The organism is Glutamicibacter sp. AOP38-B1-38, assembly GCF_052377485.1.
Classification (GTDB): Bacteria; Actinomycetota; Actinomycetes; order Actinomycetales; family Micrococcaceae; genus Glutamicibacter.
In genome coordinates this window covers 55,300-112,517 of the sequence record NZ_JBQSWU010000003.1, presented here as the reverse complement: position 1 = coordinate 112,517, position 57,218 = coordinate 55,300, and the positions used below count along the sequence as shown (strand labels likewise).

Here is a 57,218-nt window from a genome sequence, read left to right as displayed (position 1 = left end):
GATTCGCCCTCGGCTTCCAGGGCGGGGGCGAGAGCCCCCTGTCCCGCGTGCGCCCCGGTTGGAGCGTCCTAGCGACATGGTGACAGAGCATACCGGCAATTCCATTGCCAGATGCAACTCGGTGAATGCCGTGTCGGCAAGACCACTGAATCAAGTCCTTGGGCCTAAGGGGTGTTCGTCCGGCAAGCGAGCTGTCCGGATCAGCCTTCGACGCTGTTCCCGTAGGGGCTTCTTTCAGGCAAGACCCGCAACGAGAACCCTCACCCGTGCATGCTAAATGACGACGACAGCGTCGATCTGTACCTTCGCACCCAACGGCAGCGCTACCACCTGAAGGGTGGTGCGGACCGGAAACGGCTCACGCAAGTGTTTGGCATAGATGGTGTTGATCGCATCAAAGTCTTTGTAATCGGTCAGGTAGATCGTGGCACGCAGGACATTCGAAAGGCTCAATCCGAGTTCACCCAATAAAGCATTCAGGTTGTTCATCATCGCCTCGCACTGTTCCGAGACGTCGTTTGAGACAAGCGAGCCGTCATCGGTCCGTTGTCCAATGATTCCTGCGGTGTAGCCAATTTCCCCGTGTCGCACGAAGTGCGAGAAAGGTGCTGTGGACTGGTGGAGAAGCGGGCTGAAATGGTGTTTAGGCATGGAGAATTTTCTCGACTTTCATTGGGAAGAAGCGACCGGCAGCTTAGTTGCAACGTTACGCTCAAATCGCGTGACGTCGCATGCTTGCCGCAATGACCGTCGGCCGCTCACCTCAAGCCAGGTCTTCCACGTGGGGCACCTTGACCCGGGAGCCCCAAGCTCAGCTGTTCGCTGAGGACGGTGGAAGGCCTCCGTGCGGGTATCCAGCGAGGTTCAGCGACACGGAGTGATCGCCCAGAAGCTGAAAACGTCTCGGCGATAATGGTCTGCATGATCGAACTTGAGCGGCGGAGCGTGCGAATCCCGAGCAAATACTAGTCGGCTGGACTTGGCATCGTTGGGTTGGTGGTGTGCGCTGGCGTCATGACGGGGTGTTCCGTGTTCCGGGATTACACCGACGACACCTGTAACGGGGGCAAACCGGTCGGCTCCATTGAACAAGCAGGCAAGGACCTGGTTGCCGCGGCCTATGCCGCCGATCGAGACGGGGTATGCCGAGTCACTCATCCTTTCCCGGGAGGGGTTTTGGACGATGCAATGGTCGCCAAGACGCGGGAGATCTTAGCGGAGCGGGGTATTACCCCGCAGAACGCGAAGGTGGTGGTTGGTGAACATTCTGGAAGCCACGTGATGGTCCAACTAACAGACGGCACCCAGAACGAAGCTCATACCCTCTCGGTCGATGGCCTCCGGGTGGGTGATGACGGATTTACGGTTGGCCTGCCGACCGAACTGTATCCGGAGGTTCCCGACAACTCGGTAGCACCCTCTACTGCGACGGTCACCGCTCCTTAAGCCGGGCTGCGCCGCAGGGGGAATTTCTGCGGGACACCCGGAGCTGGCCGCCCTCATCGCTGCCATGAAATGAGTATCCTTTCCGAGCGGTCTGTTTCTTCGGCGTGCAAGACTTGAGTACCAGCCGACTTTGGAAAGGCAGACTCAATGCAGTCGTATGGACCAGCCGGGGTCGATATGGAGCAATATGCACGCTTCCTGCCGCAGGCAAGAAAAGATTCACTCATTCCTCCCGTTTCGGAATGGTGGACTTGGAGAAAGCATCTTGTCCACCTCCTCCGGTTGCGCGATGCCAACGCCCCGGTTCGGGTGATTGTCGTCCACGGAGCCGGTGCCCATGGCGGGGCGCTTTGGCCCGTCGTATCCATGCTGGCAGGCCGCCGGATTGACCTGGCCGCAGTGGATTTGCCACTTTACGGACGCACCGTGACGGCTTCCCGCGGAACGGTGAGGTACGAAGATTGGATCGCCCTACTAGTCGATCTCGTCGCAGCTGAAGACGACGGTCGCCCCGTCATTCTTCTCGGAGCAAGCATCGGTGGCATGCTCACGGTGGAAGCAGCTGCCCGTTCACATTTGGTGGCCGCCGTGGTCGCTACCTGCCTTCTCGACCCGACAGAGTCGAAAGCCCGTTCTGCGATGACGCGGTTTGGCTCACTTGCCTTGGCATTTGTGCCCGTGCTTAGGCTGGTCCGGGGTCCGCTTGCCCAGATCCCACTCAGGATTTCTTGGATCGCCAATCTCAGAAACATGGGTCGTGACCCCGGACTGGGACGGCTTTGCGCGAACGATGCCCGTGGAGGTGGCGCATGGGTCCCTCTTGGATTCCTCGCCAGCTATATACAGCATCCGCACTCCGATGCGCGCATAAAACGCGTACCCGTACATCTGATGCACCCTGAGCTCGATGAGTGGACTCCGGTAGCGCTGAGCGGGAGCAGCCTGCAAACCTTGCCCGGCCCAACCACCACCCGGTTGCTTCGCAGCTGCGGCCATTTCCCCTTGGAGGAGCCCGGGTTGCAGGACCTCCTGAACGGCATCGAAGAGGTGGCTGCCGGGGTCGGCTCTGGCACGGCGACCTGATCGCGTTGTAGCCGAGGGCAATTCGACAGATCTGGAAACTACGGAAGTCACGTCCACAGAAATCTCGATTTCCGTCCATGCCCTAAAGCTGAAGTTGCATGGGGACCAGACTGTCTCATGGCGGGGACCTTTAGCGTCGGTTTCCTACTTGCGGGTCATCCGTGCGGAGAACGGTAGCCGAAGGATCTTCGTCCACAGCGACCGACGGTGCGCGGCACTTGGAGAAGCACCGAGTTCATTTTCGGCACGATCCAGGCTTTCTTCGATTAGTGCATCGTGCATGGGCCGGAAGAAGAGTGGCCAGGTAAGCCTGGCTATTCCGGTAGGTGATATGCAAAGTTCGTGCCGGAGCAGCGTTGATTTGCCGGTAAGGCTGGTGGCAGTGAAAGAGTGCTGCCCATTGAAACCCGACGGACCGGTGAACTGAAATTCGATCCGTCTGCCGATCTCGTATGCAGTCACGAAATAGCGCACTGGCCCGTGTCCTCCCTCTGCGCCTACCCCAAGCGGTCCATTCAAGCGCAATGCTGGCCAGTCGCTTCGTGGCCACAACCGGTCGTTCTCACCGGCAAGCGAATCGATGAGCGACCCCACTTCGCTAGATGGAGCTGCGACGTCACGCTGATGAGTGTTGTAGACCATCTGGCCAGAGTATCCTTGATTCGCGCAGGGCAGCGCCCGATTCAATTGCGTCAGAGACTGACCCAAAGAGGAATCTCGACTGTACTGTCCGCCAACGGTTTATTGCGCGGCAGGCCAAAGACACTCTTGGGGCATCCGGCGGATCGCACCGCGTAGGAGGTGAGATCTTGGGCCAGGTTTACTTTCCCGGTGTCGGAGCGATTGTTTGGGCGAAGGCGTTCAGCGCCGCAGCAACAGCGTCTGGATTGCTCAAGGTGGCGTAGTGGCCCCCTGGAGTTTCAACCGGCTCGATGCCAAGTCGCTGGTGTACTTGGCGTTTCATGAATGAAGCGGGAAAGAACTGGTCGTCGCGGCACAATATTGCACTGGTGGGGACGGCCGGATGCCGCTGCCCAGGCCAGGGCCGAGCCATCCATTCACCTTGCTGGTCGCGACCCCTGGCGAGTGCCTGGCGCATCAAATCTTCCGGGACGTCGTTGAAAAACGAAGCCTGGATGTCCGGATCTATCGCTTCGTGATCGTGACCGGTGTTGGTCCACCAGTCAGCGAATGCCTCGCCCGGTAGTGGGATCATTCCTGCGAGATAAACGAGCCCGTCCGATTGGAGCTCGTCGCAAACCAGGGGAGCAGTGAAGCCGCCCAGCGAGTGGCCGACCACGATCGTGTGCTGGGCGTCGCCCACCGCCTCGGCTACTGCCTGAACGTAGTCCTGAAGCAGAGCGTTCTCGTCTTCGATGGGTAAATCGACGGCGATGACCTCATGCCCCGATACCTCAAGCAGCGGTCTGACAGGATGCCAATCCCAGGCACTGGAACCGCCACCATGAATCAGTACGAAAGCCGCCAAAATGCCACCCCAGGTCGAAGCTGTACGCGAAAATCCCGTCGTAGCCAACGGTACACCCAGTCCGCAGCGTCACGGGAGACGCTTATTCCCCGGAAACCCCGATCGCTGAGAACCCGAAGACCACCAAAGGGAACGGCCGCAGCTGCTGTGGTTCGAGAACCGGTCCACAATGATGTTGATGATGAACGCTTGGAACCCGCACGGCTACAGCCAGCGCTGGGACTGCTTCGACGGACAAGCGCATGCCGTTCATGCGCCAGGGGGACGAAAAATGTGTCGCCGACATCCCACTGAACATCGCGAGCTAGCTGTTTGCCGGTCGGGGCCATGCTTTTTCGCCGAACCACTGTGGCCAACAGCGGTCCCAATGCAAGTATTGCTGAAACTCATCGTTCCAGGCGGCAAGGTTGGAGCTCAGCTTTTCTAATAACCCTAGTACCACGGCGCATGAGGCACTTCTTCCCATATTGGTCACACTTCACAGGCGTCGCAGAAGGTCCGCTCAATTTTTGAATCGATGTTTTATCGGATTTTAGCCGAGTTTTCCAAAGGGGCCGGCAGCTTCTAGGGGGATCCGCTGGGGTTTCCTTGACATGATCAACAACGCTACGCCTAGGAGCAGGACTGCTATGGCAAGGCCAAATAGGGCTGTGTCGTTTGAGGTGGCAGGACAGCCCGCGGAGCTGTCATCAATCTCAGGGCAGCGTCTCCATGGCTGCTAGAACATCACGAAACTACTTGCTGTTCCTGCGAGAGTTAGCAGGAGCCCCAACATCACGTAAACAGTATTCCTGGAAGCTTTCACGCTTCATTCAAACACAGCAGCGCTATCTTTCCAGACGCCACATACGGGGGAGTATCCACCGGACGGAATTCGGGCACAGATCGGAAAACAGATGGCATATCCGGTTCGTCGTTCGTTGACAGGGTGGCCAATGGTTGGCCTTGGAAGCCCCTTCTTGTTATTTGTTGTCCCGAAGTCCTGGATTTCGTCGGTTGCGGAAAAGCTAGACAGGCAATCGAATCGATCGGCGCCCGCAGAGATATCTCAGTAGTGGCTCGGACCCCTTCGAATATTCGTCCCGGAGGCAAGCTGGCTCAGTTCAGTTCGAAGCCGTCATTCGAACGCATTATTCGAATGACGGCTTCACCGCGGTGCTCGTGCCGAACTGCTTCAGCTGCTTGGCCCGAAGCATTGCGGAACTCTTTGATCACTTCTCGTAGTAATGCTGAAGCATCTGCAACACGGCTCGGTATCTAGCCCTGTAATTCTCAGCAGAGTTATAGATCAGCTCGATCTGGAGGCTGTCGACCACCGCCAGATACGCTTCCGTCAGATCGCGCGTTTTCTCGTCTTCCTTTGCCGCAGCTGACACGAACAAGGCTCGCAGCTCGTTTTCGAAGTTACGATATTTGCCAATGATTTGTGCTTCAAGTGCATGCGGCGGGGCATACACGGACCGCAGCAGGAAGCGGAAGTTCACCGACGCTGCATATCTGGCGGACAGTGACTCCAAGTACTCGATTCCCGGCATTTTCCCGTCCGCTTCGCTAGCGAATGCAGCTTTCGCTGCGGCCTCCTGGTCGGCAAATGCCAAATCCAGAGTCTGCTCGTATAAGGAATCCTTATTGGAGAAGTGCGCATACAGTGAGGCCTTGCGCATGCCTGCACCTTCGGCGATGACGGTGAGTGATGAGCCATCATAACCATGCTGCGCGAAATGCTCACCAGCCACCAAGCAGACGCGTTGGGCTGACGGGGACAGGGGTTTTGCCAATGAAACCTCCACAAGTTCAGGCTTCTGCTAGTGACTTCCGAGATCGGTGATCGCCGGGGCGCGCTTAATGCTCACTCCTACGATGATAAAGGCTATCAAGGCGATGGCCAGAAGGAATCCCAACCATGTTCCCGTGGATATCGCCACGGCAAGCCCTGCCAAGGGCGTCGCCGCCGAAGAGATAATCAGCTGGAAAGCTCCCAGAAGCGCAGCGGTTGAACCAAGCGCGGTGTTCTGCGAAGCCATTGCCAAGGCCATCAACGTCGCTTCGGCTATTCCGACACCGAGGAGTGCAACAAACATGCCGATGACAATGCCTGCGAGCCCCCATCCTAGAGTCGAGAGAATTAAGCCGATCAGGGCACCGAAGCCGATCAATATAGTGCCGATGACGCCGAGTTTGCCGACACCGAATTTACCTACCGTGCGCCCGGCAATAATGGCACCGATCATCACGGCGAGACCGGTGCCACCGAAAACAAGGCCAAAGGTATCTGAGCTGAGTCCAAACTCCCCTTGGTAGATGAACGGGGCCCCGCCGATGTACGCGAAGAGGAAAAAGAACACAGCCGAAAGACCTAGGGCCGGAAGCAGGAACCGCCCATCCCGTGCGATGCGCCCGTAGGTGCGCATCACGTGGCCCAACCGCAACGACGTTCTGGATTCCGCTGGAAGCGTCTCGCGCAAGCTCACCGTTGAGTTCGCAAACGCGATTGCTGCGAGCCCGGCCAAGACCAGAAGCACTGCACGCCACCCGAAGTGCTGGTCGACGAAGCCACCGACCGTGGGAGCCAATACCGGAGCCAAGCCTTCGATCGTCATGAGCAAGGCAAAGAGCTGCGCGGCTCGGACACCTTGCGCTGCATCTCGAACCATGCTCAGGGCCACGACTAGGGTCAGGGCTGCTGCCAGACCCTGCAACGTGCGCGCGATCAAGAGTATGCCCATTGATGGACTCATGGCAGCCCATACGGAGGACAGCAGGAAAACGATCAGGGCGGCCAACAGCGGTCGCCGGCGCCCGAAAGCGTCAGTGATCGGTCCGAATACCAGCTGGCCTGCACCCATGGCCAGCAAGTAAACGGTTAAAGTGAGTTGTCCTGAAGCCGCCGTGCCATTTAGATGCTCCACCACATCGGGCAAGGACGACAGGTACATATCCGTGCCTGCCGGACCAAGAACTGTCACGAGTGCCAATGAGATAGCAAACCATGCCCCCACCTTGAGGGGGCGGGAAATTGTAGTAGTCATGCAAACGCCTTCTAAATCAAGAAATTTGCCTACCTATCGGTAGGTAGGTTAAAAAGTATCTGTAAATGTCCCAGATGACTACCTCGAAACCGAAAATGTGAGGAGTGACGCACTGCATGAATTGCTTGGATCGAAGAGGGGGGTGGCGCAGTAGCAATGTGGCGCTCGCCGGATGAGTGGGAGCTTTTCCATATACGGCATCACATCTTGCTGGGTGTACTGTGAATCGCAGAGATCACCGGCGGGATTCTCGCAAAGCTATTTGGCGGCGGCGCGCTCAGTGTTGTCCGGTTGGCGATCGGCGCCTGAAGCGATGGGATCCTGACAGTTTGCCGGCCCGTGCGAGTTCCAGCCACGCGGGCTTGCCACGAATTCGCAAGCCGCACGGTCGGCGAGCAGGAAGCGGGTGGAGTGCATGGCTAGTCGAATCGCGGACATCGTGATCAAGGCACGGAGTCCGGAACGTTTGGCTCGTTTTTGGTGCGCCGCGCTCGGCTACCGGATCACGGGGGCGGACGAGACGGGAGTCGCGGTCTCCGGAGCTGCAAATGCCCCGACGATGCTGTTCCTGCGTACGGACGACGACGTGCGCGGAACCGAAACGTTGCACTTCGATCTGTGTCCGACAGATAGCGGCCAGGCGGAAGAGCTGGAACGGCTCCTGTCGTTGGGGGCGACGCCGACTGATGCGGTCCCTTCGGGCAGTTGGCACGTTCTCGCTGACCCGGAGGGCAACAAATTCTGCCTCATGGCCAAACGCATCGCACCGGAGCCAGCGGACTTCCATGATTCATGACGGCGCAACGGGCCGGCGGCGGTGGCTAGGCCGCCTGCGAGAACCGGCAACCACGGTGGTCGACCAGCGGCATGGTTTGTGAAGTAAGAGACTGCCTGACTGCGCAAGCGGCTCCCGAGATGCGAGCACATTAGAGTCAACGTCCATCGATTCTTCGGTCATGCGCGGCGCCGGAAAGCAGATGCAGCGTATGCGGAACTCTCAAAGGGATAAAGCAGGCGCCTGCTTCTCACCATGGATAGATCCTCGCGGTTGGAGGGCGAACAGACGTTAACCAAATATGGGCTGAAGCCTACCCGGGATTCTGCTTCGGGCAAATGTGGTTGCTCTATTAGAGAAGCACCGGATATGCCATACTTCGGGAAGAAACGGTTCCGACTGATCGATTGGTCCTCATTCACACTGATTGGCATGGAGGCTTGAGGTGGAGCACACGCGATTAGAACGACATTTCTTGGTTGGTGCACTAGCTTGCTTGATCCCCATACTCAGCGGTTGTGATACTTCCATACCCGAGGGTGGTGGTGCCGGTGCACCACGATCTCCGATGGTGGGTGAGGTCGCAACGTGGGAGCTACTCGATTCCTCGGAGGTCACCCTGAATTCCACCAGCCTCCAGTTGGGCGTCACCCGGCTGGATTGTGCCGGTGGTGTGACCGGGACCGTTCTGGAGCCCATGGTGCAGGTTGAACAGGAACGCATCGTGATCCGGGTCGATGTCGAACCATTATCACCAGGTGCGTACAACTGCCAGGGAAACAACGCTGTTCCCGTGACCGTCCAATTGAATCAACCGGTCGGGGATCGCGAGCTCGTTGATGCAGCATGTTTGGAAGGTCGCGCAGTCGACACGGCGGCCTGCATAGACAACGGTGTCCGTTGGCGCCCGTGAATCCGGAAGCCGTTCCTCTCCCAAGCATGATTGCAGAAGGCGCCCTTCTGCTGAGGGGCCACAAACGGGTGTCCATGGGCCCCGCGCAGGACGCTATACTGCGGCCCAAATGATTCATGCCAACCAGGCAACTGATTGTTCGAAAAATCCACCACACTGCCTCGTATCGTGGTGCCGTGCGCGCCATGGGAACTGTCCACGCCGAACCACACGACTCGGTGAATTCGCCCGGCTACCGGGTCAACTTTTGGTCGCAACCGCACCCCGGTATGTGCGGAATCTGGATGCCTATGCGCTCGTTGAGGTGCAGGACGTATCCCCGGCGCTCCGGTGGGTGGATGAGCACGCGGAAGGACGCTCGTTCGAGTTGTTCCTCGAGATGGGCTTCGAGCAGGAGGGGCCTTTCGGCATTCCGCGAAAGACCCGGATTGTCCGCCTGATGGGAAGCAACCCCAATGCCGGGAAACCCGTAGAGATGGGAAACATCAAAAAATAGGAAACGAACCCTCGGGCTGGCTTCACCGCCGGCCAAGAAACATTGCTCGTCAGATACGGTGTCAGGCCATGTAGGACTGGATCAACAGTGGGATGGCAGTCAGGATTGAATATAACGAGAGGGCGGCGACGGCGTATCCGATCACGAGCGCAACGATTGCGAGCCAGCGGCCGCGACCGCCCTGCCGGGTGATCTGGTTTAGCGAAACGTGGCCCGCGCCCACCGCAAAGATCGCCAGACCCGAGTTGCCAAGAAACCACATGCTCAAAAGGGTCAAGGCCGCAAGGGCTAGGGCCGCGACGGACAGCTTGTTCAGTGATTCCGAGCCCGTGTGTGGCGACACTCTTTGCGTTGCCATGGTTCCTCCATCGTTTGCTGTTAGTGCTGAGCCTAGACGTTGATGCCCTCGAAGGCCAGAAAGGCAACTTAAGCATCTCTGCCCGTCGGTGAGGGCCGCCGAAGACGCAGGAAGCAGCGGCCAGTGAAGATTGCCAGCAACTTTCGAATTGAATCCTTGTCCATGCTCGGGTTGGTATGCTCCGGCACCATGGAGTGCTTGTGGTCCGTCGTGGAAGACAGTGTTCTGTTTCCTGAACGGCAACGTGATTTCCTTTTTGCAATCCGTTTGAAGGGGCGCTGGCTTAGACCGCTCCAAAAGGGGTGCTCCACGTTGATTTGTCCCGTAGGCCGGTCGCTGGCCGGGACCCGAACCCATGGCGCGGCGAAGCCCTGTTTCCAACAAGTGCTCGGTCCGCTAGGGGCACCCGCAACGGGCGCATTCTCGGGCGGGGCCATCGACATGCTGCTCCCAAGCGCGATATCTAAACCAAGATGCCGCAAGGAACCTCGACTGGCGCAACGGATATCTGAGCAGACTTCCTTGTTCAGGGCGAGGGGCCTTGTTCAAGAACCGGGTGACTCGCTGGTGGCGAGTTCTTCGGCCAATTCCATGCAGCGCAGGCGGGCCGGGGAGAAATCGTAGGGCATCTTTCCAATGGCTTCGATTGCGCTCATGGTCTCTGGCCCCGTGCTGGGGTCTTGGCCGACCCCGTGCTCACCTTCATCTTCGTTGTCTGGGTGCAACGCGTCCCAGGAGTCGAAGATCGCTTCGTCGCTCTGCGCCAGGCTGGAACCCTCGATGACTGCGTGCAGCATCAATTCGAAAGCGTGCCGTTCGGCGGCCACCTGTGCCACACGGGGATCCTCGACAGCGATCGTGTCATCGAGTGCCTCCTCGGCGTTATCAACGCGGTCGGATTCTTCCTGCAGACCCGGGTGGGTCGCTATGGCAAGGAAACGGGTGGCTTGGAGGGCCGCGCCGAGCGGGCCGAGGATCCGCTCGGTGACCAGCAGGCTGTCCAGGTCCGCCTGGCGCAGGGAGCCTTTGGGCAGGGGATTGAGGCGGCTGGTGACGAAGTCAGGTAGCAACTCCATCCTGCCATCTGGGGTGCGCATGCGCTGGGCGACAGCGGCGTTTTGCACGCTGCCGGCACCCGCAGGAGCCGTGCCGGCAAAGGCGTCACGGATCTCCTCCGAGGCGATCCCGGCGCCGGTCATCTTGTGGATCCACAGCAGCCGGATCATGTCTTCATTGCCGTATCTGGGGCGGCCGTCGCTGCCCCGCTCGGGCTCGGGGAGCAGGCCAGTGTCGTGATAGTGGCGGATCGCCTGCGGTGTGGTGCCGACGAATGCTGCCGCGTCGCCGATATTGACCTGACGCGGCGGGATGAAGGACGAATGCATGAGCGGGAGCTTTCCTTGGTGGGTGGTGGCTGTTTCGCCGAAATCCGCCACTGTCCGCTATATGCGGCGGCGGCCCGCCAGCTGAATGCTGGATGGCTGATGGACGCCTATCCGCCGGTTGGGTCCCGGATCCCCGCCAAGATAACCCCGACGAGGCGGCGCACGGCTTCCTCGGAGGGCATTTCGGCGGCGGCAGCGGTTGCGTGCAGACAGTAACCAGCCAGTTCCGCCGAAGTCAGGTCCTTCCGGAGGCTCCCTGTATGCGCTGTCTCCGTGATCAAGCCCTCGATGAAGCCGGTGAGGTGTTTCTGAGCCTGGGCGACGTGGGTCCCTTGGTGGAGCTGGGCCGCCGGGGTACCGCCGCCATGGCGGAAGGTGATTAGTGCGTAGGCCTCGAGTACGGCATGCAGACGGACTAAGGGGGCTGTTTCGGAATCTCGTATCTCGGCGAGGTGGATCAGATGGTCATGGACCTGCCGCTGGTGCCAAGCCGTAAGGATGGCTTCGACATCCGGAAAATATTTGTACAGGGTGGCCCGCCCGATGCCGGTATTCTCAGCAACCTTCGACATGGTCACCGACATCAGTCCGTGGTCCGCCACAAGGGCCGCGGCGGCGTCGAGGATCGCCCCGCGCACCGCCTGCCGGTGCGCATCGATCGTCTCGTTCCATAACTTGGGCACGTCCATAGTATACAGTGCGCCGATATCTCATCAGTTTGTTTGTTACATGACAGTCTGTCTCGTAAAATAGGCGAGGGACGGCTATTCCGCCAGTCCCCGCACCCCCTTCAGGAAGGCCGTCATGGATACTCCAAGCTCCGGTTCCCGACACCCGGATACCAATAGGGGAGGGTTGCCGGACCGCAAAATACCCCGCTGGGTCAAGGTGTTTGTGGTGATCGCAGTGGTCCTGGTGGCGTTCCTGCTTGTGGCTCTGCTGAGCGGCGGAGAGCACGGCCCCGGACGTCATTTCTCCGCGCAGGGCATGGTTTCCGGCATGATTGCGGTCGATCTGCCGTGATCATGCCGCCCAAGTTGCGTAAGGCCTCATTGGCCGCACATATCGGATGCTCCGTGGGTTGGCTCGGTGCGGTCGTTGGATTCCTTGCGCTGGCGATCGCTGCGATGACGGCCGAGGACCTGCAGGTGGTGCGTGCGGCCTATATTGCGATGGACCTGATGGGCTGGTCGGCCCTGGTCCCGCTGAGTGTCGCCACGCTGCTGACCGGGATCATCCAGTCCCTGGGCACCGCCTGGGGGCTCATCCGGCATTACTGGGTCCTCATGAAACTGCTGATCACCGTCCTGGCGACCGCTATCCTGATGATGTACATGCAGACCCTGCGTCATCTGTCCGACTCCGCAAGAGGGACCGAGCTGGCAGCTGGGGAAATCCTTCCCAACTTTTCCCCCGTGCTCCATGCCGGCGCCGGGCTGCTGGTGCTGTTGGTGGCACTCGTCCTCTCCGTGTTCAAGCCGCGCGGAATCACAGGGTGGGGACTGCACCGAAAATCATCGGTAACCACGTAGCCCGGCAGATACGGCCTCCGGACTTGAGAGATCGTCTTAACCTTGTCATTTTTCGAAGGCGACTGCATTGGGGCGTCCAAAGTCGTCCGCAATGCGCCATGTTGTTGGTATGGGGAACGCTCTTTGGGAGATCGGGTGTGCCATTCAAACGGATCGCTCTGCATGGCATCTGCCTGTTGCTTCGAGAACCCGGGTCGACGAGGATGGGATAGACCGAGACAGGGGGAAAGTATGCGTTCGAGCAAACCGATGCCCGGAAATCCGTGGCCGCACGACATGGCGATCGCCGTCGATGATCGGCCTAGTTTGCTCCTGGAGTTGCTCTGGATCCGGGAAGCGTACGAGTTGGAACCTCCAGGCGAGGATCTCCCTCCGCTGCTGTCAGATACGCCCGTGGTCGTCCGAGATGCAGTGGTCAGTACTGATACTCGGGCCAAGTGGGAGTATGCGTGGCCACGATTTTGGCATGCTGCTGCGCATGCAGATATGGCGGGTCCCGGCTGGCGCGAAGAATTCGGAGATGACGCATTCGACAGCGACTCTTACCGCACGTGGTCGCAACGGGGATGGGACGCTTATCTGGCGACTTTGCCGGCGAGAGTCGAAGACAGTCCGGAGTGGCGCGATCTCCCTGATCTTATCCCTGCTTGGCGCGCGGGTCTCCGGAGGATCATCACTATTCCTTGTTCGGGCGCGTTCACACGCAAACTTGGTGAGAATGCCCTTCTTATGGCTTTTGCAACGCGTGAAAACAGCGACAGTTATCGGCAGGCGCTGAGCATGTTCGTCTGATTATCGATACCGTGTATGCGCCTCATGCGTTCGGTCATAGCGAGACTAAATCCGGGAATAGTAGGCACTACCTATCAGGGCTCCAGTTGGGGAACCTCCAACGGCAATGTCTCACTTTTTGCGAGGTAAGCTCACAATATGCCTGAGACTTCTTCTTTATCGGAATTGAATCCGGTGCCCGGCACCGTAGTGGAACTTGTTAGGAAATTGGTCGACGAGCCTTGGCCACGGTGCGATGAAGAACGCGAAAATCTCTTTGCTCGCCTTGGATTCAAATCTGGAGATCGGGCTGAGCTAGAGAATGATGAATCGCCTCACCAGATAACTGAGCTGGATATGGGCCTAGATGGACAACCCCTCAGTACCTGGGACACGTACAACGGACAGTTTCTAGGTGTAACCGTCCATCTCTACAGCACTCAAGAATCCTGCGACCCGGCTACGCAAAGTGGATTCAGCGAACTACGGATGCGACTCACCGAACTCTTCGGAAAACCAGAGCATCCATGGGACGGCACTAAAGTGCTTCCCTGCATTTGGAATTCCAACGGCTGGACGATCACTACGCACCTCTTTGATCGCCGGGACAGCAGCGTGATGCTGAGCGTGAATGATACGTCAGTAGCCGCCATTGCGGAGGCTGACGCAATATCCAGATAAGCAATCGCAGGAATACTGCAAGGGGCGTCTACTTGGAAATTGCCGGTCCCGTAAGCCGAACCCTCACCGGGACGGTGCAAGGTAGATGCGGAGCGCCACTCAATTGCTGAGGAGACTCGGCATCGGACCCTAGTCGAGTTTCCCAAAGGGGCCGGCAGCGTCGAGTGGAATCCGCTCTGACCTCCTGGACATGATCAAGAACGCTACCCCTACGAGGAGTATGGAAATGGCAAGGCCAAGTAGGCCCAAATCATTTGATGTCGCAGGACAGCCTGCAGAACTGTCATCAATCTCAGGACAGCTCCTCCATGGCTGCAAGAACATCACGAAACCACCTGCCGCTCCTGCGAGCGTCAGCAGGAGTCCCAACATCACGTATACAGTATTTCTGGAAGCTTTCACGCTTCATTCAAACACAGCAATGCTTGCCTTCTTCATCGCACCGTAAGAGGAACCCTAAACGGGCAATTTCGGAGTCAGTTCAGCCGTACTTGGCATGTCTTGCCGGTTGGTTCATCATCAAGGGTGAATTCAAGGGTGAGGATCTGCGCCGTGTTCGGAGGCTCGGGAAGATATACCCAGGTGGACTCCCACCCCGTCGCGCTCCCGGCGACCTGTCCGGCACTCAATCGATAAGTGGTTCCCACGTCGTCCGAGATGACCGCGCCAACCGGTCCAAGAACAAGCTGGCCAGGCATTGAAGGCGCGTCTCCCGCAGCTTCCGCCCCATCACGATTCCTCAGGTCTGCCCATTGCACCAGTTGTTCTTCGTAGCGAACGTCGCGTTGCCAAGTCTCGTGGCTGCGAATCCCTTGAAAGTAGATCCTGAGGCCCTCTCTTCCCAGCGTTTCGTCGGAAACCATCGGTACATCGGCAATCGACTCGATGCCGGCAAACCGTACGTCTACGCCGTCACTGGTTGTGACAACAAGATCACCTGGGGCTGAAATAACTGTCATCATGTGATCACCTTAGCGCCACCCACTTGATTCCCTTCGGGAACTGCTGTTCCATTCCCCTAAGACGAACCCTCTATGGACAGCTAAGATCTTCGACAGCTACTTGGAACAGGAATAACAGTCGAGTCCAGCCTGAGGCATTAATTCGATATCAGAATTCGTGAATTTTCAGATGGCTCGTGCGACAACTTACGAGAGAGCTTCGCGGGTTTTTTCGCGGGTCGGTATAGATAGAAAAACCAGAGTGGCTAGAGCCATGCCAAACAGCAATACTAAGGAAAAAATGTAGAAGAATCCTGTATTGCTAGCAACAAAGGAAACCACTGGATTCTGATTCCTCGAAACGTATTCACCATACTGAGCCGGTATCGATGTCAGAGTCAAAATCGCAAAACGTACGAGAAACGCTATCGCTGATGCTATGGCAAGATAAAACGGGACCTTCTTCGGCACATGCGCGCTGAAAGCCTCAAGTTTCGCTATTCGCTGTGCCGAAAGGATGAAGAATAAGGAACCCAGCGACAGAAAAATGAGTTGCCCTGCCCATGACTGTATTGCTAGCAAGGACAAGATCGCCATCCCTGTACCTGACCAAGAGAGTAATCTAATACCGGCTGCTGATTTCGCGTTCATTCTTCACACCCTACCCGCGCTCGAAGCGTATAGAACTGGTTCCATTTAGTGTCTTGTTCATGGTCTGACTCATTCCAAAATAATTCATCATTTCTATCGCAACGGTTAGGTGGCCGGCTAAATGGGATTCGATGGACAGGCCCTCCAACCTTGTGCCCAGTGCAGGTTCCGTAAGCCTAACGTTCACTGGGTATAGAACTTCGAGAGACCCAGAATTAGCGCGTATTTTTTGCCTGTTTTCTGTATACGAAATAAGTCGCAGCTGAACAGATCGCGGCAGCAAGCGAAAGTGCACCCCATAGCGGATTGACCGGAAAAGCTAAACCCGCAGTGGCCAGGAGTAGGACAGTTGCACCAATCGATAGTGATTTCATTACATCAGACTACCTAATTTCGAGAATGTACAAGTCCAGCTGAGGCAATATGACTTTCTGCGGGGTTCACTTGCAAGCGTCCCGTAAGCCGGTCCATTAATGGAGCGCCCGCAAGGGGAACGTTCAGTGGGACACTCGGGCTCCACATATTTCACGACAAAGCGTAGAAGCACCAGGCTTCGCCGAGCAAGGGGCATGGCAACAACTTCAAGGCTATTGCACTTATCTTCTAAGCTAAGTAGATTAGCCTTATGGCATCGCGACTCGTAACGAAATACTTGCAGCTCCCAACGCAGGGGAAAATTGCCTACGACATCCAAGGCACAGGGCCGCTCATCCTGCTTGTTCCGGGAATGGGCGAACTGCGGTCTACATACCGCTTCCTAACCCCAGCGCTTGTTGCCGCCGGATATACCGTTGCCACAACGGACCTGCGGGGACACGGGGACAGCGATGCCTCGTTCCCTAGCTACGGCGACGTCGACACGGCCGAGGATATCGAGGGGTTGCTACGGAAACTGGGTGGTCCCGCCATCGTTGTCGGCAACTCGATGGCTGCAGGTGCGGCAGTAATCGTTGCGGCTGAGCACCCCGAGCTCATCAGTGGACTCGTCCTGATCGGCCCCTTCGTTCGCCAACCATCCACGAACGCCGTCGAGAACCTCCTCTTCCGGATCATGATGGTACGTCCCTGGGCACCAGCGGCTTGGAAAGCTTACCTGCCTACCCTCTACGCCGGCACCAAGCCCGCGGACTTCGCCGAATACCGCCAGGCAGCATTCAAGAGCATGAAACGACCCGGCTACAGAAGGGCCTTCTGCCTCACCACGCGCACCGACCACCTGCGGGCAGGCGAATGCCTAGCCGCGGTGGATTCGCCGACGCTTGTCCTCATGGGCGAGAAAGACCCGGACTTCAAGGACCCCACGGCCGAAGCAGACTGGATCGCGCATACACTTCACGGATCTGCCGTCATCATTCCCGATGCCGGCCACTATCCCCAATCGCAGCAACCAGGGATTACCTCGACCGCTATTATCAAGTTCCTCAGCGCGCTCAACAATCATGTCTAGGCCCGGATTGAACAGAACGATAGTCGTCGAGCGGGCGGCGCTGATTCTCGATGACCGTAGCCTTGACGGATTGAGCCTTTCCGTCCTGGCAGAGAGCCTAGGTGTGCGGACCCCATCCCTCTACAAACACATCGACGGAATGCCAGGCCTTCAACGCGACATCATGCTTCGTGCCAAAACGAGTCTGGCCCACGTCCTCGGACAATCTGCCATCGGACGCTCCCGAGACGATGCCATCAGGGCGCTGGCGCTTGCTTATCGTCGTTGGGCACTGCAACATCCCGGACAGTACCCGATGACGGTACATGCGCCCGCTTCCGGCGACGACGATGACGCTTGTGTCTCATCGTCAATCTCTGACGTCGTTTTCAACGTCCTCGAGGGCTACGGGCTCCTCGGGGACGACGCCGTGGATGCCACACGATTCCTTCGGTCCTCGCTCCATGGCTTCGTTGACCTTGAAACGCGCGGGGCATTCGAGCTTCCTGTGGACCTGGAGCGCAGCTTCGCCAGACTGACGGAGAGCGTCGTCGTGGCCCTGGACACTTGGTCTCGGTGATGCTTGTACATCAGGGGTAAGGGGTAGCGATGGAATCGCGACTACCTATCCATGGGGGAACCTTTACTGGGACACCGTGAGATCATCGTTGGTCACAGCGGCCACGCATCGACGGATCAAATCCTGATCTTCACCTTCCTGCGCGCTCGTATCTCCGCACCAGCGAGAACCATCGGAACTGACTGCAGCGAAGTGATTGAACCCCGGGCCTTGCCCGCCATGCCCAACAACAACTGGAGGTAGACCGCGCGTCATAAGTCCCAGCCCGTACCCAGCTTCCGGCGACATTGGATGATTCTGCGGAGCACCAACCAAATGGGTTTTCGACATTGCTTCAGGCAAAGCCGACCCCAGCTCGTTTCGCATGATTAACGCAATTCCACGTGCAGCTTCATCGGGTGTGGCCGCGAAAGTTCCGGTGTACACCCATCCTGGGTGGTAGTTGCGTAGTTCTTCAGTGATCGCGGGATGATTGCATTGTTCCCAATCATCAGGGGAATCAAAAGGAGAGGCTTGAATCCCAAGAGGGCTAAAGATCAAGCTGTCGAGCACGTTGTAAAAAGGCTTCTGGTGGAATTCTTCGAGAGCTAAGCGTAGAAGTAGATATCCGATATTTGAATAGCTAAAACCGCCAGGGTTTTGCACCTCTGCACGCGCAATGATGTCCATTGCGTCCCAAGGTTCTGCGGCGTTCTCTACTGCAGCTCGATAGTCCGGCCAAACAAAATAATCATTGAGCCCGGAACGGTGTGAGAGCAAGTCTTCGAACGACAGAGATTTCAACTGCGCTGGTAGCCAGACCAGGCGATCACCGATGTGTAGTTGCGGATTAAACGTCAAGAGAACAGCGGCGGCGGTGTAGGATTTCGCGATGCTGTAAATAGGGACAGTGTGCTGCATATCTCCATCCTGCCATCAGGCTCGGACAAGAGGGATAAGTGCCCACCTGAATTGATTTCCTAAACGATCGATTTCAATGCGCACAAGAGGAACCTTCACTGGGATACTATTTGATGAGTTCGGCTCAGATTTATTTGTTGACCGTAATTCAGCGATGGAGCAGGTTGAAGTTGGAACCGGCCGTGGTAGGCGAGCTTGCGCAAGCCGATACATACGAGTTGGTGACTAGTGTGACCGCAATCCCCGCTAGGGCGACCGGCATTCTCGATTGGGATTGCTTACTACTCTTGTTTGTTCGGGGTCTGGCTGCCTTTTCGACTAGAGATCAGTGTCCATATGACGTCGATGACGAAGAAGATGACCCATATCTTTCCTGCGCCGTACAAGAAGCTTGGGATTCCTTCGAGCTCGGGTCGGCCTCCGGAGGCGAGGTGTTCGCCGAAGTCGTTGGTGCTGAATGAGTCCACTATCCAGGACATGCCCGTGAAGGCCAGTGCGATCTGAGCGATGGCGAAAATGAGTAGATGCCAGCCGAGGCCAGTGAGTTTGGAGTTATCTGCCTTGGTTGTTGCCATCATCTTTTCCTCTTGGTTATGTTCGGGTTGCCAGGCCTGTGGGCCTGGCGTGTTCATTTCCTCTGAAGTAGAAACAGCCGGTGCTGTCACCGGGCTTGGCTCGTCCCGGGGGACGTTGGCGGCGCCAGAGCGACGTACAGCCCACGGCGTGACGATGGCTCCGGCGGCGATGACGCTCGCAAACAGGATGCAGGCAACCTGCCAGGAAGTTGTCTCATAGCTGACGCCAGCCACTAGCGCACCGACTCCGGCACCGGCCAACTTGGCTGACTCGTAGAGCCCAAATCCTTTTCCGCCGCGTTCACGTGCTACCTCGGCGATGACGGATTGCTCGATCGGGATGATAGCTGCCCACGCCGCTGCACTAAGAATCCACAGGGCGGCGATCGGCAAAGGTGAGGGCGCGAACGCTAAAGTGAACGCGAATGTGGCACTGGATAGCGCTGCGATAGCTGCGACTCTGCGCCGTCCGATCCTCAAAGTGATCCGGTGTGCTGGCCCTGGAACCAGGCTTATCACGATGGCGCCAGGCAGGAATACCAGCGCGATGGAAACCACGTCGAGGTCGAAAGCCTTTTGAAGGTGCAGCAGCAACAGCAAGCCAATTGCTGCTTCAGCCAGCGAGGTTAGTGCGGTAGCAACCAGCATTGGTCGTAGTCGCTGCGTCGGGAAGGCTGACTCTGCCTGTTTCGGGGACACAGTGGCGCGTCGAGGTGCTGTTGCGATCATTACCGCAGCGACGAAGCAGGCACCGGAAGCGGCCCAGAAAACACCTTGGAAATTCAGTGAACTGATTAGTGTCAGGCCGGCGACGAAGGCCACCCAAGATCCAGTTTCCTGCCACGTCATCAGCTTGGGAAAGGCAAACGAATCTGTGCCCGCCGATTCGCTCACTATGGCCCGTAACGACACCCAGAACAACGCACCCCCAAACCCACCGAGTGCCGCCGAGATAAAGGCCATTGCCGAACCCGCGGATAGTGCATATCCAGCGCACGAGAGCCCATACAACACTGCCCCAGCAGCTGCAATATTCCGACGTTCCCACACATCGGCCAGCAGCCCGGCGGGAAACCTGGCGGCAAAAGAGACAAAGAGTTCCGCTGCAACCAGTACGCCTATCACGGTCGCATCCAGCCCGAGCGCTGTTCCCGCCCAAAGGGGAATAAGGAAATCCAGCAAGTCTGCGGGGCCACCGACCAGCGCTGCCGACCACCTCGCTGAGGATTGGCGAACGGGAGCGCTCTGGGTAGTTGATGGCGATTTCATATTCAGAGAATACACACGTATTCTGGTGTTTATGAAATCAGGGATAAATAAGCGGGAAGCCTTTGCCGCATCGGTACTGGACCTGATTGTTCGTGGCGGTATCCAAGCTGTCAGTATCCGAACCGTGGCAGCAGATTCGGGCTGGTCCGTCGGGGCCTTGCAAAAGACGTTCTCCAACAAGGAAGCCCTGCTCCGTGCCGCCGTTAATCTGGTTATTTCCAGAGCCGAGGCGCGTATGAATGCTCTCCCTTTCAGTGGAGATGCGGTGGACTACCTGGTTCGCATGGTCGAGGAAACTTTGCCCCTCGACCAGCAGCGCAGAGAAGAGGCCATCGCCTGGAATGCCTTCGCTGCCGAGGCTATCCACACACCGTGGATCGCTGAAATCCTTATAGGCCAGGACAAGCTAGTCTCTGAACAATTGGTAGAGGCCTTGCGGTCTTTTGGTACAGCGCAACCGGAAGCTGCTGCGGCTGGCATCATTGCTATTTCAGACGGCTTCGCGCTCCGGCTTCTATATGACCCGACACAGGCAGCGGAATTCTGTACGGCACTGCGTCCAATCATCAATCATTTGCTCACCATCTAGGCCACCTAGCACGGAATCCCGCAAGCCGAACGCTCAGTTGGACGGTCGACGGAATGAACAGACGCGGGAATTTGAAAGGTTAGAACTAGCCAATAACATTTTGCTGAGTGGTTCATGCCAGAATGCGTTTATGAAACTTAACCAAAAACTCGTCAACGCGGCAATAGAACACATCAATCGTCGCTGGCCAGATGCGGAGCAGGCCGTCGCTGCCGCCTTGTACCTCGAAGATGGACAAATATTAACTAGCATCAGCTTCGACAATTTTAATGCTGTGGCTAACCTGTGTGCTGAAACGGGTGCCATCTGTCAGGCGTACAACATGGATCGACGAGTAACCGCCTCAGTTTGCGTGAGCAAGGCAGCCGGTGAAGACCAAGTTACGATTCTTGCTCCTTGTGGTCTTTGTCAAGAAAGACTCGCACTTTGGGGGCCGGACGTTCAGGTCGCGGTATCAGATCCCGGCTCAGCTGGAGGGTGGGCTGCGCGTACGCTGATTGAAGTCAATCCGTACTACTGGGCCACGGAGTTCACCGATGATGGGGCATGGCCAACTACTGCGGACCACAACGGATAACCGAAGGCAACACTTCTTTTCGCGTCGTTGGCTTTCGTCCCGCATACATTCCACTGGCTAATGCAGTCCACGCTTTACTAATTGCAATGCCATGTTGCACTAAGCGGACCATTTTTGGAGTCGTGCCAGATTTTAGGTTCCCTAAAAATGAGAGTCTACGATCCGTCCCATGAGCCGGTCGCTAGCCGATGAGTTTGCGGTGGGTGTTCGGAGCCTTCAGCATCTGGGCAGTACGCCCGCATGCCGAACGCTCTGTGGGACGCCGTCATCTATGCCAGAGCTAGAATGAGGTCATCTGCGTGCAGCGATGCGTATCGGTTTCATATTTGGATCTTAAGGAATGCAGGTGATGTGTATGTTGATAGTGATTCGTGGAAATTCAGCCTCAGGGAAAAGCACGATCGCGCGCATGCTGCAAACCAAACTCGGGAAACTTACAGCGGTGCTTCAGCAGGATCACTTTCGCAGAGTTATTTACCATGAGCGAGAGCAGGAAAGCCTAGCTCACGCAGACCTACTCGAAATTGCTGCCATTCATTGTCTAAACCGTGGACACAACGTAATCCTGGAAGGGATCTTTAACGCCTCCAGATACGGGGGAATGTTAGAGCGCGTGGCAGCGCATACTGCTGATGCCAGATTTTATTCATTCGATCTCGCTTTCGAAGAGACTGTCAATCGACATTCGACGAGACCGCAAGCCACTGAATTCAGCGATAAAGATATGCGCGGTTGGTACCACGGATGGCAGCCTCTTCCGTTCGTATCAGAGATGCGAATTGTTGCTGATGAAACTCCCGAGCAAATCGTTGAACGTATTTTGCAGCGCCCCACCCGCTAGAAGGAACTTTTCACCTACAGGTTTCCCGTAAGCCGGTCCTCTGGGGAAACGTACGTAAGAGGAACCTCCTGTGGGACACCAGCCACAATGTATATGGGCTGTCCTGCATTGGTCAGTCTCAGTATCGCCGGGGCGTCCACCCGGATGGCAGCATGCCAGTTATCTTTCCCCGTTCAGAATCAACCTCGGCTGACCAGCCTTGCGCTGCCTGTTCATCATCGAAAGCACCCCGCGCAATGCGCAGGCCAACGTCTGGGTGGCTCATCCCAGGCGCACCACCGCGACGCGTCGAAGCCCGCACGCTCCACGACTTAGAGATCGCGCCAATAGGTGAACGTCCAGCATTAAGGCTTTCGATTAGGCCGTGAATCCCACCGATGCGTCACCCATGCTTCGCGAATCAACCTGCGGAGCACGATAATGCTGTTCGCCAAGCTGATCATTGCCTCAATAACACGAGCCTTCCGTTCGGTGCAGATCGCTAGCTTTTTGAACCCGCGGTTGTGCCACGAGTTGGTTCGTTCCACGACCCAGCGGACTCCGGCTTGCAAGGGTTCGCCCTTGGTGCTGATTTCCCAGTCGCATCCTAGCTCGGTGAGCAAGCCTCGGGTTTGCCGGCTGTCGTAGCCGGCATCCAGATGAACCTTGATCTGCTCTGGGAGCAGGTATCCAAATCGGGAAAGGCGTTCGAGGGTCGGGCGCAGCAACGGTGAATCGTGCCGGTTCGCTCCAGCGATCACGCAGCCGACAGGGATGCCTTTCCCATCGGTCATCAGGGAGCGTTTGGTGCCTTGCTTGCCGCGGTCTACTGGGGATTTGCCGGCGGCTTCGCCGCCGCAGGGTGCTTTGACCAAGCAGCCGTCAATGACGAGGTTTTCAAGGTCGAGCCCAACGATGCGGTCGTAGGCTTCCAGGCAGAGCTGTTCCAGGGCGTTGAAGATCCCGGCGGTGATCCATTCGTCGCGGCGGCGACGGATGGTGGTTGCTGAGCAGGTGGTGTCGCTGATTTTTGCGTAGGCCGCACCAAGGATGAGGACCTGGATGAGTTTGTCGAAGATGATCCGGTCGCTGATTCTTGGTTTGTGGCATCCCCAGGGGTGGGTGACGTTTCGTTCTGGGAGCAGTGCTTCGAATTGGCTCCAAAGGGGGTTCATGATGGATGATGGTAGGGCAGGCACGTGACTTCCTGTGTCAAACTTTTTCTTGGTCGAAATATGTTTAACACTGTCCGTGCCTGCTTCACTGCTTAATGACGTTGGTGACTTGGTTAATTACTCTGGCATTAATAGTTACTGTGGTTTTGCCCCGTCTATTGGCGCGATCTCTTATCAGCAAAACCTCCCCCGCGGAAGACTCGGTAATCGTCGTAGCGAGCCGGATCGAGTAGATCCCAGCACCATTCCCAGACGTTTCCAAGGGTGTCGTGGAGTCCGAAGGCATTGGGTAGTTTTTGGCCAACTTCTTTCGGGTTCTCTAGCTTGTCATCCGCTGTCCACCCAATGGCATCGAGGGGGCCATAGTGTGGCCCCACTGTGCCAGCGCGGCACGCGTATTCCCATTCGGCTTCGGTGGGCAGGCGGTATCCGGAGGCGTTAGTCTGCCAACTCACTTCGCCTGCCTCGAAGATGTATGCAGGGGCAAGCCCTTCATTCATTGACGCTGCATTGCAAAACTTGATGGCTTCCAACCAATTGATATCTACCAGAGGTGCTTGGGAGCCTGTTTCGATTTGACCCATCAATTGCGCGTACTGCGCCGTGGTGACGGAGATGGCCCCAATCTCGAAAGGTTCTAGATCGACGGTCCAGCGGCGTTTCCGTCGAGCGTCGTGCAATTCCACTTGTCCGGCCGATAACGGACGGAGGTCAAAGGTAGGCATTCCATAATGTTCCCATACCGTCCCATAAGCCGGTCGTTATACGGGACAGACGCTCAGCTGACTTCTGATATTTTCAAAACTTCGAGTTTCCAACGATTTCGCATTCCCATATACCCCGCCCGAGAAAATGCCCGGTGAACGGGGGCTAAGCGGGACACATTTCTGGGCGTTTGCTCCATAAAAATAGTGGCGCAGAAACCGAAGTTTCTGCGCCACCATTTCGTCAATTCAGGAAGTACCCGAAGCGGCCGACTAGTCGACTAATTCTGACAGTTCCAGCCAACGTTCTTCCAGGACGTCAACTTGTTCTCGAAGTTCACGAATCTCGGCCGTGATCTTGCCCAGACCTTCGAAGTCGCTTTGATCATGTGCTGCCAACTTTTCGTTCAGCTTGCTGATCTTCTGGTCGAGCTGACCGACCTTGCGCACGTTCGCGTTCAGTTCTTTCTGCGCGGCTCGACGGTCAACGCCCGAGCCGCCCGCAGTTTTGCCGCCCTTTGCAGAAGCGCTTGTGGGGTTGCCCGAGCCCTTGGAGCTTTCTGAACTGCGCAGCTCCAGGTATTCATCTACGCCACCTGGCACATGACGGAAGTTTCCATCGAGGATTGCGTACTGCTGATCGGTGACGCGTTCTAGCAAGTAGCGGTCGTGGGAAACGACAATCAAGGTACCTGGCCAAGAATCCAACAGATCTTCGAGGGCGGCCAGCATGTCGGTATCAACATCGTTAGTCGGCTCATCGAGGATCAGCACATTTGGCTCATCCATCAGGATCATCAGCAACTGAAGCCGGCGGCGCTGGCCACCGGATAGTTCCCGGACCTTGGTGGACAGATGTGCCGAGGAGAAGCCCAAGCGCTCCAAAAGCTGCGCCGGGGTCAGATCCTTGCCGTCCACATTAAAAGTAGTGCGGTAGCGGGCCAAGATCTCTCGGACCCGATCCTCGCCGATCTTTTCCAATTCACGGAACTGCTGGTCCAGCACCGCGAGCTTAACCGTCTGGCCGCGCTTGATCGTGCCGCCGGTAGGCAATACGGTTCCTGCAATCAGGCCCAAGAGCGTGGACTTGCCTGCGCCGTTGGCACCGAGCAGGCCGGTGCGCTCACCCGGGGCGATGCGCCAGGTGAAAGGCTTCAGGATGCGCTTCTCACCGAAGCTGACCTCGGTGTCCAAGAGATCCACCACATCCTTGCCCAGACGCGTGGTTGCCATCTTCTTCAGTTCCAGCGGATTGCGAACCGGTGGAACGTCGGCGATCAGCTGGTTTGCCGCTTCGATGCGGAACTTCGGTTTGGCAGTTCGCGCCGGGGCACCTCGGCGAAGCCAAGCGAGTTCCTTTTTCATCATGTTCTGGCGCTTGCCTTCGGTCACCGCCGCAATGCGATCACGCTCGACGCGCTGCAGGATGTACGCGGCGTAGCCGCCTTCGAAGGGTTCAACTAGGCGGTCATGGACTTCCCAGGTGTCGGTGCAGACCTCGTCCAGGAACCAGCGGTCGTGGGTTACGACCATGAGCCCGCCCGAATTCTTCGCCCAGCGATTCTTCACGTGATTCGCCAGCCACGAAATGCCTTCGACGTCCAAATGGTTGGTTGGCTCGTCGAGGATGACCACGTCCCAGTCCTGGACGAGCAATGCGGCCAAGGCGACGCGTCGTCGCTGGCCGCCGGAGAGGGTGGAAATTTTCGCTTCCCAATCCAAATCCGCCACCAGGCCGGAAACCACATCGCGAATGCGTGCCTCGCCGGCCCATTCGTGGTTTTCCATGTCGCCGACCAGCGCGTAGTGCACGGTAGCGTCGGAATCCAAGGTATCGCTCTGGTCGAGCACACCGACGCGCACTCCGCTGCGTCTAGTCACGCGGCCTGAGTGCGGCTCGATCTTGCCCGCGAGCATGCGTAGTAGCGAAGATTTGCCTTCGCCGTTGCGTCCCACGAGCCCGATGCGGTCACCTTCGGAAATGCCGATGGTGACCGAGTCGAATACGACGTGAGTGGGATATTCCAGATGTAGGGTTTCGCCCCCGAGTAAATGAGCCACACCTCTAGTTTACGAAGCAGGGCAAATCGAGCCGGATCCGCATCACCTGGAACCGGTGATTTTTTGCCGGAGAACAGCTGAAAGGCCAAAAATAACGTTTCATAGGTGTGTTGTGCGATTTCACTCAGGACATGGATCGTGGCAGAATAATTAGCGTGCTAAACGGGTAAAGCCCGCGCGGTGCGTTTTCCGCCCTGGTGTAATGGCAACACGCCAGCCTTTGGAGCTGTGCATTGTAGGTTCGAATCCTACGGGCGGAACCACTTTGCTCAAGCGTCCCCTTGCGGGCGCTTTTCTTTTTGGCGCCAGTTAAGCCGATCTTCTTCCGCGCGATAGACTGTCACCGGGGTTTTACTTCAATGCCGGAAACCTCAAACTCGACTTCGCAGGAGAAAGCACTTGAGCGATCAGGTCAACGCACCAGTAGCCGTTATCGTCCTCGCCGCAGGCGCGGGAACTCGGATGAAATCGGCGAAGCCGAAGATCATGCATGAAATCGCAGGTCGTTCCATGATTTCCCACGCATTGCATGCAGCTTCTGCGTTGGAGCCAAAGAACCTGGTCGCCGTGGTGCGTCACCAGCGCGACCTCGTGGCGGCACATATTCTGAGCCAGTTCCCGAACATCACCATTGCCGACCAGGACGAAATTCCCGGCACCGGACGCGCCGTGCAGCAGGGCCTTGAAGCGGTGGATCCAGCCCTCGAAGGAACCGTCGTGGTGACCTACGGTGATGTGCCATTGCTCACCAGCGAGGTGCTCTCCGGATTGGTTGTCACCCACGAGGCCAGCGGCAACGCGGTCACCGTGCTGACCACCGAGCTGGATGATCCTTCGGGCTACGGCCGCATCCTGCGCGATGAGAACGGGGATGTCTCCGGCATCCGCGAACAGAAAGACGCCAGCGAAGCCGAGCTCGCCGTCAAGGAAATCAACTCCGGCATCTATGCTTTCGACGCCGAAATGCTGCGTTCGGCGCTGACCGAGGTCACCACCGACAACGCGCAGGGCGAAATGTACCTGACCGACGTGCTCGCCATTGCTCGCTCGCGTGGCGGCCGCGTCGCTTCCTCGCAGATCGCCGACCGCTGGCAGATCGAGGGCGCGAACGACCGCGTCCAGGTCTCCAACCTGGCCCGCATCTACAACGAGCGCAAGGCCGAATTCTGGATGCGCCAGGGCGTGACCATCGTTGACCCGGCCACCACCTGGATCGACGCGACGGTCATCATCGGCCAGGATGTCACCCTGAAGCCGGGCACCCAGCTGCACGGCGAGACCCTCATCGGCACCAACGCGGTAGTTGGCCCAGACACCACCTTGACCAACGTGGTGGTCGGCCAGAACGCCACGGTGAAGCGCACCGACGCGACCGACTCGCGCATCTCCGAGGGAGCCAGCGTGGGCCCATTCGCTTACCTGCGCCCGGGGACCGAGCTCGGCCCGGACGGCAAGATCGGCGCGTTCTACGAAACCAAGAACGTCACCATCGGCCGCGGCTCCAAGCTCTCGCACCTCGGCTACGCCGGGGATGCCGAAATCGGCGAATTCACCAATATCGGCTGCGGCAACATCACCGCCAACTACGATGGCGAGAAGAAGCACCGCACCAAGATCGGTTCGCATGTGCGCACCAGCTCGAACACCGTGTTCATCGCCCCGGTAGAACTCGGGGACGGCGCCTACACCGGCGCCGGCGCGATCGTACGCAAAAACGTCCCGGCCGGTGCGCTTGCGCTGTCCGTGGCCCCGCAGCGTAACACCGAGGGCTGGACGCTGGAGAAGCGCCCCGGCACCCCTTCGGCCGACGCCGCATTCAAGTCCTCATTGAATGGCTCGGATTCCGAGTAATTCATGCGAGGAAGTCATTTCCTCAGACCACCTCATACGTGATAGCGAAGCGAGCGAGAAAGCAAACCCCATGAGTGAAATCAGCCATAATGTCGATAAAAAGCTGGTCCTGGCCACCGGCCGGGCACACCCGGAACTGGCAGCGGAAGTCGCCAAGGAACTGGACACCGAACTGCTCCCGTTGAACGCCTACGACTTCGCTAACGGCGAGATCTACGTTCGGTCGGATGAGTCGGTCCGCGGCAAGGAAGTCTTCCTGCTGCAGTCCTACCCGGCCCCACTGAACAACTGGCTGATGGAACAGCTGATCATGATCGATTCGATGAAGCGTGCCTCGGCGCGGCGCATCACCGTGGTCGCACCGTTCTACCCGTATGCCCGCCAGGACAAGAAGGGCCGTGGCCGCGAGCCGATCTCGGCTCGTCTGGTCGCCGACCTGTTCAAGACCGCAGGCGCGGACCGGGTGATCTCTTGCGCTCTGCACACCGCGCAGATCCAGGGCTTCTTCGACGGCCCGGTGGACCACCTGTTTGCTTTCCCGCTGCTGGCCGACTACATCCGCACGAAGGTGGATGTGGAGCAGGTTACCGTGGTTTCCCCGGACACCGGCCGCGTGCGCGTTGCCGAGCAGTGGGCCGAACGCCTCGGCGGTGCCCCGCTGGCGTTCGTCCACAAGTCCCGCGATCTGACCATGCCTAACCAGGCCGAGTCAAAAACCGTGGTGGGCCAGGTTGAAGGCCGCACCGCGGTGCTGATCGACGACATGATCGACACCGGTGGAACCATCGCCGGAGCGGTGCGCGTGCTGAAGGAAGCCGGAGCCAAGGACGTTATCATCGCCGCGACCCACGCGGTGTTCTCCGAGCCTGCCGCGCAGCGTCTGGCCGAGTCCGGTGCCACCGAAGTGGTTGTCACCAACACCCTGCCGATCCCTGAAGAGAAGCGCTTCGAGAACCTCACCGTGCTTTCGATCGCACCGATGCTGGCTCGCGCCATCTCCGAGGTCTTCCACGAAGGTTCGGTGACGAACCTCTTCGACGGCCGCGCCTAGCAGTCCTCGTTTCGCAAGCTTCTGGCCGGCACCTTCGGGTGCCGGCCAGAAGCCGTTAAAAGCTATTTACCAGCGCATGAAGCTCAGCCGTCGGAAGCCGGACCCTGCCCGGCTTCGGTGCGCGCCAAGGCATGAGAGGCTTCGAGCAGCTCACGAAGCACGCCCAGATCGATCTTGGACAGCCGTCCCAGATAGAGGCAGGCCTTGCTGGCCCGGTGCGGGCCGAGCGCCGCGAGCAGTTCGGGCCACTTCTCGGCGAAATCGCTTTGGAGATAGAGGGTGTGCTTTGCAGATCCCGGGGCAAAGGCCATGAGCGGAGCCCGTGCGCTGCGCCCGTTGGCGTGGAAGTATTCGTATTCACCGAACCCGATGATTTTTCCGGCCCAGACCACCGGTGTCTCTGCAGTGATTTCCTGATAGAGGCCCAGCAGCTCCTCGGCCTCGGCCCGCCGTGTCCCGGGGGCACGGTCCAAGACATCTGAAACCGGCATCTCGGACGGTGACATCGCTGGTTGTTTCGTAGCCACAAGTGCTCCTTGGTTTAGGCGGATTCTCACCGTTGATCTATTGGATTGTTGCCACGCTACCGGGGGAGCGGAACTATGCCAAAAGGTATCATCTCTTGATGATGTGGGATGGGCTACATGTTTTTTCTCCGGGGTGAGTAACTGGTAGAATTACTCATTGTGCCCAGGCGAGGGAAACATCTTTTTTGATGTAGCCGTTATCGACAAGGCCGGAAAAGCTCTTTCATCTCCAGATGATGGATGCTTCCCAGGTCCACGCAGGGCGTAAGAAGAAGCATTCATTTACTCTAAGGAGATTCATCATGGCATCTGTCAACCTTGACGCCGTAGTCCGTTCCGATTTCGGCAAGGGCGCAGCCCGTCAGGCCCGCCGTGACGGCATGATCCCAGCAGTCATCTACGGTGCAGGCTCCGAGCCACAGCACATCCTGCTGCCAATCCACGAGACCACCCTGGCCATCCGTGACCGCGGCGTTCAGCTGGTTCTGAACATCGAGGGCAAGGAAGTTACCACCTCGATCAAGGATGTTCAGGTCCACGCCATCAACCGCACCGTTGATCACATGGACCTGCTGATCGCTGCGTAATTGCACTCTTCGGAACTGCAATACAGCTTTTAGTAGCTAAGACTCATGAGCAATGACACTTGGCTGGTAGCCGGGCTCGGGAATCCCGGGCCCGGCTACGCTGGCAATAGGCACAATATCGGGCACATGGTGCTCGACGAGTTGGCGCAACGTTCCGGCTCGAAATTCAAAACCCATACCTCGCGCGCCCAGATTATCCAGGGCCGGCTAGGCATCGGCGGGCCCCGCATCGTCTTGGCCAAACCCCTGACCTACATGAACCTCTCCGGCGGGCCGGTCGCGAACCTCGCCAAGTTCTTTGGCATCGGGATCGAAAAATTGATCGTCGTCCACGACGAGATCGACATTCCCTTCGACACGGTCAAGCTCAAGCGCGGCGGGGGAGAAGGCGGCCACAACGGGCTGCGCGATATCTCCAAGGCCATGGGCTCCAAGGACTATCTTCGCGTGCGTGCCGGCGTGGGGCGTCCCGCCGGGCGCATGGATACCGCGGACTGGGTGCTGCAGGACTTCTCGAAAACCGAAAAGCAAGCGCTGCCGTTTCTCATCGACAATTCGGCGGACGCAGTCGAACTGTTGATGTCCTCCGGGTTGGAAGCGGCGCAGGAGAAGTTTCACACTTCCTGATCGTATTGCGATCAAAGCGGTCAGAATTTTTGCCACTGCGGCAGGGGTTCTGGCCGTTTTGCCTTTGCTGAGGGGTTGCTAACTAAGGACTTACTTAGATGTGTTCTGCGTTCTAGAGTGGAATAATTAGCTAATGTACCCTTTGCCTAATCAGCTTAAGCGATCTGGCAAACCACATCCATTACCTCGGAGGACCACGTGCAGACGGTTACCGGTCACCCAGAAACCACCGAAGCGCTCTCTCAAACAGAGGTCGCACGGATCAAAGCAGACTTTGAAATCCTGGAGCACCAGGTCAACGGCACCGAGCTCATCTATTTGGACTCCGGAGCGACCAGCCAGAAGCCACGCTGCGTCTACGAAGCCGAGCAGCATTACTACGAGAACGCCAACTCGGCAGTGCACCGCGGTGCACATACCCTCGCCGTTGAAGCCACCGATATTTTCGAGCAGGCACGCGAAACCGTGGCCAAGTTCATCGGCGCGCGCAGCAACGAACTGGTGTGGACCTCGAATGCCACCGAAGCGTTGAACCTCATCTCCTACTCGCTTTCCAACGCCTCGCTCGGCCGCGGCGGCGAGGCTTCCGCACGCTTCCGGATCGGTGCCGGCGATGAGATCCTGGTGACCGAGATCGAGCACCACGCAAACCTGATCCCTTGGCAGGAATTGGCTTTCCGCACCGGCGCGACCTTGCGTTACGTGCCGGTCGACGAGCACGGGGCACTGCGCTATGAGTTGCTCGACGAGCTGATCAACGAGAAGACCAAATTGGTGGCCTTCACCCATGTGTCCAACGTGTTGGGCACCATCACGGACGTTGCGCGTTTTGTCACCGCCGCGCGGAAGGTCGGGGCGCTGACGGTGCTGGACGGATGCCAGTCGGTTCCGCATATGCCCGTTGATGTGAAGGCCCTGGACGTGGACTTCATGGCCTTCTCCGGGCATAAGATGCTTGGCCCAACAGGTATCGGCGGCCTCTACGGTCGTGCCGAGCTGCTGGACGCCATGCCGCCGTTCCTGACCGGCGGATCGATGATCACCGTGGTCGATATGGAGCATGCCGAATTTCTTCCGTCGCCGCAGCGCTTCGAAGCCGGGACGCAGCGCATCGCGCAGGTCCATGGCCTGGCTACCGCCGCCAGCTACTTGGACGAGATCGGCATGGACCGCATTGCCGCCTGGGAGGAGCACCTCGGGGCCATGCTCTTCGAGGGACTGGCTAAGCTGGATGGCGTGCGCGTTTTCGGTCCCTCCGGCATCAAGCGCATCGGCACCGTGCCTTTCGAAGTCATCGGGGTCCACCCGCATGATGTGGGCCAGTTCCTGGACTCGCGCGGCATCGCCGTGCGCGTCGGACACCATTGCGCCCAGCCGCTGCACCGTGCCCTGGGAGTATCTGCCACGACTCGTGCAAGCACCTACCTTTACAACACCGAGCAGGACGTTACCGCGCTGATCGAGGCCGTTGCCTCCGTGCGTGAATACTTTGGAGTTTAAATGAACGAGCTAGATCAGCTGTACCAACAGGTCATCCTCGACCACGCCAAGCGTCGCTTCGGCTCGCCCTTGGCCGACCCGGCAGACGGCGAACTGCATGGCGAATCGCACCAGCACAATCCCATCTGCGGAGATCAGATCCGTGTCCGCGTGGCTCTGGATGGCGACGCGCATTTCACCGCGATGAGCTGGGAAGGAGATGGCTGTTCCATCTCCATGGCCTCCGCCTCGGTGCTCAGCGAGATGCTCCCGGAGATGACCAAGGATGAATTCCTGGACAAGCTGGAAGTCTTCCGTGAAATGATGCGCTCGCGGGGCACCATGGTTCCGGACGAGGACGTGCTGGAAGACGCTGCGGCATTCGTTGGTGTCTCCAAGTTCCCGGCACGCGTCAAATGCGCCATGCTCGCCTGGGTGGCAGCCGAAGCCGCCATGCTGGGTGCCAACGCCTGAGCGGATCTCAGGGCAGCGCCAGAGCCTCTAGATATAAGAAACCCTTGCTCCGCACATTGAAAATGTGCCGAGCAAGGGTTTCTTCGTCAAGCAGAGCTAGTCTTTGTCACCGGGCTGGTAAACATCCGGGATGCCGTCTTTGTTGTCATCGCGTGTTTCGCGGGCGGCAATGATCTTGTACCCACGGTTGCGCGGAATCAGCCACAAGGCCCCGAGGATCGCGGCGATGAAGGAACCGGCCAGAATTGCGACCTTTGCATGCTCGTAGTGCTCCGATTCCAGACCGAAGGACAGCTCGGAGACCAGCAAGGAGACGGTGAAGCCGATGCCCGCCAGCAGTGTCACGCCGAACAGATCAGCCCATTTGGCGTCCTTGTCCAAGGACGCCTTGGTGAACTTGGTGAGCAACCAGGTGAAGCCCATGATGCCGATCGGCTTGCCGAGCACCAGGCCAAGCACGATGCCCCAGAGCACCGGGTCGGTGAACAGCCCGCCGCCGCCGGAATCGGAGGAAACCACCGTGACACCCGCGGCGAAGAAGGCGAAGATCGGGATGCAGAAACCGGAAGAGAGCGGACGGAAACGGTGCTCGAAGAGTTCGGACAAACCGTAGCCTTCGCGGCCGTCGGTGCGTTTGACCGGGATGCAGAAGCCCAGAACCACGCCCGCGATGGTTGCGTGAATGCCCGAGCCGAAGATGAAGATCCAGGTAATGACGCCCAGCGGCAACAGGATCGCCCACGCCGCCCAGGCGCGCTTGGCGAAGAACTTGCCCAGCGAGCGGGCCAGCACGGTGAACAGGATGATCGGAATCAGGGCCAGCCCGAGGTAGGCCAGCTTGAGCTCGTCGGTGAAGACGAAGGCGATGATGACGATGGCGATCAGATCATCAACCACCGCGAGGGTCAGCAAGAAGATGCGCAGCGCGGCCGGCAGAGCCGAACCGATGACGGCAAGCACCGCGACGGCGAAAGCGATATCGGTCGCCGTGGGGATGGCCCAGCCGCGGAGCAGCTCGGTGCCGCCCCCGGAGCCGGCGGCAATAGCCACGAAGACCAACGCCGGAACCAGCACGCCACCGAAGGCAGCGGCGACCGGGACCGCCGCGGTTTTGACGTTGCGCAGATCGCCAATGACGAATTCTTTCTTCAATTCCAGACCGGTCAGGAAGAAGAACACCGCCAGCAGGGCGTCGGCTGCCCAGTGGCCGATGGAAAGATTCAGGTCGACACCGAAGAGGGTGGGCCCGAAGTGGAAATCACGCAGCGCAAAATAGGAATCGCGCATCGGCGTGTTCGCCCAAATGAGCGCGAGGATCGCGCCAGCGATGAGGACCATGCCGCCGACGGTTTCCTTGCGCAGGATATCTCCAATGCGCACCGACTCTTTGTAGCTTGGGCGCGAAAACAGGTTCCTTGGCGAACCTGAAGAGGGCGTTGGAGTCATTGTTGAACTCGCTTACTTCGATAAATGAAAATTTGTTCGCCGACCAGACTTCCCGGCACACCTGACTTTAACATTAGCGCGAAACGTGGCTGGAACCACAAAATCCCGGGTGAGCGCATCTTCACACCGACCCGGGATATTGCCGTTGGTTCTCGACGGCGGTTACCGCGAGAGCCACTCATTGACCTGAGCGGCCTGCATGTTCAGCGCCTTGCCCAGATACGGCTCCGCAGCGGAGGCAAGCTTGCCGCCGATGAACGGAATCGACGAGGAAACCTTCGCATCGATGGCGAAATCGCTCTGCTCACCGGCTGGGCTCAACGACTCGGTGCCGGAGACCGACACCGGAACGCCTGCCACGTTGATCTTCACCGATGCCGAACGATTGCCTGCTGCATCCGGTGCGCTCCACTGCTCCACCTGCGTGACATCAATGGAAGCGCCCACGAATTTACGGGCGAAGTCCGGCACGCGGTCGGTGGGCAGCGCGCGGACGGTGGTCAGGGTGAAGGCGCTATTGGTGTCGCCCTCAACGGTGAAACTCGTCAACGTGCCCTTGGCGAGCGAGGTCAGATGCTCGGCGAAACCGCGATCGGCCAAGGTCGCGATGACCTGGTCTGCAGGGTGCGCGATCTGCGTGCTTGCGTTCAATGCCATGAATACGAATCCCGTTCTTGAAAGGTTCGGCGGTCGTGCAGAACAAACTTGTGTTCCGTGCCGGTTCTGGTCGTTATTAACCCTATCGGTTCCCTCAGGTTAGGTAGGCTAGGAAGGCAGCATAAAACAACATATTGGCATTGCGCCGACCGCGGAAACATTTTGCGGTCGTTGTTTGTGGTGCGCTACCGGATATTTTGCCTTCAGGAGAGGAACTTTAAGCAACATGAGCCTGAGCGGACTTCATGATTTCCTGCGCGAGGAACCGTCATTTAGGCGAATCCAGCAAGGCGCCTCGTTGGCGTTCAACGCCCGCAGCGAAGCGCTAGAGATCGCCGCCCCACCGGGGATGCGCGCAATTCTCGGCGCCCACGTCGCCGAGGGGCTCTTCTCCGGGCAAGACCAGTCGGTCATGCTGATCGTGACCGCCACCGGGCGCGAGGCCGAGGACGTCTCGGCGTCCCTGACCGCGTACATGCCCGCAGAGCAGATCGCGGAGTTCCCTTCCTGGGAGACCCTGCCACATGAGCGGCTCTCCCCGCGCAGCGATACCGTGGGCCGTCGCTTGGAAGTCCTGCGGCGGCTGCACGATGGAGACCCGAAGCTGAAGGTCATCATCGCGCCGATCCGCGCGGTGCTCCAGCCGCTGGTCTCCGGGTTGGGCAAGCTGCGCCCGGTGGAACTCGAACTCGACGCGGAGCCGGGCTTCGAAAGAGTCATCAGGGATCTGGCCGCGGCGGCTTATGCCCGGGTGGACATGGTCACTCATCGCGGCGAATTTGCCGTCCGCGGCGGCATCATCGACGTCTTCCCGCCAACTCTTGAGCATCCGGTGCGCATCGACTTCTTCGGCGAGCAAATCGATTCGATGCGCTACTTCTCGATCGCCGATCAGCGTTCCTTGGAGGGCGAGGCCCCAGCCAAGATCGTGGCCACTCCCTGCCGCGAAATGCTCATTACCCCGCAGGTGATGAGCCGGGCCGCCAACCTCAAGGCGAACTTCCCCGCGGCGACGGAAATGCTGACCAAAATTGCCGGCGGCATTGCCGTGGAAGGCATGGAATCTTTGGCGCCGCTGTTGGTCGATGAGATGGTGCCGTTGCTCTCGCTGCTTCCGGCCTCGTCCATCGCGCTGGTGATGGAACCCGAGCGAGTCCGCTCGCGCGCCCACGACTTGAATGCGACCAACGCTGAATTCCTGGCCGCGGCATGGGCCTCGGCCTCCGACGGCGCGGCGGCGCCATTGGATCTGAGCACCGCGGAGTCCGGACGCAAGCTCGCCTCCGGCGACTTCGCCTCGCTGGCCGAAACCGTTGAGCATGCGAAGGATGCCAAGGTCTCGTGGTGGTCGCTGACCTCGCTGGGCGCGGATGAAGATCTTGACCTTGGCGCGGCGACCATCCGGGTGGAGGCCCGCGAACCACGCGGCTACCAGGGCGATATCGAAGCGATGATGGAGTTCCTCTCCGGCCGGGTCAAGGACGGGTGGCGCTTGGTGGTGGCCACCGAAGGCCCGGGCCCGGCGGCGCGGCTGTCCGAGCTTTTCCAGGAATACCAGATCCCGGCGCACCGCGTCCCGGAGCTCAGCCAGCTGCCCACGGCGGGACTCATCGAAATCACGCAGGCCACCGCGGGGCGCGGCTTCGTTTTCGACGAGCTGAAGTTCGGGTTGCTGACCGAGGCCGACCTGTTGGGTCGTTCGAGCGCCTATGGCAGCCGCAAGACGCGCAAGCTCAGCGCCAAGCGCAAGCGCAATGCGGTGGATCCGCTGTCCCTGCAAGCCGGCGACTACATCGTGCACGAGCAGCACGGCATCGGCAAATTCGTGGAACTGGTGGCACGCAAGGTGTCCGGCTCCTCGAAGGATGCCAAACGCGAATACCTCGTGGTGGAATACTCCGCTTCGAAGCGCGGGGCACCGGGGGACCGGCTCTTCGTTCCGATGGAGCAGCTGGATCTGGTCACCCGCTACGTGGGAGGCGAAGCGCCAAGTCTGTCCAAGATGGGCGGCTCGGACTGGGCCAGCACCAAATCAAAGGCCCGCAAGGCGGTCAAGGAGATCGCCGGGGACCTGATCAAGCTGTACTCCGCGCGAATGGCGAGTCGCGGCCACTCCTTCGGTCCGGACACCCCCTGGCAGAACGAGCTCGAAGAGGCCTTCGCCTATATCGAGACCCCGGATCAGCTCACCGCCATCAACGAGGTCAAGCAGGACATGGAACGCGAGATCCCCATGGACCGGCTGATCTCCGGCGACGTGGGCTTCGGCAAGACCGAGATCGCGGTCCGCGCCGCGTTCAAGGCGGTCCAGGACTCCAAGCAGGTGGCCATCTTGGTGCCAACCACTCTGCTTGCCTCCCAGCACCACCAGACCTTCACCGAACGCTATTCGGGCTTCCCGCTGCGGGTGAAGTCGCTCTCCCGCTTCCAGACGGCCAAGGAATCCAAGGAAATCCTTGCCGGGCTCAAGGACGGCTCGATCGATATCGTGATCGGCACCCACCGGCTGCTGTCCAAGACCGTCCAGTTCAAGAACCTCGGGCTGGTGGTCATCGACGAGGAACAGCGCTTCGGTGTGGAACACAAGGAAGAGCTGAAGAAACTGCGCACCAACGTGGATGTGCTGGCGATGAGCGCCACGCCTATTCCGCGCACCTTGGAAATGAGCCTAACCGGAATCCGCGAGACCTCGACGCTGGCCACCCCGCCGGAGGAGCGCCACCCGGTGCTGACCTTCGTCGGTCCGCGCAGCGATAAGCAGATTTCCGCCGCGATCCGCCGCGAGCTGATGCGCGACGGGCAGGTGTTCTTCGTGCACAACCGGGTCTCCTCCATCGACCGGGTCGCCGCGGAGCTGCGCGAACTGGTTCCCGAGGCGCGCGTCGAGGTGGCGCACGGCAAGATGAGCGAATCGCGGCTGGAACGGATCATCCAGGACTTCTGGGAGAAGAAGTTCGATGTGCTGGTCTCCACCACCATCATCGAAACCGGCCTGGACATCTCGAACGCCAACACGCTGATCGTGGACCGGGCGAACAACTACGGGCTCTCCCAGCTTCACCAGCTTCGCGGGCGTGTAGGACGTGCCCGCGAGCGCGCCTACGCCTACTTCCTTTGGGATGTGGAGAAGCCGCTCGGCGAGGTGGCGCTGGAACGGCTGAAGGCCGTGGCGGCGCATAACGAGCTCGGCTCGGGCTACCAATTGGCGATGAAGGATCTTGAATTGCGCGGAGCAGGCAACCTGCTCGGCGGGGAGCAGTCAGGACATATCGCCGGGGTCGGCTTCGACCTCTACCTGCGCCTGGTCGGCGAGGCGGTAGCGGACTTCAAGGGCGAAGGCGAAGAAGAAGCCACCGAAATGAAAATTGACCTTCCGGTCAATGCGCACCTGCCCCACGAATACGTGCCGGGCGAACGACTGCGCTTGGAGGCCTACCGCAATATTGCCGGAGCCGAAACTGCCGAAGCGCTCGCCGAGGTCCGCGAGGAACTCGAGGACCGCTATGGCAAGCTGCCGCAGCCGGTAGAGAACCTGATGCGTGTCGCGGCGCTGCGCGTGAGGGCACGCGCGGTGGGGCTGCGTGACATCCAGCAGATCGGGAACCACATCAAGGTGTCTCCGGCAAAGATCGAAGACCTTCCGGCCTCGCGCCAGGTCCGTTTGGAACGCCTCTACCCAGGGGCCGCGAACAAGCCGGCCTTGAACGCGATCTTCATCCCGAAGCCGCGGACTTCGCCGGTGGGCGGCAAGGACCTGGCCGACGAGGCGATCCTGGAATGGGCCGAACGCATGCTCTACGGAATCTTCGAGCCGACGCCAGCGGTGGCCGAAGCGAAAAAGTAGGCCTCGAGCAAACCGATGGCCGGGATCCCAGAACTGGATTCTGGGATCCCGGCCATCGGTCATTCAGCGTGTAATTCGTCCGCGTAGTCGTGCACCGGCCGGGCATAGAGTGCCAGGCTCGGAGCCAATGCTTGCAAGGCGACCCGAAGGGCCGCGGTGCCTTCGCCGGCATCATGCAAGGCCAAGGCGAGAAACGCTTGCGCATCGCGGTGCAGGGAAGAGTCCGGGCCGACCGCACGGAGCAGCTTGATGGCTTCCTGGAACTCACCCACATTGCGCAGGGTGCTGGCCAGCTGGATTCGCGCTTCGCTCAGTTTCTGCTCGCTCAACGTCCCGGCCATGGCCGCGCGGTAGGGGCCGATGGCCAGGGCTTCCTCGCCCAGATAATCGTGCAGAGAGGCTCGTTCAAAAAGGGCCTCAGCATCATTTGCTGGCTTTTGCGCAAGTAGTTGCGCCAACTCATTGCGCAGGGCATCTGGATTTTTAGTCCCTGCGGTGTTCCAGAATAATTCGATGCGTTCGTGCCAGTTGCTGGTCATGGCTTGAGACTAGTCTGGCAGCCTAAGCCCAAGCAAGCAGCCTTGGCCGGGCTGGGCACGAAAAAGGGGAGGTCCGAAGACCTCCCCTGATTCAAGCTTGACTTACTTGGCGGTGTTAGCTGCGGCAGCCACGGCGATGGAGTCCGAACGTCCCATCAGGTGCATCGGAATCGCGAAGGCGCCGAACGACAGCACGAAGCATGCGATGGTTGGCCACCAAGCGGTCTCCAAGGTCCAGTAGGACAGGGCGTAGATGCCAGCCGAGAACAGCACCAGGAAGATCACGGTATTAACGATGTTGCCAACGAGGCGACCTTCACCAGAGTGGGCGGTGTTCTTGCCGTTCGAGTACACTTTTTCTCCTTGAGGAAACGAATGGGTGCGGTGCCTTAGTAGCTGGACCCGCTTTGCTCTCCCTCTAGGATAGCAACTCCGGAGCTGGAACCGAGACGTGTTGCGCCGGCGGCAATCATGGCCCGGGCGGTTTCCACGCTGCGCACACCGCCCGAAGCCTTGACCCCCAGACCAGGGCCGACGGTCTTGCGCATCAAGGCGACATCTTCCACGGTGGCGCCGCCGGTGGAGAACCCGGTGGAAGTCTTCACGAAATCGGCGCCCGCGGCCTTGGCTGCCTCGCAGGCCAGAACCTTGGCCTCCTCGGTAAGCAGGCAGGTTTCGATAATGACCTTCAAGATCGCGCCACCTTCGTGGGCTGCCTGGGCAATGGCGAAGATCTCGTTAACCAGCGCGTCGCCATCACCACGCAGCGCCGCAGCCACGTCGATCACCATGTCGATCTCGTTGGCGCCGTCGGCTACCGCGGTGCGGGTTTCAAAGACCTTGGTATCGGTGGTGGAAGTGCCCAGCGGGAAGCCAATCACCGAACAGGTTAAGACGTTGGAGCCGGAGAGCTCGCGGGAGACCGTGGACACCCACAGCGGGTTCACGCAGACGGACTTGAACTCATACTTCTTGGCTTCCTCGCAGATCGTCACGATCTGTTCGCGTGAAGCGTTCGGTGCCAGCAGGGTGTGGTCGATAAAGCCGGCAATGTCGCGGGCGCTCAGTTCACTCATCTTGATCCTCTGTTCGTTCTCTTACCTAGTTTTTGAGCAGGTCCTGCACGAACAATTTATTCGTTCAGGAACGCTTCGAGTTCGCGCTTTAGGGCCAGACACTGTTCGGTGGCACGCGCCCGTGCGGCAGGCACGCCGGCCAAGTCATCTGCGTGCTCCACGGTTTCGAGGTAGCACTTGAGCTTGGGTTCGGTGCCCGAGGGGCGGACTATGACGCGCGCCCCGGTAAAGGTGTGCAGCACCATTGCGTTGGTTGCCGGCAGCTTTTCGGTGCCGCGGGACAGGTCGGTGACCTCGGTGACCGCCGCTCCGGCGAGTTCCGCCGGGGCGCTGGTGCGGATCTTGTCCATCAGCACCGGGATCTGCGACAGGTCGGTGAAGCGCAGGGAAAGCTGGTCGGTGACGTGCACGCCGTGTTGGGCCGCCAGCTCGTCCAGGCGCCCCTGGATGCTGCTGCCGCCGGCCTTGAGCTCCGCCGCCAGGTCTGCGAGCACCAGCGCCGCGGACATTCCGTCCTTGTCGCGCACGAGCCCCGGAGCCACGCAGTAGCCCAGTGCTTCTTCGTAGCCGAAGCCGAGGTTCTCCACCCGCGAGATCCACTTGAAACCGGTGAGGGTCTCCTCGTGTTCGCGCCCGCTGTCCTTGGCAATTGCGGCGAGCATGCGCGAGGAGACGATTGAATTCGCCAGCTTCTGTTCCGCCGGGAGGGTGCGCGAAAGCTGGTCTCCGAGCAGCCAGCCCACTTCGTCGCCGCGCAGCATGCGCCACGCGGTGCCGTCATGGATGGCACCGGCGCAACGATCCGCGTCGGGGTCATTGGCGATGACCAGATCTGCGCCGAGTTTGCGCGCCAGGGCCAGGGACAAATCGATGGCTCCGGGCTCTTCGGGATTGGGGAATTTCACCGTCGGGAAGTCCGGATCAGGGTGCTCCTGCTCGGGGACCATATGCACATCGGTGAATGCCGCGTTGCGCAAGGCTTGGCGCATGGTGTGACCGCCGACGCCGTGCATGGCGCTGACCACCACCTTCAGCTGCTTGCGGTGCAGCGCGCGGGCTTCATCCGCCGGATCAATCACCTTGCCGATCGAATCCAGATAGGCCGCCTCGATGTCTCCGTCCTGGCCGGGACCTGGAAGCACCGTCCACCCGGAGGCCTGACGCTCAATCTGCGCCACCGGCTGGTTCGGATCGATGAGCTCCGCGATCTGCTCATCGATGGGGGAGACGATCTGCGCGCCGCGGCCCACCTCGTCGGCCACCCTGCCGCCGACATACACCTTATAGCCGTTATCGCGGGGCGGGTTGTGGCTCGCGGTGACCATGACTCCGGCCTCCGCGGAGAAGGTGCGCACCGCCCAGGCGAGCACCGGGGTCGGCAGTGCCGAAGGCATGAGCAGGACCTCGAAGCCGGCGGCGGTGAAGACCGCCGCCGAATCCACGGCGAACACCTCCGAGTTGTAGCGCGCGTCGAAGCCGATCACGACCTTGGGCGCATAGGCGCCTGCGGCCCGTTCGCTGAGGAACCGGGCGATCCCGGCGGCGGTGCGCAGGACCACGACCCGGTTCATCCGCATGGGGCCGGCGCCGAGCTCGGCACGCAACCCGGCGGTTCCGAATTCGAGCACGCCGGCAAAGCGCTCGGCAAGATCCTCCATGGCGATCGCATCCCCGGATTCGACCCGGGAGATCAGCTGCTGGAGTTCTTCGGCGGTAGCCGCATCCGGATCCTGTGCCGCCCACTGGGCGGCCCGCGCGAGGAGCTGGATTTTCTCGGTGTGGTTCATCGTTTTCCTAGCCTCGAAAAGTGAAGGTGATTCTCGCCTAGAGCCGGGCGATGATCTGCGCCAGGAGTTTCGAGATCCGCGGGCCGGCAGCCTGGCCGGCCTCGATCACCTCTTCGTGGCTCAATGGAACCGGGCTGATGCCGGCGGCCAGGTTGGTCACCAGCGAGATGCCGAAGATTTCCATTCCCGCATGGCGGGCGGCGATGGCTTCCAGCGCGGTGGACATGCCCACCAGATCGGCGCCGATGGTTTTGGCGTACCGCACCTCGGCCGGGGTCTCGTAGTGCGGGCCGGTGAACTGGGCGTACACGCCTTCGTCCAGGGTCGGGTCGACCTCGCGGGCCACCTCGCGCAGGCGCGAGGAGTAGAGGTCGGTCAGGTCCACGAAGGTGGCGCCTTCCAACGGGGAGGCGGCGGTGAGGTTCAGATGATCCGAGATCAGCACCGGGGTACCCGGAGTCCATGCCGGATTCAGCCCGCCGCAGCCATTGGTCAGCACCACTTGGGTGCAGCCGGCAGCGGCAGCGGTGCGGATCGGGTGCACTACCGAACGGACGCCGCGCCCCTCGTAATAGTGGGTGCGCGCGCCAAGGACCAGCACGCGCTTGCCGGTTTCGGTCAGGATCGAGGAAATGCTGCCGCGGTGGCCGGGTACGGCCGGGGCATGGAACCCGGGGATGTTGGCGGCATCCAGGGTGTGGGTGGTCTCGCCGATCAGCTCGGCGGCCTGGCCCCAACCGGAGCCTAGGACCAGAGCGATGTCGTGCTTTTCGACGTTCGTCTGCTCGGCAATTACCTGGGCGGCCTGTGCCGCCAACGCCTGTGGGTCGTTTTGCATATCATTCACGTGAAATACGCTACCGGTAGGTAGCCCCTTTGTCAGGTGGCAACGGTGGCAACGGGGCGAAATTCACTCGATCGTGATGTGCGCAAATCCGGTGCATGGTGAACAATGGGAAAGGTGAGCGCAGATCGTAGGAATAAAGCAACCCGTTTAGTAATCCTTGGTGGCGGACCAGGTGGCTATGAAGCTGCCATGGGAGCCGCCCAGCTAGGTGCCAATGTCACCGTTGTAGAGCGTGCCGGGATGGGTGGTTCGGCGGTCCTCACGGATGTCGTGCCGTCCAAAACCCTCATCGCTACCGCTGACGCGGTACGCCGGGTGCAGCATGCGGAAACCTTCGGTGTCAACATCGAGGGCATCAACGATGCGCAGACCGACTTCTCGGTGGTCAACCACCGTTTGCTGGCCTTGGCCAAGGAACAGTCCGGAGATATCCGCACCGGCCTGGAGCGTGCCGGGGTGCGTATCGTGATCGGCGACGGCCGCCTGGTGGACCGCAAGACGGTGGCGGTAAGCCACCCGGACGGCTCGGAGCAGTCGATCGAAGCCGACGCCATCTTGCTTGCCGTCGGCGCCCATCCGCGCGAACTTCCTACCGCCAAGCCAGATGGCGAGCGCATCTTCAATTGGACCCAGATTTATAATATGAACGAGGTGCCAGAGCACCTGATCGTTGTTGGCTCCGGTGTCACCGGTGCGGAGTTCGCTTCGGCCTACAATCTGCTCGGCGCCAAGGTGAGCTTGGTCTCCTCGCGTGACCGTGTGCTTCCGGGCGAGGATGCGGATGCCGCGGCCGTGCTCGAGGACGCCTTCAAGGAAAACGGCGTCAACGTCGTTTCCCAGGCACGCGCCGAAGGCGTGGAGCGCAAGGGGGACAAGGTGTTTGTCACCTTGGCCGATGGCCGAGTGCTCGAAGGCAGCCATTGCCTGGTAGCCGTCGGCGGGATCCCGAATACCGAAGGCCTCGGCTTGGAGGAAGCCGGCGTTCAGCTCAGCGATTCGGGCCACATCAAGGTGGACGGTGTCTCGCGCACCACCGTCACCAACGTCTACGCCGCTGGCGACTGCACCGGTGTCTTCGCCCTGGCTTCGGTGGCCGCGATGCAGGGCCGCATTGCCGTTGCCCACCTGCTCGGCGACTCGGTGAAGCCGATCGATCTGAATCTGGTCTCCTCGAACGTCTTCACCTCCCCGGAAATCGCTACCGTCGGCGTCTCGCAGCGTGCGGTCGCCGAGGGCAAGTACCAGGCGAACATCATCAAGATTGACCTGAATACCAACGCTCGCGCAAAAATGATGAACGTCGAGCAGGGCTTCGTGAAGATCGTTGCGCGCAAGGGCTCGGGCACCGTTATCGGTGGCGTTGTCGTCGCGCCGCGGGCCAGCGAATTGATCTTCTCCCTGGCGCTTGCGGTGCAGAACAGCCTGCACGTGGATGATGTAGCCGAGACCTTCTCGGTCTACCCATCGCTCTCCGGTTCTTTGGCCGAAGCCGCCCGCCGCTTGCACCGTCATATCTAGGTCTCTTGCCGCATAAGCCGGGCGTTCCTGAGCAGCAATCGGGAATGCCCGGCTTTTTCGCGCTGTCAGGGCCGGTGGAAGCCAGCGCCAGGTGGTGCGCACGGCCACTGCCGCAAATTGGCGCAGAAGTATATTTTCGTGGGGCACTTCATAGTCCGCTCGTCTTTTGATATAGGGCATGCGCTGCGTTCGATTGCCGCGTCTCACTATTCGGGAGCACATTTCGCGCAAGTCAGGGGCGGATAAGTGGCCAGGCGGGTGCTGAATAAAAAATGTGTCCAAATATTGGACACAAATATCCACATACTGGTCGTTTCGGCTTACCATTATGAAGTCATAAACGAGCCTTTACTCGCACTTCAGAAGGAGCCGCCGCCATGTCGCAGGCTAACCAGACAGTAGCGCCAAAGGAAAACACCCGTGGGCGCGTGCTGTTCGCCAGCATGATTGGCACCACGGTCGAGTTCTTCGACTTCTATGCCTACGCCACCGCGTCGGTATTGGTTTTCCCAACGCTGTTCTTCCCCAACGCCACGGCGATCAACGCCATCCTGTCCTCTTTCGCCATTTTTGGTGTCGCATTCATCGCGCGCCCGCTCGGTTCGATCGTCTTCGGCCACTACGGTGACAAGCTGGGACGCAAGGGAACTCTGGTTGCCTCGTTGCTGCTGATGGGTATCGCGACCTTCCTGATGGGCTTCCTGCCCGCCGCACAGGGCCACTGGACGGTACTTGCGCCCACGGCGCTGGTGATCCTGCGCTTCGCACAGGGCCTGGCCTTGGGCGGCGAGTGGTCCGGTGCCGCATTGCTTGCCACCGAAAACGCTCCGAAGAACAAGCGCGCGGTCTACGGAACCTTCCCGCAGCTCGGCGCACCGGTTGGCTTCATCCTGGCTAACCTGATGTTTGTGGTCCTGCAGACCACGCTGACCGCCGAGCAGTTCTTGGCCTGGGGCTGGCGCGTTCCGTTCTACTTCTCCGCGGTGATGGTCATCATCGGCCTCTGGGTGCGTCTGAAGCTCGTGGAATCGCTGTCCTTCCAGAAGGTGCTCAACGAGAAGAAGGTGGTGAAGTCCCCATTCTCGGTGACCATGAAGAACCACTGGCGACCAACCTTGGCCGGTACCTTCATCATGCTTGCCACCTATGTGCTCTTCTACCTGATGACCTCGTTCACGCTGACCTACGGCACCACCGCGGCAACGATTGAACAAGGGCAGGCTGCCGCCGAGGCCGCAGGAAAAACCTTCAGCGCCGAAGGGTTCGTCCCGGGCCTGGGGATCGAACGCCCAACCTTCTTGACCATGCTCATCATCGGCGTCGTCTTCTTCGGTATCTTCACCGTGGTCTCCGGGCCGCTGGCCGAGAAGTTCGGCCGCCGCAAGTTCCTGATCTGGGTTACCAGCGGAATCTTGGTCTTCGGCTTGGCCTGGACCCTGTTCTTCGGTCCGGGGCAGGGCGCCGCGATGGCCGGTCTGGTCATCGGTTTCACGCTCATGGGCCTGACCTTCGGTCCGATGGCTTCTTTCCTGCCCGAGCTGTTCCCTTCAAACGTGCGCTACACCGGTTCGGCAGTTGCCTACAACATGTCTTCGGTGATCGGTGCGGCTCCGGCTTCGTTCGTGGCCATCGCACTGTGGAGCGCAGGCAAGGGCAACACGATGGGCGTCGGAATCTACCTGGCCATTGCCGCGGTGCTGACGCTCTTTGCGCTCTTCCTGACCCGCGAGACCAAGGACGTGGACATGGAGGAATTCGTCGAGTAATCTCGGTCCCCGAATGTTTTCGAAGGTGTGCAGGGAATTCCACCAGGAATTTCCCTGCACACCTTCTTTTGCTTTTTGCGGATCAAAACCGCGGAGCTTGTCGTAGAGTCGGAATGGAAAGAGACGAGCCAGTGCTCATGGTGAGCCTGCTGACGTGGCAGGCATCCGAGATAGGGAAAGCCCATGAAGATTGCTATTGCAGGTGGAACCGGAACTATCGGCCGTCACGTGGTGGCCGCAGTTGAAATGGCCGGTCACCAGCCGCTGATCCTGACCCGGAAAACGGGCATGGACCTGCTGACCGGCCGCGGCCTGGCCCAAGCCATGGCAGGGGTGGGCGCGGTTATCGACGTCACGGGCACCGCAAGCATGCGCACCAGCACCGCGGTGGACTTCTTTACAAGGGTCACCGAAAACCTGCTGGCCGCCGGCCGCGCGGTGGGCAGCGCCAATCACGTGGCCCTGTCGATCATTGGCGCGTTGGCGGTGGATGCCCAGTATTATGCGGGCAAGGCAGCCCAGGAGCGTTTGCTGATGGCGCAGCCCGGCGGATATACCCTGCTGCGCACCTCCCAGTTCCACGAGTTCGCCGGTCAAATGCAAGGCCGTTTGGGCCTCGGCCCAGCGCAATTCGCTCCGGCCATGCGTTCGCAGCCGATCGCGGCGGCCGAAGTCGCCGCCGAATTGGTGAAGCTTGCGGTGGCCCAGCCGCAAGGCGTGGTGGCAGATCTCGCCGGGCCGCGCGAAGAGCGGATGGCGGATCTGGTCCGGGCCTATCTCAAACACGCCACCGGAAGGGCAAAGCGCGTGATGGAAATACCCATTCCCGGGCCTATGGGGCGTGCCATGCGCGATGGCACATTGCTGCCCGGAGCCGGCGCGCGGCTGGGCTCCCAGACCTTTGCCGACTGGCTGCAGGAACAGCAAAGGCAGTAAGAGCCCGTTTGCGGTTTCGCGGAGCCGGCAGCAGCCGGGAAAGCAGGAGCAACGCAGGAAGGCCAGGATGAGGCATCAGTGCACCCTAGCGGCGGCGTTCTCGCGCAGGGCCATGGTTTCCATCTGCTCGATCACGAGCTTGATGGCCTCGGGCTGCTGGTCTGGCGGGTAGCCGTTGATCACCAGCAGTCGTTTGACTTGGGAGCGCAATTTGGCGCGTACATCTTCGCGTACGGTCCAGTCGGTTTTGGCATCCCTTTTCATCATGGCGACGAGCTGTCGGGCGATCTCGGCAAGAATTCCCGGACCTTGCAGATCGACCGCGGACTCGTTCTGGCTGATGGCATCGTAGAACGCCAGTTCCTTGTAGTCCAACGGCGGCTCGAAGCGTTCGCCACGACTGGCCTCATCGGTGATTTCGTCGGCCATCTCCAGCAGCTCGGCGATGATTTCCGCGCTGGTGAGTTGCTGGTTGGTGTATTTGCGCATCAGTTCGGTGATGCGCTGCGAAAAGGCGCGCTGCCGAATCATGTTGTGCGCGGTGACCTTGATGGATTCCTCTGCTACCAATTTACGCAGGGCCTCGATGGCCAGATGCTGGTTCTTGGCCTTCTTCGCCTTCGCAACAAACTCCGGGGTGAGCTGGCCCAAGCTGGGCTTGGGCATTCCGGCGGCTTCGTAGATGTCCAAGACCTCACCGGTGGCATCGGTGGACCGGGCAATGAGGTTCCCCAGCAACGTCTGGATCTCGCTTGGAATCGGGCGCCCGTTGGCGCGGCGCTCCTGCGCATCGAATTTCGCCATCCAGACACGTACTTCCTCGAAGAACTGCACATCTGCGCGCAGCTCATCCACCGCGCCGGAGGCGGAGCACAGCGACCAGGCGCGCGCCAAGGCCGAAGAGGCGACGCGATAGGTAGCCGCGAGGCTGGCTTCTCCTTCGGCCGGCTGATTGCCTGGAGTCAGCGGATCGCGCAGGTAGTTCACCGTGCTGTGCACCGCGCCGAGCCAGGAACGGGCCGAAGGCCCGCTGCGCAGCAACCGCCAGTCGATACCGGCCAGCATCTTTTCGATCTGGGCGATCAGCTGCTTGGTGAGGACCGCCAGTTCCTCGACGTTGCGGCCCACGGGTTTGCGCTTCTGGTCAGTGGAGGAGTATTCCTGCAAGGCCGCCGCCAGATTATCGGCCAACGGGGCAAACGCCACCAGCAACCCGTCTTGCTTGCCGCGGAAGGTGCGGTTCACGCGGGCCAGGGTCTGCATGAGCAGGGCGCCCTTGAGCGGGCGGTCCAGGTACAGGGTATGCAAGGCCGGGGCATCGAAGCCGGTGAGCATCATGTCCTTGACTATGACCAATTCCAGTTCGTCCTCGGGGTTCTTCACCCGGGCCTTGACAATATTGTTCAGCGAGTCGCGGCGGACATGCGTGGACACCGGTGGCACATCCGTGGCATCCCCGGAATAGACCACCTTGATCTTGCCGGCGGTCAACTCATCGCTATGCCAGTCCGGGCGAAGCCTGACGACCGCGGCGTAGAGGTTCGCGCAGATTTCCCGGGTTCCGCCAACGATCATGGCCTTGCCGTAGGTGGGTTTTCCCTCCGGTTCGGCGATGAACCCGGACATGGTTGCCCGACGCTCCTCCCAGTGATCCACGATTTCCTTGGCGAGCATCTCGATGCGCTCCGGGGCTCCGTAGACCGCATTGACCACGGCCACCGATTGCTCGATCTTGACTCGTTCGGTGTCGTCCAGACCGACGGTGGCCTCATCAGCCGCATTGTCGATGTCCTCTTCGCTCAATTCTTCCGAGCGCTGCACCTTGATCAGCCGCGGCTCGAAGTACACCGGAACGGTAGCCCCGTCGTCCACTGCCCGGGACAGGTCGTAGACGTCGATGTAGTCGCCGAACACGTCGCGGGTGTTGCGGTCTTCGAAGGAAATCGGGGTGCCGGTGAAGGCAATGAGCGTGGCACCGGGCAGCGCATCGCGCAGGTGGCGGGCATAGCCATCCAGATCGTCGTAGTGGCTGCGGTGGGCCTCATCCACCATGACGATGATGTTCTTGCGGTCCGACAGCAATGGATGGCTTTGTCCGGTTTCGCGTTCGCGCTTGGTCTTGCCGAATTTCTGCAAGGTGGTGAAATAGATGCCGCCAGTCACCCGGTTGGACAGTTCAGCGCGCAGGTCGCTGCGCCGTTGGATCTGCATGGGAGTGTCCGGGAGCAGCAGCGAGCGCTCGAACCCGGCGAAGAGCTGGCCGTCCAATTCGTTTCGGTCGGTGATCACCACGATGGTCGGATTCTTCAGTTGGGCGTGCCGCATCACCCGGTTGGCGTAGAGCTCCATTTCCATGGACTTGCCCGAGCCCTGGGTATGCCAGACCACCCCGGCCTTGCCGGTGGACTTCACCGCTGTAATGGTCGAGCCCACCGCCTTCGCCACGGCAAAGTACTGGTGCGGCTTGGCGATGCGCTTTTGCAGCTCCTCGCCGCCGTCGAAGGCGGTGTACCAGAAGAGCAGCTGGAGGAAGCGGGAAGGATTGTAAAGCCCGGATAGAGCGGTTTCCAGTGGCAGCGGCGCTTCACCGCTGAGGTCATGGCCGGTTTCCACCGGCACCCCGTCGTCATCGACCTTCCATGGCGAAAAATGGTTCAGCGGGGTAAATGGGGTGCCGTACCGTGCATCCAGTCCGTCGGAAGCGAGCGTGAACATGCAGAAGCGGAAGGCCAACGGGAATTCGCGCAGATAGGTTTGCAGTTGTGCGTGGGCCGTGGCCACGGTGGCGGAGACCGCACCGGCCTTCTTCAGCTCGATGATGCTCACGGGCATGCCGTTGCAGTAGAGCACTACGTCGAAACGGCGTTCGTACTCGCCCTGCACGAGGCGGACCTGGTTGACGGCAAGCCACTGGTTGTCCGTTTCCTCCATGCCCATCAGGCGCAGGGTCGGGTTGTGCTCGGTGCCGTCGGCATCGTAGTAGGACAACCGGTAGCCTTCGGTGAACATCCGGTGGACCCGGTAGTTCTCCGCAATGGCATCTTGGGATTTGGGAGCGATGATTTCAGCCAAGGCTTGCTGCAGATACTGGTCCGGCACCCCAGGATTCAACCGACGCAAGGCGGCAAGCAGGCGCGGCTTGATCACCAGTTCATCCCAGGAGTCGCGCTCGCCGGTGCCAGGGGCAATGTCTTTGCCGTGCTTGGGCTCCCAGCCTTCTTCGCCGAGCCGTTCGAGAGTGATACCTTCCCAGACATCCTCGTTGTTCATCGAATTCATGAGGGATCCTTTCCTAGGACTGCTGGTCTAGCTGTTGGGCATCTTCGAGTTCGGATTCGAGCTCTTCGATGGTTGGAAGTCCGGTGGCGAGCTCCGCCGGCAGGGAGTCCTTGATTTCGGTGGCCCACTCGGCGACTCCGATGGGGGATTTGAACCCACGCAACGCGTATTCGGCCACGACTTCGTTCTTCGTCTTGCACAAGAGCAGTCCGATGGTGGGATCATCGTCTGGCTGCGCGAGAAGGTCGTCTACCGCGCTCATGTACATTCCCAGTTGCCCGAGGTGGCCCGGTTCGAATTTGGTGACTTTCAATTCGATGACGACGAAGCGGCGGAGCTTGAAGTTGTAGAAAAGCAGGTCCGGGAAGAACTCGTCTCCGGCGATATCCAGTCTCATTTGCCGCCCGACAAAGGCGAATCCACGGCCAAGTTCGAGCAGGAAATGCTCGACATGCTTGATGAGCTGGTTCTCGAGGTCCCGCTCGTTGCGTTGGTTGCCCAGCGACAGAAAATCAAAGATATATGGGTCTTTGATGGACTCTTGGGCCAGAGTGGCAGCCGATTCGGGAAGCCTGTCGTGGAAATTGGTTACTGCTTTACCGGAACGTTCATGCAGGTGCGTCTCGATCTCGTGGACGAGGGAATTACGGGACCAGCCTTCTTCGATAGCTCGCGATGCATACCAGAGCCGAGCCTCGGAATTATCAAGTTTCTCTAGCAAAGCGATGTGGTGGTACCAAGGTAATGTTGCAAGCGGCGCTTGCAACATTACTGAGCCCGGCCATGCCTCGGCTAGCGATTTCATGTACCGGAGATTTCGCGGAGAGAACCCACGCGCGTCAGGAAACCGTTCCTTCAAGTCAGAAGATAAGCGCGTCACCACGCGTGCGCCCCAGCCTTCCTCGGTTTCTCGGGCGAGGAGCTCCGAACCGATGCCCCAATAGGTGTGGATTAATCCCTGATTTACCGCGGAAATAGTACGAGCTTGCCCAGTCTCGATACGCGCGGAGACAGCCGTCAGGAGGTCGCCGTACCATTGCGGAACAGAGGATCGTGCTGGCGCATTCGAAAACCCGGCGTTTGATTTATCATCAGCGCCGTTGTCTTCAGACCCATTCATCGGTTCTACTCACGTTTCTCCGTGGTTTCAAAGGTACGGCTAGCTGAGTGGCAAAAAATTACACGCCAGCTTCGTGGACCCTGGCCTCGGCTTCTTTGACTCGGAGATTCCCGGACATCAATTGAGGAAGCAACACGTCGCGGGTAGCGGCAAGTTGCAAATTTTCACGGGCACCAGATTCGACCGTAGCCAATAACGGCGCCAATTGGCGTTCTAATTTTTCAGACTCTTCTTTTTCCAAGTTAGGCATGTGCAAATGGTCGAATGTTCGCTTCGTAATCGTGTCGAATACGGAGCCATGGGCAATCGTCTTTGCGTGGTCCGCTGCCGATCGAATTGCAAAGAACAAGATAGACGCAGACGTTTCCCCAGGAACGAATCCGTAGCAGGACTGATTGAAGGATGATGGTTCGCCGAGTCGAGCTACTGCGCCGACTGTACCTCGCGCAGTAAGGATTACCGAGCCCTTGGGTAGTGGTTTTGCTTTGGTTTCACCTGTCGCGGTGCTCGTAATTTTTTCTTCAGTGTTTAGGACAATATGGCTGAAAGCGCCCGTGATATCTCTAGCTGAAATCCAGTGTTCCTTACCACCCCAATAGTCTTCCCGTGAACGTGATGGAGTTCCGCCGAGAACGGGCACGAGCTTTTGACTCATTGGAGTCAGCTTGCTGGTATCGGTCGCATTCGTGTAAATGGAGTACGCAAGCTCGTCGGCCGTATTGGCCAACTTGGAGTTGGCCGCGATCTTGTCGTCGAGCGCTCCAAGAACTTCAGAGATGGCTTGCTGGGTCTCGATCGCTGGCAACCAAAGCCTCATACTTCGCTGATCGGTCAGGCTAACGTAAGGTGCCATATCGCTTTGTCCACCTAGTACGTTCAACTGTCTTTGGAAATCTGGAGACAGCAAGAGGTATCGAAGGAACCCTTGAAAAATAACCGACTCGTCCAGCGAGCGCCAAAGAGTCGTTTGGGGGGAACATACGAAATTGCAAGAATTAATCGGTGCAATAGCTACTTTCCCAACTGTTCCCTTATGAGAAAGTAGCACATCACCGCCGCGACCATGTCCTTTGCGGATTCTATTCAGAGCTTCCGAATTGATTCGGCCAGCTGATTCAAAATCAATGAATCCGCTGGTCATATCAGCGGCCCTGATAAATGGTGTGCCATTTTGGCTAAATTCGTGTTTAAGGGGGCGATCATTCCCGTGGTTTCCATCTTCGATTCGTAGAAAACCCTGCGAAATTAGATCGCGAGCGATTACATGATTCAACTAATCCTCCTCAGCTGTTCTCGCACAACGCTAGACAGCCGTTCTGACTCCTTGAATTGCTCGAAGAGCGAATTCTTCAGCCGTTCCAACTTTTCTTCGATCGGTTCACCGTCGCCTTCGACGTCAGCTGCACCGACAAAGCGTCCTGGTGTTAGCGCGTATCCCGAATCCTTGATTTCCTTAGTCGAGGCCGAGTAGCAGAAGCCTGGAACGTCGTTGTAGGCGCCTTCGGCTGATTCCTTGCCACGCCACGTATGGAAGGTATTGGCGATAGTTGAAATATCCTCATCACTGAGAGCTCGCTCGGCGCGGTCAACCATGTGTCCCATATTGCGGGCATCGATGAACAGCGTTTGCCCCGAGCGGTCAATGGAACCTCCGGCACCGGCGGTTTTGTCTTTTGCGAAAAACCAGATGCAAACGGGGATGCCGGTGGAGCGGAAGTGCTGGGTTGGCAGTGCCACCATGCAGGAGACCACATCGTTCTCGACCAATTTCGCTCGGATGTCTCCTTCACCGCCCGAATTAGACGACATCGATCCGTTGGCCATAACCACTCCGGCGGATCCGCCGGGTGCAAGTTTGGACAGGATGTGCTGGATCCACGCATAGTTGGCGTTGCCGGTGGGCGGAACACCGTAGGTCCAGCGGGGGTCTTCCTCGTTCCTCGCCCAGTCCTTGATATTGAATGGTGGATTGGCCATGATGTAGTCGGCCTTCATCTCCGGGTGAAGATCGCGGCCGAAGGTGTCGCCCCAGCGGGGGCCCAAATTGGCATTTAGGCCGTGAATGGCCAGGTTCATCTTGGCCATTCGCCAGGTACGCTCATTGAGCTCCTGGCCATAGACCGAAATCGCCGTACGATCCTCATTATGGGATTCAAGGAATTTCTCGGTCTGGACGAACATGCCGCCCGAACCGCACGCAGGGTCGTAGACGCGGCCGCTCTGGGGTTCAAGCACTTCAACCAGGACTCGCACGACGCCTGCTGGCGTGTAGAACTCGCCGCCTCGTTTGCCTTCGGCACGGGCGAACTTCTCCAGGAAGTATTCGTAGACTTCGCCGAGCAGGTCGCGGGCACGCGTTGAACCTTCACCCGTGAACCGCGCACTATTAAACATGTCAATCAGTTCACCCAAGCGGCGTTGGTCTACGCTGTCGCGGTTGAAAATGCGCGGTAGGGTGCCGGCCAGCGTTGGGTTGGCTGTCATCAATTCATCCATGGCGGTGTCCACAAGCTCACCGATGTTCTTCGGAGCATTTCCGTCAACCGCGGACAGGCCCTTGGCATTCACAGCCAGGTGGGACCAGCGAGCGGCATCTGGAACAAAGAATGCGCCATGTCCGGTGTACTCGTCTGGATCATCAATCAGCAGGGCGATCTGGGCCTCCGCCAATCCGCTGTCCGTCAATTCGGCGCGGATCTGTTGACGCCGCTCCTCGAACGCATCCGAGACGTACTTCAGGAAGACCAGACCAAGGATGACGTCCTTGTACTGCGAGGCATCCATGGATCCGCGAAGCTTATCCGCAGCTTTCCACAAGGTGTCTTTGAGTTCCTTCATAGTTGAAGGAAGCGCGGCTTGGGCCGCTGACTTTTTACGAGGTGGCATTGCTGCCTTCCTTTCGCTGGGTCCTGCGATCAATCATGTCAATTTTTTGGTCAATAACCATATTGGTTAATGAGTTTTCAAGCGCGTTAATCGCTTCTATTCTTTTTCGCGCGATCTTTTGCTCATTCTTCAGAAACTCCAAAGCTCGAACCAGCAGTTCTTTTTTGTCATCGGGACAGATACGGATATGCGTTCTCCGCCATTGCTTCAGCTGCTGGCGGTTAAGCGCTTCCGCTATGAGGTCGGGGATCAGCCCACTGGAATTGTCCGCGGTGATTCGCAATGCCTTTGCCGGGAAACTCACCACTCGAGCACCTTCGCGATCTACGACCGCCCGGACTTCGCCAGTTGTGCTGAAGACAATATCGTCGGGTTCGGACAGTTGGCTGTTCCCATAGCCGTTAGCCAAAGCGAAGTGGGAAATAGTTGCATCCGTTTTGGCACTGGGTAGCAACCTTGTCTCCCAGATGCCGATGCCGGAATGTCCGAAGTCGTCGACATCATCTGGAGCAAATCTTGTGCCCGGCAGTTGCTTCAAGGCACCGGACTCAAGCAGCTCACCGATAGTTGGTTCATGTCCGCGTTTGAAGTCCAGTCGAGTTTCCAATGCAGAAAATTCGAAGGGAAAACCGGGGCGAGCTTCGTTGGTTTCCTGCACTATTTCGGCAAGAGCCTCCAACTCGGTGACGGCTCGGGCGGACGTTGCGTAGTCGGTGTAGATCTCCCGCTCCATGCGTGGTGCGGGAATCAGTCCTCCGGATGCAGCGACCACCGTGGGAAGCGGCATCCAGCGTGAGTGGATTACGGCGACTGGTCTCTTGCTGGTCATATTTCGCAGACCAAACGCCAACTGCGCGCCAAAATCCGCATTGAGCAGCTGCGTCAAAGTCCGTAGGCTCAGATCCGTAACGAGTATGCGTGCCGGGCTCTCTCCGGTGCTTGGCAGTTCCGGCCCAAGAATCCACAAGGTCATGCGCTGTCGCGGCATCGCGGTCCTCACCCCAGGTGGGAGGGAAGCGATCGCGTGAACACGTCGACTGCGCAGGATCGTTGAGCGGATCGAGTCCAGCTCCTTGTCCTCCAGCGGATCGCTGAGAATCGAGGCTGGTCCAACGATCAGTGCCCTGTCTTGGCGGTCGAGGCTGAGCGCGAGCTCATCGATTTGGGAAAGCAAGGCACTTGCCGGGGCATCCGGGACCTCGGAGGACGGCAGCTGGGCCAGATAGGTTGCCTGTCCGTCCGTATGGCCTGAGTCCAAGATGACATTGTCTTTGCCTGCAGCAACGGCTACCACTCGCCGCAAGGCCATTCGCGCCAGTGCCGACCGCGCGGCCGTGTTCGGTTGCTGCAAGCCAACGGTGAGCGATTCTGTTTCCGGGAGCCGCGCCAGTGTGCCGAGCAGCAGGTCGCTTCCGCCGCGGGTGGCCTCAACTATCGCGCCTTCACCGCGCAGGGCCAAGGCCAAGTCCGCGAGGAACGAGAGCGCGTCTTCACTGAGAGACGTTTGGGACAGCTCCTTCAGGTCATCGGTATTCCGCGCCGAATAGATGGCTTCCAAAGCGTGAGCCGCCGTATATGCGGCGTCAGCGCACATATCCGCCCTCATTGCCAGATGTTGCAGGTTCCGGGATTCACGGATTTCCTTGAAAAGGAACTCATCATCCGGATCTTCTTCGTCGGCCAGGTCCACGAGGTCATCGGCTGCGTAGGTGCCCAAAGGCTCGCCGATCAGGGTCCTCAAGGCCAACAGGGCGGTCAATGGCTCGATGTCCTGCGGATCAATCTGGATATTTATTCCAGCGTCGGTCCGGACATGTGGGTTGTTCCCCTTGCCGGTCTCTTCCAGCCACGACACCACGTCATGCGAGAAAAAATAGCGCTGTTCGCCGCGGACAACGGCAGGTTCTGGAAAGGGTGTGGTGCCGGCGGCATGCCGCTTGATCCACATATTCACGACGGGACGCCTGACCTGAGCCAGGCTCGCAATATCGGACATGCTCATGAGGTCGCTGTGTTGATTTTCCATGAACACCTCCTGGAATTGCGGCGCCGATTGTTGGTTTCTCCATCATGTCAGAGTTCCCAGAAATATTCTCAATTTCTTTGATAACCCCCATTATCAGAGTATTTAGTGACTCGATGTTGAATTTCTCCGTAGCTTGGATTCGTCAGCACAAGCTGGCATCCGGTTGGGCCGGGCCAAGTTTGGGGACGCGGTCCGGCCCAGCAGATCACATCACTTTCCAGGAGGCAGCGACATGTCGGAGACAGCGGACCAACCGCAAGCCGAAACCAGCGAATCGGCGCAGGCAACGCGCTTGCCGCGACGGTGGATGCTCCCAGCAGCAATTGGCGGAGTTGCCGGTTGCCTCATCGGTGCGCTGGCGGTTGCCGGAATGTCGAGCCCCGGGCTATTTGCCGGCGGCCCGGACTTTGCGGGCGCCGTCGAGGAGTGCGAAGTTTCCGCGGAAGGCTTTCTCGTGCTGGATGACGGAGAGGCACTGCAGCTGGACAGCAAAGGCAGCGACATCTGGGATTCCGGAACGGAGGATTTCGCGCAGATTGCCTGCGTGCTGGCCGGGCTGGAGGTCCCCGGATCGGTGATCAGCAAGATCGACAGCACCCGGGCGCTGGATGGCCGCCAAGACGACAGCTGGGACGGCGTGGCAATTTCCTGGTCCTACCACCCCGACTC

General features: G+C 59.3%; 52 protein-coding genes and 1 tRNA gene (1 of these 53 running past the window's edge). 26 read left to right on the top strand and 27 right to left on the bottom strand.

Annotation, left to right across the window (positions count from 1 at the left end; genetic code table 11):
• Nucleotides 1-273: 273 nt before the first annotated feature.
• On the bottom strand, nt 274-651 hold the full coding sequence (locus ACT3TP_RS02760; RefSeq protein ID WP_096287629.1) for a RidA family protein: 378 nt from the start codon (nt 649-651) through the stop codon (nt 274-276).
• 378 nt (nt 652-1,029) lie between these two features.
• On the opposite strand from ACT3TP_RS02760, the gene ACT3TP_RS02755 reads away from it, so the two are divergent.
• Nucleotides 1,030-1,446, top strand: a complete 417-nt coding sequence (locus ACT3TP_RS02755; RefSeq protein ID WP_444619208.1) for a hypothetical protein — start codon at nt 1,030-1,032, stop codon at nt 1,444-1,446.
• 147 nt (nt 1,447-1,593) lie between these two features.
• Nucleotides 1,594-2,529 (top strand): alpha/beta hydrolase, encoded by a 936-nt coding sequence (locus tag ACT3TP_RS02750; RefSeq protein ID WP_444619206.1) that lies wholly within the window; start codon nt 1,594-1,596, stop codon nt 2,527-2,529.
• Between the two features lie 820 nt (nt 2,530-3,349).
• Here ACT3TP_RS02750 and ACT3TP_RS02745 read toward each other — a convergent pair.
• The 3 genes from ACT3TP_RS02745 to ACT3TP_RS02735 all read right to left on the bottom strand — a co-directional run bounded on the left by ACT3TP_RS02745 (nt 3,350) and on the right by ACT3TP_RS02735 (nt 7,047).
• On the bottom strand, nt 3,350-4,018 hold the full coding sequence (locus ACT3TP_RS02745) for an alpha/beta fold hydrolase (protein WP_444619204.1): 669 nt from the start codon (nt 4,016-4,018) through the stop codon (nt 3,350-3,352).
• A gap of 1,211 nt (nt 4,019-5,229) precedes the next feature.
• On the bottom strand, nt 5,230-5,754 hold the full coding sequence (locus ACT3TP_RS02740; protein WP_444619202.1) for a TetR/AcrR family transcriptional regulator: 525 nt from the start codon (nt 5,752-5,754) through the stop codon (nt 5,230-5,232).
• 69 nt (nt 5,755-5,823) lie between these two features.
• The gene (locus ACT3TP_RS02735; protein WP_444619200.1) at nt 5,824-7,047 is read right to left on the bottom strand and encodes a multidrug effflux MFS transporter; all 1,224 of its coding nucleotides are present in this window, start codon (nt 7,045-7,047) and stop codon (nt 5,824-5,826) included.
• A 415-nt stretch (nt 7,048-7,462) separates the two neighbouring features.
• Here ACT3TP_RS02735 and ACT3TP_RS02730 point away from each other — a divergent pair, with 415 nt between their 5' ends.
• The 3 genes from ACT3TP_RS02730 (at nt 7,463) to ACT3TP_RS02720 (ending at nt 9,231) form a co-directional block, all read left to right on the top strand.
• The gene (locus ACT3TP_RS02730) at nt 7,463-7,843 is read left to right on the top strand and encodes a VOC family protein (protein WP_444619198.1); all 381 of its coding nucleotides are present in this window, start codon (nt 7,463-7,465) and stop codon (nt 7,841-7,843) included.
• Between the two features lie 547 nt (nt 7,844-8,390).
• Nucleotides 8,391-8,735 carry a hypothetical protein gene (locus ACT3TP_RS02725; protein ID WP_444619196.1) on the top strand — a complete coding sequence of 115 codons (345 nt, stop codon included), beginning with the start codon at nt 8,391-8,393 and terminating at the stop codon, nt 8,733-8,735.
• A gap of 247 nt (nt 8,736-8,982) precedes the next feature.
• Complete coding sequence (locus ACT3TP_RS02720; protein ID WP_444619194.1) at nt 8,983-9,231, top strand: hypothetical protein; 249 nt, start codon at nt 8,983-8,985, stop codon at nt 9,229-9,231.
• 61 nt (nt 9,232-9,292) lie between these two features.
• Here ACT3TP_RS02720 and ACT3TP_RS02715 read toward each other — a convergent pair whose 3' ends face one another.
• The 3 genes from ACT3TP_RS02715 to ACT3TP_RS02705 form a co-directional block, all read right to left on the bottom strand.
• On the bottom strand, nt 9,293-9,589 hold the full coding sequence (locus ACT3TP_RS02715) for a DUF4190 domain-containing protein (protein WP_444619192.1): 297 nt from the start codon (nt 9,587-9,589) through the stop codon (nt 9,293-9,295).
• Nucleotides 9,590-10,134: 545 nt separating this feature from the next.
• A complete protein-coding gene (locus ACT3TP_RS02710; RefSeq protein WP_444619190.1) occupies nt 10,135-10,974 on the bottom strand; it encodes a MerR family transcriptional regulator in 840 nt (279 codons plus the stop codon).
• Between the two features lie 107 nt (nt 10,975-11,081).
• Nucleotides 11,082-11,657, bottom strand: coding sequence for a TetR/AcrR family transcriptional regulator (locus ACT3TP_RS02705; RefSeq protein ID WP_444619188.1), 576 nt, complete (start codon nt 11,655-11,657; stop codon nt 11,082-11,084).
• A 121-nt stretch (nt 11,658-11,778) separates the two neighbouring features.
• On the opposite strand from ACT3TP_RS02705, the gene ACT3TP_RS02700 reads away from it, so the two are divergent.
• The 4 genes from ACT3TP_RS02700 (at nt 11,779) to ACT3TP_RS02685 (ending at nt 13,958) form a co-directional block, all read left to right on the top strand.
• Complete coding sequence (locus ACT3TP_RS02700) at nt 11,779-11,997, top strand: hypothetical protein (protein ID WP_444619186.1); 219 nt, start codon at nt 11,779-11,781, stop codon at nt 11,995-11,997.
• 2 nt (nt 11,998-11,999) lie between these two features.
• A complete protein-coding gene (locus ACT3TP_RS02695) occupies nt 12,000-12,506 on the top strand; it encodes a DUF2269 domain-containing protein (RefSeq protein ID WP_444619184.1) in 507 nt (168 codons plus the stop codon).
• A gap of 231 nt (nt 12,507-12,737) precedes the next feature.
• Nucleotides 12,738-13,298 (top strand): hypothetical protein, encoded by a 561-nt coding sequence (locus tag ACT3TP_RS02690; protein ID WP_444619182.1) that lies wholly within the window; start codon nt 12,738-12,740, stop codon nt 13,296-13,298.
• Between the two features lie 138 nt (nt 13,299-13,436).
• Nucleotides 13,437-13,958 (top strand): hypothetical protein, encoded by a 522-nt coding sequence (locus ACT3TP_RS02685; RefSeq protein ID WP_444619180.1) that lies wholly within the window; start codon nt 13,437-13,439, stop codon nt 13,956-13,958.
• 476 nt (nt 13,959-14,434) lie between these two features.
• On the opposite strand, the gene ACT3TP_RS02680 is transcribed toward ACT3TP_RS02685, so the two are convergent.
• Nucleotides 14,435-14,920, bottom strand: coding sequence for a hypothetical protein (locus ACT3TP_RS02680; RefSeq protein ID WP_444619178.1), 486 nt, complete (start codon nt 14,918-14,920; stop codon nt 14,435-14,437).
• Between the two features lie 186 nt (nt 14,921-15,106).
• A complete protein-coding gene (locus ACT3TP_RS02675) occupies nt 15,107-15,550 on the bottom strand; it encodes a hypothetical protein (RefSeq protein WP_444619176.1) in 444 nt (147 codons plus the stop codon).
• A gap of 625 nt (nt 15,551-16,175) precedes the next feature.
• On the opposite strand from ACT3TP_RS02675, the gene ACT3TP_RS02670 reads away from it, so the two are divergent.
• Nucleotides 16,176-16,997, top strand: coding sequence for an alpha/beta fold hydrolase (locus ACT3TP_RS02670; protein ID WP_105553854.1), 822 nt, complete (start codon nt 16,176-16,178; stop codon nt 16,995-16,997).
• 7 nt (nt 16,998-17,004) lie between these two features.
• The gene (locus ACT3TP_RS02665; RefSeq protein ID WP_219843933.1) at nt 17,005-17,556 is read left to right on the top strand and encodes a TetR/AcrR family transcriptional regulator; all 552 of its coding nucleotides are present in this window, start codon (nt 17,005-17,007) and stop codon (nt 17,554-17,556) included.
• A 63-nt stretch (nt 17,557-17,619) separates the two neighbouring features.
• On the opposite strand, the gene ACT3TP_RS02660 is transcribed toward ACT3TP_RS02665, so the two are convergent.
• Together ACT3TP_RS02660 and ACT3TP_RS02655 are read right to left on the bottom strand one after the other, a co-directional pair.
• Nucleotides 17,620-18,456, bottom strand: coding sequence for a serine hydrolase domain-containing protein (locus tag ACT3TP_RS02660; protein WP_443440020.1), 837 nt, complete (start codon nt 18,454-18,456; stop codon nt 17,620-17,622).
• Nucleotides 18,457-18,737: 281 nt separating this feature from the next.
• The gene (locus ACT3TP_RS02655) at nt 18,738-20,300 is read right to left on the bottom strand and encodes an MFS transporter (RefSeq protein ID WP_105553851.1); all 1,563 of its coding nucleotides are present in this window, start codon (nt 20,298-20,300) and stop codon (nt 18,738-18,740) included.
• A 31-nt stretch (nt 20,301-20,331) separates the two neighbouring features.
• On the opposite strand from ACT3TP_RS02655, the gene ACT3TP_RS02650 reads away from it, so the two are divergent.
• The 3 genes from ACT3TP_RS02650 (at nt 20,332) to ACT3TP_RS02640 (ending at nt 22,307) form a co-directional block, all read left to right on the top strand.
• Nucleotides 20,332-20,889: a TetR/AcrR family transcriptional regulator gene (locus tag ACT3TP_RS02650; protein ID WP_105553850.1), complete on the top strand. Its 558-nt coding sequence runs from the start codon at nt 20,332-20,334 to the stop codon at nt 20,887-20,889.
• Between the two features lie 130 nt (nt 20,890-21,019).
• Entirely contained in the window at nt 21,020-21,466 is a 447-nt protein-coding gene (locus ACT3TP_RS02645) for a cytidine deaminase (protein ID WP_444619172.1), read from the top strand.
• A 355-nt stretch (nt 21,467-21,821) separates the two neighbouring features.
• The gene (locus ACT3TP_RS02640; RefSeq protein ID WP_181148478.1) at nt 21,822-22,307 is read left to right on the top strand and encodes an AAA family ATPase; all 486 of its coding nucleotides are present in this window, start codon (nt 21,822-21,824) and stop codon (nt 22,305-22,307) included.
• Between the two features lie 344 nt (nt 22,308-22,651).
• Here ACT3TP_RS02640 and ACT3TP_RS02635 read toward each other — a convergent pair whose 3' ends face one another.
• The 3 genes from ACT3TP_RS02635 to ACT3TP_RS02625 all read right to left on the bottom strand — a co-directional run bounded on the left by ACT3TP_RS02635 (nt 22,652) and on the right by ACT3TP_RS02625 (nt 26,226).
• Nucleotides 22,652-23,485 carry an IS5 family transposase gene (locus tag ACT3TP_RS02635; RefSeq protein ID WP_444619169.1) on the bottom strand — a complete coding sequence of 278 codons (834 nt, stop codon included), beginning with the start codon at nt 23,483-23,485 and terminating at the stop codon, nt 22,652-22,654.
• 131 nt (nt 23,486-23,616) lie between these two features.
• Nucleotides 23,617-24,186: a formylglycine-generating enzyme family protein gene (locus tag ACT3TP_RS02630; protein ID WP_444619167.1), complete on the bottom strand. Its 570-nt coding sequence runs from the start codon at nt 24,184-24,186 to the stop codon at nt 23,617-23,619.
• Between the two features lie 252 nt (nt 24,187-24,438).
• Nucleotides 24,439-26,226: an ABC-F family ATP-binding cassette domain-containing protein gene (locus ACT3TP_RS02625; RefSeq protein ID WP_096287593.1), complete on the bottom strand. Its 1,788-nt coding sequence runs from the start codon at nt 26,224-26,226 to the stop codon at nt 24,439-24,441.
• Between the two features lie 188 nt (nt 26,227-26,414).
• On the opposite strand from ACT3TP_RS02625, the gene ACT3TP_RS02620 reads away from it, so the two are divergent.
• From ACT3TP_RS02620 to ACT3TP_RS02610, 3 genes are all read left to right on the top strand, one after another.
• Nucleotides 26,415-26,489: transfer RNA gene (locus ACT3TP_RS02620), tRNA-Gln, on the top strand.
• Nucleotides 26,490-26,625: 136 nt separating this feature from the next.
• Nucleotides 26,626-28,077, top strand: a complete 1,452-nt coding sequence (gene glmU / locus ACT3TP_RS02615; protein ID WP_444619165.1) for a bifunctional UDP-N-acetylglucosamine diphosphorylase/glucosamine-1-phosphate N-acetyltransferase GlmU — start codon at nt 26,626-26,628, stop codon at nt 28,075-28,077.
• 70 nt (nt 28,078-28,147) lie between these two features.
• Nucleotides 28,148-29,128 (top strand): ribose-phosphate diphosphokinase, encoded by a 981-nt coding sequence (locus ACT3TP_RS02610; protein ID WP_444619163.1) that lies wholly within the window; start codon nt 28,148-28,150, stop codon nt 29,126-29,128.
• Between the two features lie 83 nt (nt 29,129-29,211).
• Here the strand turns inward: ACT3TP_RS02610 and ACT3TP_RS02605 are convergent, their stop codons facing one another.
• Entirely contained in the window at nt 29,212-29,655 is a 444-nt protein-coding gene (locus tag ACT3TP_RS02605; RefSeq protein ID WP_444619161.1) for a DUF1801 domain-containing protein, read from the bottom strand.
• Between the two features lie 302 nt (nt 29,656-29,957).
• On the opposite strand from ACT3TP_RS02605, the gene ACT3TP_RS02600 reads away from it, so the two are divergent.
• From ACT3TP_RS02600 to sufU, 4 genes are all read left to right on the top strand, one after another.
• A complete protein-coding gene (locus ACT3TP_RS02600; protein WP_096287585.1) occupies nt 29,958-30,242 on the top strand; it encodes a 50S ribosomal protein L25 in 285 nt (94 codons plus the stop codon).
• Between the two features lie 45 nt (nt 30,243-30,287).
• Nucleotides 30,288-30,869, top strand: a complete 582-nt coding sequence (gene pth / locus ACT3TP_RS02595) for an aminoacyl-tRNA hydrolase (protein WP_444619159.1) — start codon at nt 30,288-30,290, stop codon at nt 30,867-30,869.
• A gap of 198 nt (nt 30,870-31,067) precedes the next feature.
• Nucleotides 31,068-32,369: a SufS family cysteine desulfurase gene (locus tag ACT3TP_RS02590; RefSeq protein WP_444619156.1), complete on the top strand. Its 1,302-nt coding sequence runs from the start codon at nt 31,068-31,070 to the stop codon at nt 32,367-32,369.
• Nucleotides 32,370-32,822, top strand: a complete 453-nt coding sequence (gene sufU, locus ACT3TP_RS02585; protein ID WP_444619154.1) for a Fe-S cluster assembly sulfur transfer protein SufU — start codon at nt 32,370-32,372, stop codon at nt 32,820-32,822. It abuts the gene before it with no gap.
• Nucleotides 32,823-32,918: 96 nt separating this feature from the next.
• Here sufU and nhaA read toward each other — a convergent pair whose 3' ends face one another.
• Both nhaA and ACT3TP_RS02575 read right to left on the bottom strand, forming a co-directional pair.
• Nucleotides 32,919-34,202, bottom strand: coding sequence for a Na+/H+ antiporter NhaA (nhaA, locus tag ACT3TP_RS02580; RefSeq protein WP_444619152.1), 1,284 nt, complete (start codon nt 34,200-34,202; stop codon nt 32,919-32,921).
• Nucleotides 34,203-34,430: 228 nt separating this feature from the next.
• Nucleotides 34,431-34,925 carry a DUF2505 domain-containing protein gene (locus ACT3TP_RS02575; RefSeq protein WP_444619150.1) on the bottom strand — a complete coding sequence of 165 codons (495 nt, stop codon included), beginning with the start codon at nt 34,923-34,925 and terminating at the stop codon, nt 34,431-34,433.
• 226 nt (nt 34,926-35,151) lie between these two features.
• Here ACT3TP_RS02575 and mfd point away from each other — a divergent pair, with 226 nt between their 5' ends.
• Nucleotides 35,152-38,769, top strand: a complete 3,618-nt coding sequence (gene mfd / locus ACT3TP_RS02570) for a transcription-repair coupling factor (protein ID WP_444619148.1) — start codon at nt 35,152-35,154, stop codon at nt 38,767-38,769.
• A 59-nt stretch (nt 38,770-38,828) separates the two neighbouring features.
• Here mfd and ACT3TP_RS02565 read toward each other — a convergent pair whose 3' ends face one another.
• From ACT3TP_RS02565 to ACT3TP_RS02545, 5 genes are all read right to left on the bottom strand, one after another.
• A complete protein-coding gene (locus ACT3TP_RS02565; protein WP_255248487.1) occupies nt 38,829-39,308 on the bottom strand; it encodes a tetratricopeptide repeat protein in 480 nt (159 codons plus the stop codon).
• A gap of 102 nt (nt 39,309-39,410) precedes the next feature.
• Nucleotides 39,411-39,662 (bottom strand): hypothetical protein, encoded by a 252-nt coding sequence (locus ACT3TP_RS02560; RefSeq protein WP_096287571.1) that lies wholly within the window; start codon nt 39,660-39,662, stop codon nt 39,411-39,413.
• 35 nt (nt 39,663-39,697) lie between these two features.
• Nucleotides 39,698-40,384, bottom strand: a complete 687-nt coding sequence (gene deoC / locus ACT3TP_RS02555; protein ID WP_096287569.1) for a deoxyribose-phosphate aldolase — start codon at nt 40,382-40,384, stop codon at nt 39,698-39,700.
• A gap of 56 nt (nt 40,385-40,440) precedes the next feature.
• The gene (locus ACT3TP_RS02550) at nt 40,441-42,171 is read right to left on the bottom strand and encodes a phospho-sugar mutase (protein ID WP_444619146.1); all 1,731 of its coding nucleotides are present in this window, start codon (nt 42,169-42,171) and stop codon (nt 40,441-40,443) included.
• A gap of 37 nt (nt 42,172-42,208) precedes the next feature.
• A complete protein-coding gene (locus ACT3TP_RS02545) occupies nt 42,209-43,009 on the bottom strand; it encodes a purine-nucleoside phosphorylase (RefSeq protein WP_096287565.1) in 801 nt (266 codons plus the stop codon).
• Between the two features lie 114 nt (nt 43,010-43,123).
• Here ACT3TP_RS02545 and ACT3TP_RS02540 point away from each other — a divergent pair, with 114 nt between their 5' ends.
• The 3 genes from ACT3TP_RS02540 (at nt 43,124) to ACT3TP_RS02530 (ending at nt 47,238) form a co-directional block, all read left to right on the top strand.
• Nucleotides 43,124-44,536 carry an NAD(P)H-quinone dehydrogenase gene (locus tag ACT3TP_RS02540; protein WP_444619144.1) on the top strand — a complete coding sequence of 471 codons (1,413 nt, stop codon included), beginning with the start codon at nt 43,124-43,126 and terminating at the stop codon, nt 44,534-44,536.
• 377 nt (nt 44,537-44,913) lie between these two features.
• Nucleotides 44,914-46,302: an MFS transporter gene (locus ACT3TP_RS02535; RefSeq protein WP_444619142.1), complete on the top strand. Its 1,389-nt coding sequence runs from the start codon at nt 44,914-44,916 to the stop codon at nt 46,300-46,302.
• 183 nt (nt 46,303-46,485) lie between these two features.
• Entirely contained in the window at nt 46,486-47,238 is a 753-nt protein-coding gene (locus ACT3TP_RS02530) for an SDR family oxidoreductase (RefSeq protein WP_444619140.1), read from the top strand.
• A 75-nt stretch (nt 47,239-47,313) separates the two neighbouring features.
• Here ACT3TP_RS02530 and ACT3TP_RS02525 read toward each other — a convergent pair whose 3' ends face one another.
• Genes ACT3TP_RS02525 through ACT3TP_RS02505 form a run of 5 tightly spaced genes read right to left on the bottom strand, consistent with a single transcriptional unit; the run spans nt 47,314 to nt 56,549 of the window.
• Nucleotides 47,314-50,508: a type I restriction endonuclease subunit R gene (locus ACT3TP_RS02525; protein ID WP_219843937.1), complete on the bottom strand. Its 3,195-nt coding sequence runs from the start codon at nt 50,506-50,508 to the stop codon at nt 47,314-47,316.
• Between the two features lie 22 nt (nt 50,509-50,530).
• Complete coding sequence (locus tag ACT3TP_RS02520) at nt 50,531-51,637, bottom strand: PDDEXK nuclease domain-containing protein (protein WP_444619137.1); 1,107 nt, start codon at nt 51,635-51,637, stop codon at nt 50,531-50,533.
• A gap of 58 nt (nt 51,638-51,695) precedes the next feature.
• Complete coding sequence (locus ACT3TP_RS02515; protein WP_444619135.1) at nt 51,696-52,910, bottom strand: restriction endonuclease subunit S; 1,215 nt, start codon at nt 52,908-52,910, stop codon at nt 51,696-51,698.
• On the bottom strand, nt 52,907-54,523 hold the full coding sequence (locus ACT3TP_RS02510; protein ID WP_444619133.1) for a class I SAM-dependent DNA methyltransferase: 1,617 nt from the start codon (nt 54,521-54,523) through the stop codon (nt 52,907-52,909). The genes ACT3TP_RS02515 and ACT3TP_RS02510 overlap by 4 nt, the downstream gene beginning before the upstream one ends.
• Entirely contained in the window at nt 54,510-56,549 is a 2,040-nt protein-coding gene (locus ACT3TP_RS02505; RefSeq protein WP_444619131.1) for a hypothetical protein, read from the bottom strand. The genes ACT3TP_RS02510 and ACT3TP_RS02505 overlap by 14 nt, the downstream gene beginning before the upstream one ends.
• Nucleotides 56,550-56,781: 232 nt before the next feature.
• Here ACT3TP_RS02505 and ACT3TP_RS02500 point away from each other — a divergent pair, with 232 nt between their 5' ends.
• Nucleotides 56,782-57,218: the 5' portion of a hypothetical protein gene (locus tag ACT3TP_RS02500; protein ID WP_444619129.1), read on the top strand. The gene runs 34 nt beyond the window's last position; the window shows 437 of its 471 coding nt (coding positions 1-437); it begins with the start codon at nt 56,782-56,784; the stop codon falls past the right edge of the window.

Excerpts from the sequence above, each read along its gene's own strand:
- ACT3TP_RS02690 (WP_444619182.1), top strand. The coding sequence starts at position 12,738 with ATGCGTTCGAGCAAACCGATGCCCGGAAATCCGTGGCCGCACGACATG.
- ACT3TP_RS02610 (WP_444619163.1), top strand. The coding sequence starts at position 28,148 with ATGAGTGAAATCAGCCATAATGTCGATAAAAAGCTGGTCCTGGCCACC.
- ACT3TP_RS02505 (WP_444619131.1), bottom strand. The coding sequence starts at position 56,549 with ATGGAAAATCAACACAGCGACCTCATGAGCATGTCCGATATTGCGAGC.
- ACT3TP_RS02725 (WP_444619196.1), top strand. The coding sequence starts at position 8,391 with ATGGTGGGTGAGGTCGCAACGTGGGAGCTACTCGATTCCTCGGAGGTC.
- ACT3TP_RS02550 (WP_444619146.1), bottom strand. The coding sequence starts at position 42,171 with ATGAACCACACCGAGAAAATCCAGCTCCTCGCGCGGGCCGCCCAGTGG.
- ACT3TP_RS02540 (WP_444619144.1), top strand. The coding sequence starts at position 43,124 with ATGGGAAAGGTGAGCGCAGATCGTAGGAATAAAGCAACCCGTTTAGTA.
- ACT3TP_RS02675 (WP_444619176.1), bottom strand. The coding sequence starts at position 15,550 with ATGAACGCGAAATCAGCAGCCGGTATTAGATTACTCTCTTGGTCAGGT.
- ACT3TP_RS02535 (WP_444619142.1), top strand. The coding sequence starts at position 44,914 with ATGTCGCAGGCTAACCAGACAGTAGCGCCAAAGGAAAACACCCGTGGG.
- ACT3TP_RS02710 (WP_444619190.1), bottom strand. The coding sequence starts at position 10,974 with ATGCATTCGTCCTTCATCCCGCCGCGTCAGGTCAATATCGGCGACGCG.
- ACT3TP_RS02545 (WP_096287565.1), bottom strand. The coding sequence starts at position 43,009 with ATGCAAAACGACCCACAGGCGTTGGCGGCACAGGCCGCCCAGGTAATT.
- ACT3TP_RS02565 (WP_255248487.1), bottom strand. The coding sequence starts at position 39,308 with ATGACCAGCAACTGGCACGAACGCATCGAATTATTCTGGAACACCGCA.
- ACT3TP_RS02660 (WP_443440020.1), bottom strand. The coding sequence starts at position 18,456 with ATGCAGCACACTGTCCCTATTTACAGCATCGCGAAATCCTACACCGCC.
- ACT3TP_RS02530 (WP_444619140.1), top strand. The coding sequence starts at position 46,486 with ATGAAGATTGCTATTGCAGGTGGAACCGGAACTATCGGCCGTCACGTG.
- ACT3TP_RS02525 (WP_219843937.1), bottom strand. The coding sequence starts at position 50,508 with ATGAACAACGAGGATGTCTGGGAAGGTATCACTCTCGAACGGCTCGGC.
- ACT3TP_RS02640 (WP_181148478.1), top strand. The coding sequence starts at position 21,822 with ATGTTGATAGTGATTCGTGGAAATTCAGCCTCAGGGAAAAGCACGATC.
- ACT3TP_RS02650 (WP_105553850.1), top strand. The coding sequence starts at position 20,332 with ATGAAATCAGGGATAAATAAGCGGGAAGCCTTTGCCGCATCGGTACTG.
- ACT3TP_RS02760 (WP_096287629.1), bottom strand. The coding sequence starts at position 651 with ATGCCTAAACACCATTTCAGCCCGCTTCTCCACCAGTCCACAGCACCT.
- ACT3TP_RS02645 (WP_444619172.1), top strand. The coding sequence starts at position 21,020 with ATGAAACTTAACCAAAAACTCGTCAACGCGGCAATAGAACACATCAAT.
- ACT3TP_RS02575 (WP_444619150.1), bottom strand. The coding sequence starts at position 34,925 with ATGGCATTGAACGCAAGCACGCAGATCGCGCACCCTGCAGACCAGGTC.
- ACT3TP_RS02600 (WP_096287585.1), top strand. The coding sequence starts at position 29,958 with ATGGCATCTGTCAACCTTGACGCCGTAGTCCGTTCCGATTTCGGCAAG.
- pth (WP_444619159.1), top strand. The coding sequence starts at position 30,288 with ATGAGCAATGACACTTGGCTGGTAGCCGGGCTCGGGAATCCCGGGCCC.
- ACT3TP_RS02510 (WP_444619133.1), bottom strand. The coding sequence starts at position 54,523 with ATGCCACCTCGTAAAAAGTCAGCGGCCCAAGCCGCGCTTCCTTCAACT.
- sufU (WP_444619154.1), top strand. The coding sequence starts at position 32,370 with ATGAACGAGCTAGATCAGCTGTACCAACAGGTCATCCTCGACCACGCC.
- ACT3TP_RS02680 (WP_444619178.1), bottom strand. The coding sequence starts at position 14,920 with ATGATGACAGTTATTTCAGCCCCAGGTGATCTTGTTGTCACAACCAGT.
- deoC (WP_096287569.1), bottom strand. The coding sequence starts at position 40,384 with ATGAGTGAACTGAGCGCCCGCGACATTGCCGGCTTTATCGACCACACC.
- ACT3TP_RS02730 (WP_444619198.1), top strand. The coding sequence starts at position 7,463 with ATGGCTAGTCGAATCGCGGACATCGTGATCAAGGCACGGAGTCCGGAA.
- ACT3TP_RS02735 (WP_444619200.1), bottom strand. The coding sequence starts at position 7,047 with ATGACTACTACAATTTCCCGCCCCCTCAAGGTGGGGGCATGGTTTGCT.
- ACT3TP_RS02750 (WP_444619206.1), top strand. The coding sequence starts at position 1,594 with ATGCAGTCGTATGGACCAGCCGGGGTCGATATGGAGCAATATGCACGC.
- mfd (WP_444619148.1), top strand. The coding sequence starts at position 35,152 with ATGAGCCTGAGCGGACTTCATGATTTCCTGCGCGAGGAACCGTCATTT.
- ACT3TP_RS02630 (WP_444619167.1), bottom strand. The coding sequence starts at position 24,186 with ATGCCTACCTTTGACCTCCGTCCGTTATCGGCCGGACAAGTGGAATTG.
- ACT3TP_RS02700 (WP_444619186.1), top strand. The coding sequence starts at position 11,779 with ATGGATACTCCAAGCTCCGGTTCCCGACACCCGGATACCAATAGGGGA.
- ACT3TP_RS02685 (WP_444619180.1), top strand. The coding sequence starts at position 13,437 with ATGCCTGAGACTTCTTCTTTATCGGAATTGAATCCGGTGCCCGGCACC.
- ACT3TP_RS02715 (WP_444619192.1), bottom strand. The coding sequence starts at position 9,589 with ATGGCAACGCAAAGAGTGTCGCCACACACGGGCTCGGAATCACTGAAC.
- ACT3TP_RS02670 (WP_105553854.1), top strand. The coding sequence starts at position 16,176 with ATGGCATCGCGACTCGTAACGAAATACTTGCAGCTCCCAACGCAGGGG.
- ACT3TP_RS02655 (WP_105553851.1), bottom strand. The coding sequence starts at position 20,300 with ATGAAATCGCCATCAACTACCCAGAGCGCTCCCGTTCGCCAATCCTCA.
- ACT3TP_RS02695 (WP_444619184.1), top strand. The coding sequence starts at position 12,000 with ATGCCGCCCAAGTTGCGTAAGGCCTCATTGGCCGCACATATCGGATGC.
- ACT3TP_RS02520 (WP_444619137.1), bottom strand. The coding sequence starts at position 51,637 with ATGAATGGGTCTGAAGACAACGGCGCTGATGATAAATCAAACGCCGGG.